This is a genomic window from Fibrobacter sp. UBA7003 (assembly GCA_002449765.1).
Lineage (GTDB): Bacteria > Fibrobacterota > Fibrobacteria > Fibrobacterales > Fibrobacteraceae > Fibrobacter.
The window spans coordinates 57672-115342 of sequence record DJXN01000013.1 but is presented as its reverse complement, the minus strand read 5'-3'; the positions used below and the strand labels follow the sequence as shown (position 1 = coordinate 115342).

Annotated in this window: 43 protein-coding genes and 1 tRNA gene (2 of these 44 cut by a window edge); 13 read left to right on the top strand and 31 right to left on the bottom strand. The window is 56.1% G+C overall.

All coding sequences use genetic code 11. The features are described 5' to 3' along the window. The 10 genes from B2952_RS10205 to B2952_RS10160 all read right to left on the bottom strand — a co-directional run. Positions 1 to 1291: the beginning of a CotH kinase family protein gene (locus B2952_RS10205; RefSeq protein ID WP_290736579.1), read on the bottom strand. 1538 nt of this gene lie to the left of the window's left edge; the window shows 1291 of its 2829 coding nt (coding positions 1-1291); its start codon is at positions 1289 to 1291; its stop codon lies off the left edge, out of view. Between the two features lie 87 nt (positions 1292 to 1378). After that, positions 1379 to 2215, bottom strand: coding sequence for an EamA family transporter (locus tag B2952_RS10200; protein WP_173381657.1), 837 nt, complete (start codon positions 2213 to 2215; stop codon positions 1379 to 1381). Positions 2216 to 2218: 3 nt separating this feature from the next. After that, positions 2219 to 4573 (bottom strand): lytic transglycosylase domain-containing protein, encoded by a 2355-nt coding sequence (locus B2952_RS10195; protein WP_173381656.1) that lies wholly within the window; start codon positions 4571 to 4573, stop codon positions 2219 to 2221. A gap of 14 nt (positions 4574 to 4587) precedes the next feature. After that, positions 4588 to 6435 (bottom strand): phosphoenolpyruvate--protein phosphotransferase, encoded by a 1848-nt coding sequence (gene ptsP / locus B2952_RS10190; protein WP_173381655.1) that lies wholly within the window; start codon positions 6433 to 6435, stop codon positions 4588 to 4590. Beyond that, on the bottom strand, positions 6407 to 6679 hold the full coding sequence (locus B2952_RS10185; RefSeq protein WP_173381654.1) for an HPr family phosphocarrier protein: 273 nt from the start codon (positions 6677 to 6679) through the stop codon (positions 6407 to 6409). Before B2952_RS10185 ends, ptsP begins: the two co-directional genes overlap by 29 nt. A gap of 7 nt (positions 6680 to 6686) precedes the next feature. Beyond that, on the bottom strand, positions 6687 to 7595 hold the full coding sequence (locus B2952_RS10180) for an MlaD family protein (protein WP_173365856.1): 909 nt from the start codon (positions 7593 to 7595) through the stop codon (positions 6687 to 6689). An 84-nt stretch (positions 7596 to 7679) separates the two neighbouring features. Then, a complete protein-coding gene (locus B2952_RS10175) occupies positions 7680 to 8342 on the bottom strand; it encodes a TrmH family RNA methyltransferase (protein WP_290724918.1) in 663 nt (220 codons plus the stop codon). Continuing rightward, positions 8339 to 9382, bottom strand: a complete 1044-nt coding sequence (locus B2952_RS10170; RefSeq protein ID WP_290736583.1) for a hypothetical protein — start codon at positions 9380 to 9382, stop codon at positions 8339 to 8341. The genes B2952_RS10175 and B2952_RS10170 overlap by 4 nt, the downstream gene beginning before the upstream one ends. A gap of 3 nt (positions 9383 to 9385) precedes the next feature. Then, positions 9386 to 10918: a M16 family metallopeptidase gene (locus B2952_RS10165; RefSeq protein ID WP_173365858.1), complete on the bottom strand. Its 1533-nt coding sequence runs from the start codon at positions 10916 to 10918 to the stop codon at positions 9386 to 9388. A gap of 305 nt (positions 10919 to 11223) precedes the next feature. Continuing rightward, on the bottom strand, positions 11224 to 12252 hold the full coding sequence (locus B2952_RS10160) for a vWA domain-containing protein (protein ID WP_290736586.1): 1029 nt from the start codon (positions 12250 to 12252) through the stop codon (positions 11224 to 11226). Positions 12253 to 12386: 134 nt separating this feature from the next. Here B2952_RS10160 and B2952_RS10155 point away from each other — a divergent pair, with 134 nt between their 5' ends. Continuing rightward, positions 12387 to 13505 carry a GGDEF domain-containing protein gene (locus B2952_RS10155; protein WP_173381650.1) on the top strand — a complete coding sequence of 373 codons (1119 nt, stop codon included), beginning with the start codon at positions 12387 to 12389 and terminating at the stop codon, positions 13503 to 13505. A 2-nt stretch (positions 13506 to 13507) separates the two neighbouring features. Here B2952_RS10155 and B2952_RS10150 read toward each other — a convergent pair whose 3' ends face one another. From B2952_RS10150 to B2952_RS10130, 5 genes are all read right to left on the bottom strand, one after another. Further along, entirely contained in the window at positions 13508 to 14611 is a 1104-nt protein-coding gene (locus tag B2952_RS10150) for a vWA domain-containing protein (protein ID WP_173381649.1), read from the bottom strand. Between the two features lie 152 nt (positions 14612 to 14763). Beyond that, positions 14764 to 17031 (bottom strand): glycosyl hydrolase family 8, encoded by a 2268-nt coding sequence (locus tag B2952_RS10145; protein ID WP_290736589.1) that lies wholly within the window; start codon positions 17029 to 17031, stop codon positions 14764 to 14766. A 172-nt stretch (positions 17032 to 17203) separates the two neighbouring features. After that, the gene (locus B2952_RS10140) at positions 17204 to 19075 is read right to left on the bottom strand and encodes a cellulase family glycosylhydrolase (RefSeq protein WP_290736592.1); all 1872 of its coding nucleotides are present in this window, start codon (positions 19073 to 19075) and stop codon (positions 17204 to 17206) included. Between the two features lie 184 nt (positions 19076 to 19259). Continuing rightward, positions 19260 to 21041 (bottom strand): endo-1,4-beta-xylanase, encoded by a 1782-nt coding sequence (locus B2952_RS10135; RefSeq protein WP_173382981.1) that lies wholly within the window; start codon positions 21039 to 21041, stop codon positions 19260 to 19262. Between the two features lie 174 nt (positions 21042 to 21215). Then, complete coding sequence (locus B2952_RS10130; protein WP_290736595.1) at positions 21216 to 23093, bottom strand: endo-1,4-beta-xylanase; 1878 nt, start codon at positions 23091 to 23093, stop codon at positions 21216 to 21218. Positions 23094 to 23465: 372 nt separating this feature from the next. Between B2952_RS10130 and B2952_RS10125 the strand changes: the two genes are divergently transcribed. Both B2952_RS10125 and B2952_RS10120 read left to right on the top strand, forming a co-directional pair. Next, complete coding sequence (locus B2952_RS10125) at positions 23466 to 24977, top strand: PHB depolymerase family esterase (RefSeq protein ID WP_290736598.1); 1512 nt, start codon at positions 23466 to 23468, stop codon at positions 24975 to 24977. A gap of 84 nt (positions 24978 to 25061) precedes the next feature. Further along, entirely contained in the window at positions 25062 to 25298 is a 237-nt protein-coding gene (locus B2952_RS10120; RefSeq protein ID WP_290736600.1) for a hypothetical protein, read from the top strand. Positions 25299 to 25324: 26 nt separating this feature from the next. Here the strand turns inward: B2952_RS10120 and B2952_RS10115 are convergent, their stop codons facing one another. Beyond that, on the bottom strand, positions 25325 to 25543 hold the full coding sequence (locus B2952_RS10115; RefSeq protein ID WP_173365236.1) for a hypothetical protein: 219 nt from the start codon (positions 25541 to 25543) through the stop codon (positions 25325 to 25327). Between the two features lie 259 nt (positions 25544 to 25802). Here B2952_RS10115 and B2952_RS10110 point away from each other — a divergent pair, with 259 nt between their 5' ends. Continuing rightward, a complete protein-coding gene (locus tag B2952_RS10110; protein WP_290736603.1) occupies positions 25803 to 26258 on the top strand; it encodes a hypothetical protein in 456 nt (151 codons plus the stop codon). A gap of 6 nt (positions 26259 to 26264) precedes the next feature. On the opposite strand, the gene dacB is transcribed toward B2952_RS10110, so the two are convergent. The 3 genes from dacB to aroA are packed head-to-tail and all read right to left on the bottom strand — an operon-like array spanning position 26265 to position 31365. Further along, the gene (gene dacB, locus B2952_RS10105) at positions 26265 to 28406 is read right to left on the bottom strand and encodes a D-alanyl-D-alanine carboxypeptidase/D-alanyl-D-alanine endopeptidase (protein WP_290736607.1); all 2142 of its coding nucleotides are present in this window, start codon (positions 28404 to 28406) and stop codon (positions 26265 to 26267) included. 23 nt (positions 28407 to 28429) lie between these two features. Further along, positions 28430 to 30025: an extracellular solute-binding protein gene (locus B2952_RS10100; RefSeq protein WP_290736610.1), complete on the bottom strand. Its 1596-nt coding sequence runs from the start codon at positions 30023 to 30025 to the stop codon at positions 28430 to 28432. Beyond that, positions 30022 to 31365, bottom strand: coding sequence for a 3-phosphoshikimate 1-carboxyvinyltransferase (gene aroA / locus B2952_RS10095; RefSeq protein WP_290736613.1), 1344 nt, complete (start codon positions 31363 to 31365; stop codon positions 30022 to 30024). Before aroA ends, B2952_RS10100 begins: the two co-directional genes overlap by 4 nt. Positions 31366 to 31413: 48 nt before the next feature. On the opposite strand from aroA, the gene B2952_RS10090 reads away from it, so the two are divergent. After that, complete coding sequence (locus B2952_RS10090; protein ID WP_290724890.1) at positions 31414 to 32160, top strand: acyl-[acyl-carrier-protein] thioesterase; 747 nt, start codon at positions 31414 to 31416, stop codon at positions 32158 to 32160. Here B2952_RS10090 and B2952_RS10085 read toward each other — a convergent pair. Next, positions 32157 to 33080, bottom strand: a complete 924-nt coding sequence (locus B2952_RS10085; protein ID WP_290736616.1) for a ComEC/Rec2 family competence protein — start codon at positions 33078 to 33080, stop codon at positions 32157 to 32159. The genes B2952_RS10090 and B2952_RS10085 overlap by 4 nt on opposite strands. Before the next feature lie 66 nt (positions 33081 to 33146). On the opposite strand from B2952_RS10085, the gene B2952_RS10080 reads away from it, so the two are divergent. Together B2952_RS10080 and B2952_RS10075 are read left to right on the top strand one after the other, a co-directional pair. Continuing rightward, positions 33147 to 33509, top strand: a complete 363-nt coding sequence (locus tag B2952_RS10080) for a hypothetical protein (RefSeq protein WP_173365230.1) — start codon at positions 33147 to 33149, stop codon at positions 33507 to 33509. A gap of 87 nt (positions 33510 to 33596) precedes the next feature. Further along, positions 33597 to 33670 (top strand) — tRNA-His (locus tag B2952_RS10075). Between the two features lie 35 nt (positions 33671 to 33705). On the opposite strand, the gene B2952_RS10070 is transcribed toward B2952_RS10075, so the two are convergent. The 5 genes from B2952_RS10070 to rpsB form a co-directional block, all read right to left on the bottom strand. Continuing rightward, complete coding sequence (locus B2952_RS10070; protein WP_290736619.1) at positions 33706 to 34593, bottom strand: hypothetical protein; 888 nt, start codon at positions 34591 to 34593, stop codon at positions 33706 to 33708. A gap of 30 nt (positions 34594 to 34623) precedes the next feature. Then, a complete protein-coding gene (locus B2952_RS10065; RefSeq protein ID WP_290728647.1) occupies positions 34624 to 35067 on the bottom strand; it encodes a hypothetical protein in 444 nt (147 codons plus the stop codon). 34 nt (positions 35068 to 35101) lie between these two features. Further along, complete coding sequence (locus tag B2952_RS10060; RefSeq protein WP_290736621.1) at positions 35102 to 38674, bottom strand: EAL domain-containing protein; 3573 nt, start codon at positions 38672 to 38674, stop codon at positions 35102 to 35104. A 325-nt stretch (positions 38675 to 38999) separates the two neighbouring features. Next, entirely contained in the window at positions 39000 to 39881 is an 882-nt protein-coding gene (gene tsf, locus B2952_RS10055; protein WP_072807889.1) for a translation elongation factor Ts, read from the bottom strand. A gap of 1 nt (position 39882) precedes the next feature. Continuing rightward, a complete protein-coding gene (rpsB, locus tag B2952_RS10050; protein WP_072807887.1) occupies positions 39883 to 40623 on the bottom strand; it encodes a 30S ribosomal protein S2 in 741 nt (246 codons plus the stop codon). Between the two features lie 227 nt (positions 40624 to 40850). On the opposite strand from rpsB, the gene B2952_RS10045 reads away from it, so the two are divergent. Continuing rightward, positions 40851 to 42587, top strand: coding sequence for a nuclease-related domain-containing DEAD/DEAH box helicase (locus B2952_RS10045; protein WP_290736660.1), 1737 nt, complete (start codon positions 40851 to 40853; stop codon positions 42585 to 42587). Positions 42588 to 42605: 18 nt separating this feature from the next. Here the strand turns inward: B2952_RS10045 and B2952_RS10040 are convergent, their stop codons facing one another. After that, positions 42606 to 45722: an SbcC/MukB-like Walker B domain-containing protein gene (locus B2952_RS10040; RefSeq protein WP_290736663.1), complete on the bottom strand. Its 3117-nt coding sequence runs from the start codon at positions 45720 to 45722 to the stop codon at positions 42606 to 42608. A gap of 3 nt (positions 45723 to 45725) precedes the next feature. Continuing rightward, positions 45726 to 47000 (bottom strand): exonuclease subunit SbcD, encoded by a 1275-nt coding sequence (sbcD, locus tag B2952_RS10035; RefSeq protein WP_290736666.1) that lies wholly within the window; start codon positions 46998 to 47000, stop codon positions 45726 to 45728. Between the two features lie 168 nt (positions 47001 to 47168). Between sbcD and B2952_RS10030 the strand changes: the two genes are divergently transcribed. Continuing rightward, positions 47169 to 47924, top strand: a complete 756-nt coding sequence (locus tag B2952_RS10030; RefSeq protein WP_173365218.1) for a flavodoxin family protein — start codon at positions 47169 to 47171, stop codon at positions 47922 to 47924. Between the two features lie 18 nt (positions 47925 to 47942). After that, the gene (locus B2952_RS10025) at positions 47943 to 49691 is read left to right on the top strand and encodes an LTA synthase family protein (protein ID WP_290728659.1); all 1749 of its coding nucleotides are present in this window, start codon (positions 47943 to 47945) and stop codon (positions 49689 to 49691) included. Positions 49692 to 49800: 109 nt separating this feature from the next. Here B2952_RS10025 and rpsI read toward each other — a convergent pair whose 3' ends face one another. The 4 genes from rpsI to sppA all read right to left on the bottom strand — a co-directional run bounded on the left by rpsI (position 49801) and on the right by sppA (position 54234). Next, positions 49801 to 50205, bottom strand: coding sequence for a 30S ribosomal protein S9 (gene rpsI, locus B2952_RS10020; RefSeq protein WP_088636612.1), 405 nt, complete (start codon positions 50203 to 50205; stop codon positions 49801 to 49803). Between the two features lie 23 nt (positions 50206 to 50228). Next, positions 50229 to 50657 carry a 50S ribosomal protein L13 gene (rplM, locus tag B2952_RS10015; RefSeq protein ID WP_173380878.1) on the bottom strand — a complete coding sequence of 143 codons (429 nt, stop codon included), beginning with the start codon at positions 50655 to 50657 and terminating at the stop codon, positions 50229 to 50231. Between the two features lie 190 nt (positions 50658 to 50847). Beyond that, the gene (locus B2952_RS10010) at positions 50848 to 51906 is read right to left on the bottom strand and encodes a hemolysin family protein (protein WP_290736670.1); all 1059 of its coding nucleotides are present in this window, start codon (positions 51904 to 51906) and stop codon (positions 50848 to 50850) included. A 15-nt stretch (positions 51907 to 51921) separates the two neighbouring features. Next, positions 51922 to 54234: a signal peptide peptidase SppA gene (sppA, locus tag B2952_RS10005; RefSeq protein WP_290728663.1), complete on the bottom strand. Its 2313-nt coding sequence runs from the start codon at positions 54232 to 54234 to the stop codon at positions 51922 to 51924. A 65-nt stretch (positions 54235 to 54299) separates the two neighbouring features. Here sppA and B2952_RS10000 point away from each other — a divergent pair, with 65 nt between their 5' ends. The 3 genes in view from B2952_RS10000 to B2952_RS09990 are tightly spaced (at most 2 nt apart) and all read left to right on the top strand, a layout consistent with a single transcriptional unit that may run on beyond the window. Next, a complete protein-coding gene (locus tag B2952_RS10000; RefSeq protein ID WP_290728665.1) occupies positions 54300 to 56396 on the top strand; it encodes a polysaccharide biosynthesis tyrosine autokinase in 2097 nt (698 codons plus the stop codon). Between the two features lie 2 nt (positions 56397 to 56398). Then, positions 56399 to 57124, top strand: a complete 726-nt coding sequence (locus B2952_RS09995) for an IspD/TarI family cytidylyltransferase (RefSeq protein ID WP_173366360.1) — start codon at positions 56399 to 56401, stop codon at positions 57122 to 57124. Then, positions 57125 to 57671, top strand: partial view of a CDP-glycerol glycerophosphotransferase family protein gene (locus B2952_RS09990; RefSeq protein WP_290728668.1) — the 5' end (the start) only. Its footprint extends 764 nt past the window's final position; the window shows 547 of its 1311 coding nt (coding positions 1-547); the start codon lies at positions 57125 to 57127; its stop codon lies off the right edge, out of view.

The following is a 57671-nucleotide window of genomic DNA, read 5'->3' as shown; positions in this document are numbered from 1 at the left end:
CCGTGGGGACCGGGCCTCCCGTTTCGCACCGGACCGAGGCATCTTCGGGGAAAACAATTTTGAAAGGAGACGCATAGAATCCCGATGGCGGAATTTCGGCGAGCGATTCTACGGACGGAGATCTAGAAACCAGCACTCCTCCGGAAACATCTCCATACGGAGACGGATCCGCGTAGCCCCACTGGTACCCGAAATCGGAAAACACCTTGTCGCCGTTTTCCGTTATATGGGTTTCCGCTCCGCGAGGGCCGTAGTTCCAGGTTTTCCCCACGGGCATTTCCGGGTAGGCGACAGAATCCACAATCGCCGTATCCGCATTCACCAGGTAAAGGCTCCCGCCCTTTTTCGATAGCTTGAATCCGGCATGAGGTTCGTGGCCACGGTTCCGCACAAAGTAATCAAACACCTTGATGGTCATCTCCTGCGACTCGTTGTATTCAGGGCTAATCCGCGTGCCATAGATATTTTCGAGATCCGGGAGCGTCAAGCCCGCCGGAAGCCTTGCGCGGTAAACTGTCGAAGAATCTCCGGTGCCGGTAAAGATGAACTCGTAACCCTTCCAGTCGTCGACATCGGGCTGTGCCAGGCGGAAGGAGACCTTCCTGTCCTTGGTGATGTAGGCTCGCAAGAACAGTTCATTCGCCACCGAGATATCGAGCACGTCATCGGTACTCGAACTGCGCGTCCCGACAAACATCGCGATCGAGGACCAGCCCAGTTCCTCGTTTTCGCCAAGTTGCATCCGCGCCCCGACGCGCCGCTTCCCGTCTTCGGAAAAGCAATTCTTCTTCTGGCCTTCCAACGGGTCGGCAAAGCTGTAGCCCGGCGGGTCGCTCTGCGCATCGGTCCATGTCCAGCATCCGGGGCCAATCATGTTGAGCGTATCGTGCGGCAAGACGTAATCGGGATAATCCTTTCCCGACATGAACACGAGCAGCAGCGAATTCGGTTCCATTTTCACGTTTCCGAATTTCCATTTAAACGGGTCTTCCTGCGAATCCGTCAGGTACATTCCGGACAAATTCACCGTATCCGTCGAGCTGTTGAAAAGTTCCACCCAGCCCGCATCGTCGCCCTCGTGATCTTCGTAAACGACATTGACAGGATCTATCTCGGTAAACTTCAGCAGGCCGTCCACAAACGGCAACGTCGCCCCGGTATTCGCCGAAGAACTGGATTCCTCGTCAACAGCCGGAGTCCCATGCGAGCCGCCGTCGTCGGAACACGACGCGAACATCCACGCCACGAGCGTTCCAAGTAAAAACGTTATGGAAAATCGCCTATACACCATGAATTGAATCTATATTCTTAATCCATAAAAGCAAACGCCCTGTGCGGCAAAACAAGCGATTCTGCACAAAAAAGCGTGACCGCGAGGCTAGGGATGCGATTTGCGCGGTCTGCGGACAACGAAGAGCGCAGCCCCCGTGAGCACGAGCACCGTGGAAACGATTTTCCCAATCGGGAAGGCCTCCGAGAAAACGAGCGCACCGGCCAGGGTCGGCACCGCGGCACCGACCGCCGCACTGAACGGGATGATGAACAGCGCGCGGCCACGGGAGAACGAAATCTGCGAATAGAGGAACGCGATGCCGTAGGTCGCCACGTAGCCGAGCGTGCGGAAATCGACCAGCAAGTTCGCGACGGAAGAAACTTCGATATGGTCAAGATCGAAATCCATCGCGAGGCTCTTGTAGAACGCCGCCGAAAGCCCGAAGCCAACACCCATGATGAGAGAATCCACCATTTCGCGGTTCTTCACGAACAGGTGCAGCACAAGCGTCACGCCACAGAGCACTCCAGAGTAGATCCAGAGCATGGAGACATTCTGCACCGCCGTGGATTCGCCGAGGCTCTCGACCGAATAGAGTAGACCCGCCACCACAAAACAGATGGCGACGACGATACGCTTCGTGAGCGCCTCCTTCAGAATGCAGAAACCCATCAGGGCGGTAAGCACCGGGTTCAGGACCATCATCGGCTGCACCTGCGAAAGGTCGTAGCGAGCCATTGCGATGTAGTAGCCGACAGTCGCAAGCACGGAACAGCCAAACCCGAGCCACCAGAACTTATTCGTAATGACACCCTTGAAAAACTCCCAGGGTTTCGACGTCCCGCCCGTCCGCTTGCCGACCGTGGACACCCCGGACTTTTCCAGGATGTTCCCGCACGCAAAAAGGAACGCAGGGCCTATCGTGAGAAGGAGGAACAGCATCGGCTAGATCTCGTCGTAGATTTCCTGGTAAATCCAATAGTTGCCCATGACGCGCTTCACGTAGTCGCGGGTTTCCCAGTAGCTGATATCCTCGGCACGGATATCCCACGGAAGCCCGGCGCCTGCCGCCTGCCAGCGCCTTGTCGGCTTGGGGCCCGCATTGTAGTTGCCGAGCACGTACATGTAGTCATCCTTGTATTCGGCCTTCAGGTCCACGAGGTAGCGAATGCCGAGGCGAATGTTCAGGTAGGCGTTGTAGAGCTGGGACGGATCGAAATTCGCGAGGCCTTCCTGCTTCGCGAGCATCCTGCCGGTCGCGGGCATGATCTGCAACAGGCCGCACGCACCCGCCGGGGAGACAATCTGGAAGTTGAAAATCGATTCCTGGCGCATCACGCTGTAGACAAAGAACGGGTCGATGCGCGTGCCGGAATGGAACTTGACCTGGTCCTTGTAGGGCACCGGGAACAGGTAATGCAGCACGTCGAGAGGAGGCTCCATCAGCTTGCGGCGGTCGATTTGCGCCTGGAACTGGCGGGCAAGCCTGTAGCCCGCAGCCGTCTCGCCCATCTCGTAGAACAGCTTGCCGAATTCGTAAAGGAAGTCGAGGCGTTTCGCGTTCTTCTTGCGCAGTTCCTCGTAGAGGGTGAATGCCTCTTCGGAAAATCCGTACTGGAACAGGTTCTTGATCCGTCCGTAGTTTTCGGGCGAGTAGCTCGCGTCCTTCTTGTCGTTTTTCTGGACGCTGCGCACCCAGGCGAGCGTCGAATCCGGCGACATGGGGATGCCGTGCGCATAAGGGACTTCGGATGCTTCCATGAGCTTGTATTCCACCAGCTTGATGCGGCTCCTGTGCGCGTAGTATCCGAGCGGGAAATCGCGGATACAGTCGAGGTAGGCCTCGCGGGCGAGCGAATCCTTGCCCATCTTCATGTAGGTATCGGCAAGGAACATGCGGCTTCCGCTTCCGCTCCAGAGGAACGGATCCTTCGCGGCATCGACAAACGCCTTCTCCGCCTCATTCCATTTTTCTTGCTTGAAATAGATGAGACCGATGCGGAACTTGGCCCATTGACGCTTCTGGTTATTGCCGAAGCGGCTGTTCGAAAGTTTCTTGAAGCAGACGATGGCGCTATCGTAGCGCGCCTGCTGTTCATGCTCGAATCCGCGCACCCAAAGGTTGTTCGCGTTTTCCTTGCTGAACTGGCTCACGTCCTGGAGTATCGCGTCGAGCCTGCGGATTTCCTTCGTATTCTTCGTCGCCGCATTTCGCATCATGCGGAGGGCGGCCTGGATCCACACGGGGCGCGCTTCCACGGAATCGATCAAGTAGACATACTGCGCAATCGCTTCCTGTTCGCGCTTGAGCGCCTTGAGCGCCACGACACGCTTCTCCCAGAGGGCGATGCGGGCATTCAAATCGAGCGTGCTCTTCGGAAGCAGCATCTGGAGCGAATCACCGGAAGGTTCCAGGGCGGATTCGGGATGTTTCGCGACCGCGCGTTCATCCATCACCCGGATGGAATCGAGCAAGTCGAGGCATGCGGATGCCTCTTCCTTCCCGCAGGCCATCCTCGCATAGGCGACCTTCTCGGCGAGCGATTCCGGAGTCGTACGGACCTTGCGCAGGCGCTGGATAGCCGTGAATGCGGAATCCTTGTACGGGCTCGACATCGCAAGCACCTGCATGTAGTAACGCTTCGCCTGCTTCTGCTGCTTGATCTTTTCCAGGTACACCGCATAGCGGAACCTGAGAGCAGCCACCTTCTCGCCCTTGGTGTTACGGTCCAGGTAATGCTTCAGGGAATCCGCACGGGCCGCTTCCGAAAGCGTCGAATCGTCAAGGGCAGCATCGATGCGGAGGTCGGCCGCCGTCTTTGCAAACAAATTATCTTTTTCAAATTTCGCCCCCTGCTTGAGGACTTCGCGCATGCCCGCAAAGTCGCCCTGCATAAAGCGGGATTTCGCCATGCGGAGCACTACCGCCGATTCGAGCTTGGGGTCGCGGGTGCGGAGCGCCTCGTAGGCCACGAAGGCGCTGTCCCACTTTTCGGTATAGTAGTAGTAGGCGGCCTTCGCAAAGTCGCGGACATCCGCCGAAAGCGTCGTGTCGGAGAAGGCGGCCTTCGCAAGGTCCGCATGCACGATGAAGTTCTGGAACTTGTCCGGTTCCACCTGTTCGAGCTCGGCGTAGGGATTCACCGGGACTGCCGGGGCAGCGGGAGCCACGGAGGCCGAATCCGCCACGGAATCCTGAGCGGCCTTGTCCCCATTCTCGCCCGAAGCGTTACATGCGACAATCAGCCCGAGCACTGGAATAAAACGGCGGAAGAAAGCCGACCTACACAAATCCACCATGCACCTCCAAAAAATCAATCCTTGTCACTTTTCAGTTTGTTCGCCACAGGCCCGACAAAACTCGAAATCTCGAGGTCGGTAATGGTCTGCGCGTACTTCTTGTACATATAATCGTTGACGCGGTCCGCATCGTCCATCTGGAGGACCGAAAGCGCAGTCTCGTGCACGTCCTCGAAGTTGATGGAACGTATAATCTTCTTTGTCGCCATCACGCACCAGGGCGTCATGGAAAGTTCGTCGACGCCGAGGCCCACAAGCAGGAGTACGCTCAGCGGGTCAGAACTCATTTCGCCACAGACTGCGACCGGGATTCCCTCGCGATGGGCCGCCATGATCGTATTGTAAATCATGTTGAGTACGGCCGGATGGTGCGGCTGGAACATGTCCGTAATGAGTTCGTTCGTGCGGTCCACAGCAAGCGTGAACTGGATGAGGTCGTTCGTCCCGATGCTGAAGAAGTCCACCTCCTTCGCAAGCAGGTTCACCATCATCACGGCGGCGGGCACTTCAATCATCACGCCCACCTTCACGGCGGCGCACTTGTGGCCCTTCGCCTCCAGTTCCGCGATGCAGCTGCGGATGCAGGCCTTCGCCTTGCGCAATTCGTCGAGGCCCGAAATCATCGGGAGCAAAATCCTAAGGTTGCCCTTCTCGTTTGCAAGGAGCAGGGCCTTGAGCTGCGTGCGGAAAATATCTTCGCGCGAGAGGCACACGCGGATAGAGCGCCATCCCATGAACGGGTTCGCCTCGTTCGCCGCGGAAAGGCCTTCGACAAGCTTGTCGCCTCCGGCATCCAGGGTTCGGATCGTGACGGGGCAGGGCGCCATCGTATTGAGGATGCGCTTGTAGGCTTCCGTCTGTTCCTCCTCGCTCGGGGCGCTGTTCTGGAAGAACAGGAACTCCGAACGGTAAAGGCCGATGCCGGTCGCACCGTAGTCCATGACCTTCTCGGCTTCGCTCGGAAGTTCGATGTTCGCATGCAGCGTGATGTACTTACCGTCGCGGGTCATGGGTTCGAGCCTGCGCATGGTAAACAGTTCCCTGCGCTGGCGTTCGTAGACTTCCTGACGTTCATGGAACTTGCGGATATCGTCGTCGTTGGGATTGACGATGACCCTGCCGTCCGTACCGTCCACAATGACCGTATCGCCGGACTTCACGCGCGAGGCTACGTCGCGGAGGCCGGACACTACCGGAATCTGCAGCGAGCGCGCAAGGATTGCCACATGGCTTGTTCGGCCACCGGTATCCATCAGGAGCGCCTGCGCCTGGCCCGGCTTGAGCGACATCAGGAAGCTGGGCATGATCTCGTGCGCAACGAGGACCGCACCGTTCTCGCTGGATACTTCCGCCAAGGCCGGTTCGGAATTTTCCATAGCCGCCATGAGCCGGTTGTACAGGTCCCGCAGGTCCGCGGCCTTGTCGCGCATTGCAGGCGAATCAATCTTTCCGAACCGGTCGATGTAGTCGCCGAGAACCACATGCACCGCCCAGCGTGCATTCTTGTGCCCCTTGCGAATCATGTCCAGGACGCCGTTCACGAGTCCCGGATCCTGGAGGATCATCAGGTGAGTCGCAAAGATGAGGCTGTCGTAGACGCCCGTCCGCGTCTCGGATATTTCCTTGATCTGGTTGATTTCCTTGGAAGTGCGTTCGACGGCCTTCAAGAAAACCTGTTCCTCGGTCTGGACCCTCGATTCCGAAATTGTCTCTTCAACGACCGTCAGTTCGCGGCTGATAACCTGAAAAGCGCGCCCCATGGCAAAGCCGGGAGACGCAGGCACGCCAACCAGGACAAGCCTTACGGAAGAGCGTCCGCCAGACACCCCCGTCTCAGTTGGGTTCTTCGTTGAAGTTGTCATGGAATAACTGTTCCAGCTTTTGCACGACTTCCTGTTCGTCTTCGCCGTCGACTTCGAACCGGACTTCGGAGCCCAGCGGAATAGCAAGCATCATCACGTTGAGGATGCTCTTGGCGTTCGCCTTCGTCCCTTCGAAAACAATATATACATCACTCTTGGCCGGGCCGGTAATATCGACAATCATGCCCGCCGGACGCGCATGGATGCCCAACTTGTTAGTGACCGTTAGAGTCTTTTCGATCATTGTTTCCTCAGAAAATATCCACGTTGATATCCAGCCCGTCATGCAGGATGACACGGAACAGGCTGTCGGCGGAATGAATCGTCTTGACGAGGTCGTCGTGCAGGGCCCTGTCCGACAGCAGGATGCCCATCGTATTGTCCTTGGACTGAACCTTCGCAATCAGCTCGTCCAGGTGCTTGGTAACGCCTTCCAGTTCGGACACCAGGTGGTCGGCATTCCCGACGACCTTGTCCGCATTGGCAAAAAGATTGTCCATAGGGGGCTTCACGCCGTCGACAAGAGTCTCGACCTTCCCCATCACATCGTTAAGGCCGTTCAGGCTCTTCTTGATTTGCGGGTCGGTGGTGTTGACCATGGTCATCAGGCGGTCTTCCAGGGATTCGGCCTTCGCGAGGATGGTCCTGAAGCGTTCCTGGAAATCGGGGTTCGCAATAGTGCCGTTGAGGGCCTCCTTCACGGATTCAAGGAGGACCTTCGTGCTGTCGCAGACTTCGCCCGCAAGGCCAAGCGCCTCGGCGATACCGGCATCGAACTGCCCGTTGATGGTGTCACCCGGAGCCCAGTAGCTTTCGGCGTCACCCAAGATCATGCCAATTTGGCGTTCGCCCATGATACCGATGTTCTGCACGCGGATTTCGGAATCCTTCGGGATCTTCACGTCGGTGCGGAGACGGATGCGCACGACCACGCGGTGACCGGCGAGGCTGATGTCTTCCACCTTGCCCATCTTGACGCCATTGACCTTGACCGGGTCATCGAGCACCAGGGTGCTGACCTGGGAGAAGCGGAGGTAGAACGTATTGAAAGTTTCCCGGGGGTCCTTCTCGTTCAGGAAGAACATGCCGAAGACTAGAATCACAACGGCCAAGAGAACAACGAGGCCAACAGAAAAATATAGGGCAGAATTCTTTTTCATTCTTGCTTCAAATTAGTTTTTTCTACGAAGGTTTCCGGCCCGGGATTCAAAAATCGGGCTTTTTTTCGCACTTTTCGAGCAGAATCAGGCATCTACATGCACGATGGGGCTGTTGTTCTCGATCCCGTTCACGTGACGGTCGAGCCAGTCGCGCAGCAGGGCGTCGCGGTCGGCAGGCGAAAGCAGGAACTTCTCGCGCCCTTCCTTCTGCATGTACACGTCGAGGTAGGTCATGAGCACGCCACCGGCAACCGAGACGTTCATCGATTCGGTAATGCCGTATTGCGGCAGCTTGAACTCGTAATCGGCATGCGCGAGCGTATCGGGATGGTTCCCGTGGAATTCGCTCCCGAGGTAGAACGCCGTCGGCTGGCTCAAATCCAGGTCGAGCACGGAATTCGTGGTGTTCGTGCTCGCGACCGCAATCTTGTAGCCCTTCGCACGGAGCTTTTCCATGCAGAGCATGCGTTTCTTGTAGAGGTAGAGGCTCATCCACTTGTAGCTGCCCTTCAATATGGACTTGTTCACGCTGTAGGCGTTGTCTTCTTCGATGATGTGCACGTCCTGTAGGCCGAACACTTCCGCCGTGCGGATAACCGCCGAAATGTTATGCGGGTCGAACAGGTCTTCCAACACCATGCAGAAATGCCTCGTGCGGCGATTCACGACTTCCGTCAATAGTTCCCTGCGCCTGTCCGTCACGCGCGCCAGGAGGGATTCCAGGCTTTCCTTTTCGCTTTCACTCATTTTTGCTGTGTCCTCACGTCTTCTACTTTCAAGGGAATCGCATCGCGCTTCTGCTTTTCGCGTTCCCTGCGTTTCTTTTCAAAATCCCCAAGTTTCCACGGAGCGCCATTCACCACGTTTTCGAAATCGAGCACATATTGCACGTTGTCGAACGACTTGAGCGAGGCGCTCTTGAGCATCGGCTCCTTGTCGCCGCCAAAGTAGCGGCCAGACGCCTTCTTGATATCCTTCACGATGTCGTCTATCTTTTCGTTCACGACCGCCTTGAACACCTGCATCTGCATGATGGAATTGAGAACCGAATTCCCGGGGAAGACAATCGCAGTTAGTTTATACTTAATCTCCTTTTGGGGAGTTTCGTCCATGTCGAGGAACGCAATGGCGGTGCCGTGCAGCGACCACTTCAGGACCTTGGCATGCCCGTAGCCAAAGAACAGGTTCCGCATGCCGAGCCTCGCGCCCGCGCTATCCTGCAGCGCCCAGTAGAATTCTCCCGATAGGCTCCTGCCGTTGCTCCCGTTGAAGTAGCGGCGGTTCGCACTCGTGTATTCGAGCTGGTAGTTGGAACCGAGGTAGGCATTGATCAGTTCCGCCGTAAAGGGCATGTTGTCGAAAAGGTAGCTGATGACGCTTTCCCCGAGCGGAAGCGTCCCCTTGTTCTCGTAGATGGCCCTGTACCTACGGCCGAGGCGCGCAAAAATCTGCACCCCCATCGGCACTCCGGGCCTGGGTTCGAATCCGCGCTTCACGACTTCGCGGTAGACGCCACAGTATTCGTCGTCATACTTCAGTCTCGGCCACGGATGCTTGTCCCCGGCGGAGCACCCCGGGTAATCGATATCGAGGCATTTCTTGAGACCCGAACAGAGCGAACGGAGGTCGTCTTCGTTTTCGAGTTGCTTGAGGAGGCTGTTGCGGACAACCGAATCCGCGCCGAGCATGTTGTCGGAATCCGCAGCATGGGAGCATACGCCCACAAACATCACTAGCAGCGATGCGACAGACAGACGGGAAAGATATTCCGAAACAACCCTGAACATGGATTACCTGAATTCGAGACTGTCAATCGGGACAACCGTAAAGGGCTTCAGGGCCTCGAGCTTTGCGACCGGACCCACTACAGATATCGTCATCTTGTCCTTCGCGTAATACTTCTTGATCATCGCCTTCACCTGTTCGGCGGTCACGGCGTTGATTTCCTTCACGTAGTCAAGGTAATGGTCCGGGCTCTTGCCCAACAGTTCATCCCCCGCGAATATTTCCGCAATCGAGGACGGGGAATCGAACAGCCCGGGCAGGCTCTCGACGAGCGTCTTCTTCGCCATCGCGAGTTCCTCTTCCGTGGGGCCATCCTTCGCGAGTTTCTCTATTTCCTCGTACACGAGTTTCAACGCGAACGCGGCGGATTCCACCTTCGTCTGCAGGCTAATCGAAATCATCGCCGTATCGCGGTAGTCGTTGCCCGCGCGGCTGCTGATGTGGTAGGCAAGGCCCTCGTCGCTACGCACGCGCGTCATGAGGCGCGAAGAGAAGCTGCCGCCACCGAGAATAAAGTTCGCGACGGCCGTCGGGTAGTAATCCGGATGCGGACGTTTCACGAAGGGCTGGTTCATCGAGATGTTCGCCTGCGTGATATCCTTGTCCACCACGTAGGTGCCGGGCCTGTTCAGGAACACAAGCGGCTGCGGCGCACTGTAGAGCGCCTCGGAACCGGCCTCGTCACCGGACTGCTTCATGAACAAGGCCATGATAAAGCCCTTGAGCACGGTCAGGGCAGAATCGCGGTTCACGTCTCCCGACAGGGCAAACACGACGCGTCCTCGATCAGGAAGATGCATGCCATTTATGAAGGTCTTTGCAGAAAGACGTTTCAGGTCGTCGACACCCACCTTCTTGTATTCTTCGAGCGTAGCATCCCACAACCGCGGATTCGGGGCGTAGTTGACCTTGGTCCTCAATGCGGAAAGCACCTTCGCCGGAGTATCGTAGCGCTGCTCGTGAGCCGTCACAAAATTCGTCTTGACAATTTCGAGCTGTTCCTTGTCAAAACCCGGAGTCGCAATCAGCTCCCCTGCAAGAAACAGCGTGGTGAGGAAATCCTTCGAAAGGCAATCGATGGAAAATCCCGATTTCCACGTCCCTACGGAAGTAGAAATCCCGGCGCTAATGAACTCGAGCGAATCGTCAAGGGCGTGCGCCGACGTGTTCGTGCTACCGCCACGGCGGAACATCGAGCCCAGCATCTCGGAGGCGGCCTCGTCCTTGATATTCGAAACCACCTGCGGGTTCTCGAAATACACGGAGAGGTTCACGAGCGGGAGGCTCGAATCGGGAACGATATAGCCCGAAATGCCCGGAGCAAGCTCCACGCGGTAATCCTTCGGGTAAGGCGCCACGTACTTGTAGTCGGGATACCGGATATCCTTGTAGCTAGCGGGTATATCGGATACAGCCGCAGTTTCGGCAACGGCGGGAGCCGCGGCAGGGGTCTCGGCCTCGGGCTTCGGGCCCGAGGAACATGCGGCAACAACCGCAGAGAAGGCGGCAACGGTCAAAAGTCTCATCTCTTTTTTCATCTCGTTCTAAATATAGATTTAATATGGAATTAAAATAGATTTATAAATGCCGGAATCGGCAATCATCCAACTTGGAGTAGTCATTTTGAAGATTGGGCGTCCGCAATGGACTTTTTGAGTTATATTAGACAATGAGCCCTTCCGGTGGATCACTTCGGCATCGCCTCGGCGAGCCGCCCGTCTCCAAGAGAGACATACCCACCAGAAGGGCTTTTCCTCTATCCTCCAAAACCAAAGGGACAGTGCCGGTGCGCTGTCCCTTTAGTTATTGTCGACTAGGGAGGGCACAGCCCTCTCTAATTATATCAACTGAAGCGGCCGGCGAGTTGCTTGCGGCGGCGCCCACGTTCGGAAACCAGGGCCTCGGCCAGGAAGAGCAGGGCCGAAAGCGCGAGGAATATCTGGTAGCGGTCCTGGTAATTTTCCATGCGGTCGGAAGCCTGTTCCTTCTTCTCCATGCCCGCAATCTCGGTCAACACCTTCTGCAACTGGAATTCGCCCGGGCTCGCGTAGAAATACAGGCCTCCCGTCACGCTCGCAATCTCCTGCAGCGTTCCTTCCTCTAGACGCGTCGTCACGATGTTTCCCTGGATATCCTTCTTGTAGGCGACGTCGCCGTTTTTCGTCTTCACCGGGATAGGCACGCCCTCGCGGCTGCCGATACCGATGGTATAAATCTTGATGCCCATCTCTGCCGCTTCCTTCGCGGCATTCACCGCGGCGGCCTCGAGTTCTTCGCCATCGCTCATGAGAATCATCACCGAATACTGTCCTGCGCCACCGGAATTCTTGAACAAGGTCATCCCCTTGCGGATGGCGTTTTCGAGGTTCGTGCCAGGCATGAGCCAGCCCGGATTCAGCTCTCGCAGCATCATCTGTACCGTGCCGTAGTCAAGCGTCAGGGGCACCATCACCTGGGCCTCGCCGCTGAACGCGACAAGCCCCACGCGGTCGCCCGAAAGCCCTTCCAGGAAAGCGGAAATCTCGTGACGGCTGCGGACGAGGCGGTTCGGCTTCACATCCTCGGCAAGCATCGAAAGCGAAATATCCTGCAACAGCACGAGGTCGAGGCCACGGCGTTCGACATGTTCCATCTTGCGGCCCCACTGCGGACGCGCGAGCGCCACAAAGAGGAAGGCGATGGCCAGAAGCAGGATCGTCACCTTGGCAAGGCGCCTCCACGGGGATACGCTGGTCGAAAGTTTCGGGAGCATCGAAAGCGAGACAAAACGCGCGGCAAGCTTTTTTCGGCGGTGGTAGGCATAGTAAAACAGGAGCGCAAACAGCGGCAGCGAAAAAAGGCACCAAAGAAAGTTCGGTTCGGCAAAACGCATCAAATCCTCCAGGATCGGCTCGGGAATCCACCCGCAAGCACCTAGAATATACAAAAAAACGGCCCCGAAGCGTTTTTTTCAAAAAATTTTCCCCTTTCTTAAAATTTTATTATATTCAGAACAAGAAGGTTGATATGGATTCAGTCCTTTTCGCAATAGAGGTTGATGTCATCTGCATCTTGGTCCTCCTCCTGATCCGACAGGGCAACAGGGAGGCGGCATCGCTTTTGCTCTGTGCGAGGGCACTCGACAGGCTGCTCGACTTTTTCATCGTATTCGCCGCCCTCGAGATTGCCGGGAAAATCCTCTCGCCGGAATTCGTCATCGCCTGCAGAATTATCGAATGCCTCAAGATTATCGCATGCCTCGCCATCGCGGCAGCATGGTTCTACATGGTATCCTACGCGGTCACATCGAGCAGCTACAGGCTGCAGAAATGGGCCCTTCTCATCCTGGCTCCCATATTCATCACGGGCGGTTACGCCATCATCGTGGCATTCATGCACCTGCACGACACGGGAACAGCCCTGAATCCCGTCCTGTGGATCCTCCTGAACCTGGTCTCCGTCGGCTACCTCCTCGGCGCGAGCGCCGTAGCCCTCCGCAATTCGTTCAAGTGCAAGAACCGGTTCCTGCGCAGGCACTATAACCAGCTCGCCATCATCGTCTTCGTTCCGCTTGCCGGCATGGCGATCCAGACCCAGTCCATGGAAATGCCGATTACCTCGCCCGCGCTCATGCTCACGATCCTATTCATCTACCTGAGCGACCTCAAGGAAAACTCCTCCACCGACCTTACCACCGGGCTCAACAGCACAAGCAAGTTCGCGGCTTACCTTAGCCGCATCACGCAGACACTGGATGCAAGCAAGAGGCTCTTCCTCATCCAGATCCACATCGATGACCTGGTCACTATACGCAAGACGCACGGCAAGCACGCCCCCGACATGGCCCTCCGGCAGATGGCGCAATTCCTGCGCTCCCAGTGCAAGGACAAGAACCTTTTCCTCGCCCGGTACAGCTCGGACACCTTCGCCATCGTCTACGAATGCGGCAACTTCTCCGAAGTCGAGGAACTCTGCAACGGGATTGTCCGCAAGAGCACGCAGAATAGCCAGCTCGGCCAGATACCCTGGCCGCTGTCCTTCAGCATCTACTGGTCCGAATACGGGACCAAGTCCACGCAGAACATAGACTCCTTCCTCGACAACGCCAAGGAAAACTGCTTCAAGCCGCCAACGGCCAAAACCTAGCGCTAGGGGATGCGCACGAAGCGCGTGTTCGCAAGCAGAAGTTCCAGCAGGATCAACAGGGCGCCCGCCAAAAGCCACGGGTAGAACTTTTCGGCATAGCGCGCATAGACGACCGTCTCGATTTCGGTCTTTTCGAGCTGGTCGATTTCGGAATAGATTTCTTCGAGCTGTTCCTTGTTCTCGGCGCGGTAGAACTTGCCGCCCGTCTTCTGTGCCACCGCCACGAGGGTCGACTCGTCGATTCCCTCCTCGGGAGTGATGTCACTTTCGGCCCACGAGATTTCGCCCGTCCACGGGTTCACCTGGAACCCGAGAATCTTGCCCTTCTTCTTGCCGACGCCGACCGTATAGACCTTGATGCCGAGTGACTGGGCAACCTCGGCCGCGCGCACCGGGGATATGACGCTCGCATTGTCCTTGCCGTCGGTGAGGAGGATGACGACCTTCGATTTCGCCTCGGACTTCTGCAGTCGGGCAAGCGCGTTCATGAGGCCATCGCCAATCGCGGTCCTCGACGCCACCACGGAATCGCGAGCCAGTTCGTCCGTCGCGCCCAGGATTTCAAGAAGGCTTCCGTAATCGAGCGTGAGGGGGCATTGCGTCATGGCCCGACTTCCGAACGCCGAAAGCCCGATGCGGTCACTGCGGCGCTTCTGGATAAACTCGGCAATCACATCCTGCGCATAGCCCATGCGGCTATATTTCCAGAAATCCCCCGACTTGTAGATGCGCTCGGCATTCATCACGCCGAGTTTCGCCTGTTCCACGCGGGTAAGCATGTCGAGCGTTCCCATCGATCCCGAAACATCAAGTACGAGCATGATGTCGACGCCATCGGTATTCGTGTATTCAATTTCCATCGCGTTTTGCGGGCGGGCTAGCGCCACAATAAAGCAGCAGAGGGCGGCAAGGCGGAGCGCAGGCACGATATGGCGGAGGCGAACGCGACGGCTCGGGACAGCCTTTTTCGCAATCGCAAGGGCGGGAAACTTGATCGTGCTCTTGCGGCGTTGTTGCCTGTAAACGTATAAGGCAATCAGAACCGGAACAAGAATAAACAGCCAGAAGGCTTCGGGATTCTGAAAATGATACGCACCAATATCCATTCTAAGCTCCAAAAATTTCCGGGAACTCGTTCCCGCACTGAGAATATACAAAAGCCGAGAGTCATGGGCAAGTTTTATGCGGCATATGCAAAGCCCATATACAAAAAACCGAGGCAGCAGAGCCCCGGTTCTGGATAATTCTTTAACCCTCGCTACTTGACCGTCACGGTATGGATCTTGCCATCGACACGGACAAGGTAGATTCCCTTGTGGGGAACTGCAATGCCCTGGTCGGCAGCGCCGATACGGCCAGAAACGACAGCCTTGCCCTGGACGTCAAACACGGCATAGGAGGAGCCGAGCCTTGCGCCGAGCACGCGGACCTGCATACCGGAAGTCACGACCTTGAGCGATCCGACGGAGGCAACCGCATGGATGGCGTCTGGGCCCGAGCTGGAAGATTCCGGATTCACGGTAGCAGAGCTGGAAGAACCCGGATTCACGGCAGCAGAACTGGAGGACGCCGGGACATCCGAAATGACGATGCCGGTAAGCTTGACAGGGTCAATCGCCTGCTTGTTCGCATCGAGGAATTCAATCTTCTTGATGGAGATTTCGCCGATGCCACCCTGAGCATCCTTGACTTCCCACTTGAAACCCTTGATTGTCTTGATGATGTCTGCTCCCGGAGGTGCATTCTTGTTCACCCAGTCAAGGATGGTTATCTTCGTGCCGTTCGCACCCTTGAAGCCCCATTCATCCGGGGTCATATCATAGGTGACGGCAACGTAGTCATCGGAGTTGTCGACATAGATACCCGGTTCAGAGCCGGCACCCAAATTTTGCAGTCCCTTTTCGGCATTTTCATCCGTAATGGTATTCAAGACGGCCATACGGATCGGGCCAGAAGTCTTTGCTGTCACGCGGACATACTTGATACCGAGAGCCGTGAAATCGACCCCGCAGGTCTTTGTCTGCTTGCATTCTTCCTTCTTGAACGACACCGCAATACCGGCAGACGGATACTTAAGCGCTACGCCCGGGACATAATCCGGTTCAGGACCGATATTCATGGAGGCTTCGGCATAGATAGAGCCGTCGTCCTTCCTGAACAGCGGAGAGGAACCCGAGTCAGGAACCATCTTGGTGCCGATACCGAGCTTGTCATGGTAGGCGCCCCAGTTCCAAAGGCCCGAGACACCGACAGTCGTATCGCCGCGTTCCATCTGGGTTCCGCCAATCTGATTCACGGACGGAGCCTTGGTAGTATCCGGCGTGAATCTCGTAAAGCCGGAAAGATCATAGAGGTTAGGCATATTGCCCGTCAAGATGAGGAGGTAAAGCATGTTCAAGGTAGCCGGGTAATATTTTTCACCCGCGATACTTTCGCCGCAACCATCCACAGATGCACAGCTCTTCTTTTCCTTGAGGACCTTGAAAACCGTGTTAAGATAGGATTTCGCCTCGTCAGTGTTTATAGACGAAGTCGCAAGGCCAAGACCGCCGGAGAAGGTAGAAGAGACAAAGTTGCGCGAATCGCTTTCGTCCGCTATGTACGAGTTCATGTAATCTTGCCACTTGTAGCCAGAATTCACGCCACTAGCAGTGCGGGTATTCGGGATGAGCCATTTTGTTACAGTTTGGTTGAACTTTTGCGCGTCGCTATCACCATACCAGTAATAGGCCCAAGCGGTACGCCACGGGGTACGTGCGGCGTCATCATAGAAACCAATATCATTGGATACGGCTGCACCCGGAGAAGAAATCGTCTTATGGTCACTCCAACTGCACCAGTCTCCCACTAGACCGGTCTTGGAATCCTGACAAGCAAGCAAATCCTGCATTGCCTTAGAACGGATGGTAGACCACTTACTGTTATTCGTCACTTTTTCGAACAGGCGGTAGTGCCCCGGCACCACATAACTCGGGTTGAGAGCCGGATTCCAGTTGCTGCCCGGCTTGAGGGAGTTATTGCCATCAACATCGTTCTGGGCAATCCAATTAATAAGCGCCGTCGCATCGCTCAAATAACCAGCATTGTTCCACTGCTTGGATGCCATCACGAGGGCGAGAGCGGCATCTTCGTCGGCATCCGTAGCCGAACCGTTGTCAGCCTGGCAACCAATACGCCAATTCATGCCAGCGTTTTTAGCGCCACCAACCGTATTGGACGTCCAAACCTTATAAAGGTTCTTGAACACTTCTTCTTCGTCCATGTATACAGTAATCAACATACCGTATGCAATAGCTTCAGAAACGGTAGAGCATTTTCCTTCCGGTGCATACACCCAGCCGTTGCTGGCATTGTACCAAGCCTGCTTCCACAGTTTGTAATGTTCCTTGATCATGTCCGTATTGGCATATTCAATAATCGTGCCATGCGGGTATTTCATGTTCTGCGGGAAAGGGTACTGCCCTGCATTACCCATGGCTGCGGTCAAGAGAACCGCGCAAGCTGTCGCTTTTAGAAAAGTTTTCATAAACATCCTTGTTTTTGTGTTTTCCCACCCGGTTTAAATATAACTTGGCGCACCCAAAAACAACACCCCCGGACGTGTAATAAATAGATTGCAAATTGCCGAAAAAACGTCAAAAAAGCCCCCGGAAATTTTCCGGAGGCTTCGGGTGTATGGATTAGGATTCTTTTTTGCCTTAGCGGGTCACGCGGACCTTCTGCATTTCGCCGGTAAAGCGGTTGCGCAGCATGTAGACTCCCGAGGACTTCACTGTACCGGAAGTCTGGAGCATCCGGGCGGCGGCATCAAAACCGTAAGCGGAGAGTATGCCCATGTTTACGCCGTGCATGTCGAACACGTAGTAATCCTGGAGTGCGCCCGCATCAAACTTGACATTCGCAATGGAGGTCGTACCCGGGTCAATCGGTTCGGGGTCGGTCGCGTCCTTGCCCTTCACGAAGGTGAAGTAGTCCACGTCGAACCAGGCGCCAGTCACGTCCATGCGGAGTATATGCTTACCCTCCGGGAGGGTCACGTTGGCGCTGACCTTGTTGTAGTCATCGTAGTTCTCCTCGCCGGACTTGGCGGCAGGAACCGAAATCACGTCGGTCAGGGCCTTGCCATCGAGGGAGAGCTGGAAGCTGGAGGTGGAGCCCGCGGCCGCCACGGCGGCAAACATCGTGTAGTCGCCCGCTTCCTTCACGTTCACGGTCCATTCGAGCCAGTCGCCTTCGCTGTTGTAGCCCACAATCACGCCAGTCGCCTTCTTGTAGAGGTCAACGCCCGTATCCTTGCGGTAGTCGCTATCGCCGTGGTTTTCGGAATCGTCGCTGTAGGACTGGTTGCTCGTGCCGTCTTCGTTGACGCCCTTGCCCGGGATATCGAAATCTTCGGCTTCGACCTTGCCCGGAAGCGCAATCGGCTGACCCTTGAACGGAAGCTGCGGTTCGGGCTCGACCGGAGTGAAGGTCACTTCATTCTGGCCCTTGTTGAGGTTCTTCGCGAAGTAGTCTTCGAGCCAGTTCATGGAAGCGCGCTTGCGGCCATCCTTTTCGATAAGGCCGGTGTTTGCCACCCAGGTAGAGCCGTTGATATAACCCCAGATAGTGATACCCGCGACCCAAGGAGTTTCCCACATGAAGGGAACCTGGTTTGCGTAATCGTTCTTCTGCTTGGTATCGTCGGCTTCGCCGATATCGTATTCCGAAACGAGGAGCGGTAGGCCCGTCTCGTTATGGATTCGAGTCATCTTGCTTTCGAAATCGTTCTTGCTCATGCCCTTGCAGTCGTGAGCCTGCTGGCCGTATGCATCGACCGGAGCGCCATTCTTGAGGATGGTCTGGATGAGTTCGATACCTTCGTTAATCTGCCAAGAGAGCGTGTTGTAGTCGTTGTAGATAAGCACAGCCTTCGGCCAGCGTTCGCGGGCCATCTTGAAGGCATTCGTGATAAAGTCGTACTGGTGCTTGCCATTCACCACGCGGTCGCCACCGAGGGCCTCGATAATGTAGGAGCCGCCGCATTCGGTATCGTCGGTGCTGTGGCCTTCGGCACCTGCAGCGGGCTTGCCGTAACCGGAGTGGTAGTTGTCGCCCGCCCAAATGGCTTCGTTCACCACGTCGATGTATTCGAGGTCCGGGAACTTGGCCGCAACGGCGTCGAACCATTCGGTGATGTACTGCTTGGTTTTTTCTACCGTGATGCTCGGATTCTTCTTCTTGCAGAGGAAGTTCGGGTACTGGGAACCCCAAACGAGGGCGTGGAACTTGAAGTGACGCTCACCGGGCTTTTCCTTGGCCCACTTGTAGGCGCTTTCGCACTTGTCGAAGTTGTCCCAGGCGAACTTGCTTGTACCGCTGTTGCCGTTAGAAAGGGAATGGATGGAACCCCACTTACAGCCATTTTCGGGAGTAATCTGGTTCCAGTACTGGGCGAAGTCGCTACGGATCTGGCCACCCGTAGTAATATTGCCCACGAACTTGGCGCCACCATCGGCCAATGCGGCATTTGCCACGGTTGCAAGGCCAGCGATGGCAACGACAGCGAGAGAGAGAGAAAGATTTTTCATACACCACATCCTTTTTTATTGTCTATATTCCAAAATTACCTTGAAAAACGTCAAAAATCGCATGTCGGAAGGGGGTTTTCATGGACAATCTATCCATGGGAACAAGGCAAACGCATAAAGAAACGAATCCCGAAACTTTCGTTTCGGGACCCGTCTCTAAAATGCTAAACTCTTGGGTTTGCTATTAGCGGACCACGCGGACCTTCTGCATTGCGCCGGTAGCGCGGTTACGCAGCATGTACACGCCCGAGGACTTCACGTCGCTGGAGTTCTGGAGGATCTCCGCGGCCGCTTCAAATCCGTAAGCGCTCAGGACGCCCATGTTCACGCCGTGCATGTCGAACACGAAGTAATCCTGACGGCTGTTCGGGTCGTAGCTGACCTTCTGGGCGATAGCGTCCGGAGGAATTTCGCCGGCCTTCGTAATCTGGAACCAGTCGACATCGATATATCCCTTGGAAATTTCGAGAGTCAGGATCTGTTCGCCGGCATCGAGCTTGATGTTACCCTTGACCTGGTCGAAGGAAGTCCAGGAATCACCGGTAAATTCAAGCGTATCAGAAACAACCTTGTCGCCGACCTTGAACACGATGGAGCCAGTTCCGCTAGCAGCCACGTTTGCCGACACGACATAGTCGCCAGCCGAAGCCACGTTGATGGTGTATTCGAAGTAGTTTCCTGTCGGGTTGCAACCAAGAACAAGGCCGCCATTCTTTTCGCCAATCTTTACAGATGTACCCTTTCTATATTCCGTATTCCAGGAATCATCGCAATCGCCAGAAACGGAATAGGAGTTATTGCCCTTGCCCTTGCCCGGGATGTCGAAGTCTTCAGCTTCAATCTTGCCCGACAAGTCAAACGCCTTACCCTTGAACGGAGTCTGCGGTTCAGGTTCGACCGGCGTCAACTCGCCCGTCGGAAGGCCGGTATCGTTAGCGCCCTTGTTCGAAGCGAGGTATTCCTTCAACCAGGTCATAGCCGGACGGTCCTTGTTGTCCTTGATAATACCGGACGTACCATCATTCCATGTAGCGCCGTAGATATAGCCCCAGATGGTGATACCGGCAATATGTTCGTTCTCCATGAAGTAGGAAATCTGTTCGGAGTAGCACTTCTTCTGAACGTTATCATCGCTCGTGAAAATATCGTATTCACTGATGAACAGCGGAATCTCGGTCTTGTTCCAGATTTCTTCGATAGTGCTCTTGAGCGTATTGATGCTCAAGCAGGAGCCGCCACCGCCGGTACCGCCCTGGCCACCGCCCTGACTCATCATGTCATGGGCCTGCAGGCCGTAGGCATCCACCGGAGCACCGCCCTTCTTCAGCTTCTGAATGAGGTCGATACCTTCGTTCTTGTTCCACTGGACCGTGTTATAGTCGTTATAGATGAGGATCGCTTCCGGCCAACGTTCGCGGGCCATCTTGAACGCCGTCTGCACGAACTCGTAATTGCCGTTATCGCCGCCGAGAGCCGCGACAATGTTGTTGCCACCCTGCGAGCCGTAATTGGAATGGTACTTGCCACCCGCCTTGATGGCTTCGTTCACCACGTCAATCATTTCGAGTTCGGGGTAATGGTCCTTGACTGCATCCATCCAGGCGGTAATGGCCTTCTTGGTTTCATCGGCACTAAGACCGTTCAGCCAGTTCGGATACTGGGAGCCCCAAACCAGGGCGTGGAACTTGAAGTGGCCACCGTTGTTCTTCGCCCAGTTAAATGCAGCATCACAACCGCCCCAGTTGTAACGGCCACGGGAGCCTTCGATGGAAGCCCACTTGCACTCGTTTTCGGCGGTAATCTGGTTCCACAACTGCGTAAAGTCGCTGCGGACCTGGCCGCGAGTCGTAATGTTGCCTACGAATTTTGCAGCACCATCGGCCAAGCCGGGTCCTGCAAAAGAGAGAGTGGACGCTGCAATAGCAAATACAGCGGCCCTTTTAGCCCTAGAGAGAATGTTTTTCATGTTACACACATCCTTTTTTGAAGTTTCCCCATTTTAAAATATCCTCAAAAAAGGGCGGCTTCCCCTACAAGTGAATATTTCCCATTGACAAAATGTCCATAACCTCCAAAGGCAGGTTCCGGAGAATCCCGGAATCTGCTCTTTTTTGTAAAATTTCGTTAATTTATTTGATTCTTACTTAATTACACGGACCTTCTGCATTTCGCCGGTGAAGCGATTGCGCAGCAGGTACACGCCCGAGGACTTCACGTCAACGGAGGAACGGAGGATCTCCCGAGCGCCTTCGAAGCCATAGGCGCTGAGGACACCCATGTTCACACCATGCATGTCGAACACGAAGTAATCCTGAAGGGCATTCGGGTCGTACTGGACCTTATGAGCGATGAACGTCGTGGAATCGTCAACAAACGGCTCATCCTTCACGATCGGTTCCGGGTCGGTCGCATCCTTGCCCTTCACGAAGGTGAAGTAGTCCACGTCGAACCAGGAACCGGTCACCGTCATGCGGAGGATATGCGTGCCGGCCGTGAGGGACACGTTAGCCTTGACCTTGTTGTAGTCGTCGTAGTTTTCTTCGCCCTGCTTGGCGGCCGGGACGCTGATGACATCGGTAATGGCCTTGCCGTCGAGGGACATCTGGAAGCTGGAGGTAGAACCGGCGGCAGCCACGGCTGCGAACATGGTGTAGTCGCCCGCTTCTTTTACGTTCACGGTGTATTCGAGCCAATCGCCTTCGCTGTTGTAGCCCACGATGATGCCGGTCGCCTTCTTGTAGAGGTCGACACCCGTCGTGTCCTTGCGGTAATCCTTCACGTCGCCGTGATTTTCGATATCGCTTTCGCTGTAAGAAACGTTGCTCACGCCATTGGTTTCGCCGACACCGGAAATATCAAAGTCTTCGGCTTCGATTTTGCCCGGGATGTCGAATGCAGAACCCTTGAACAACTTGCGCGGCACAGGTTCGACCGGAGTGAGCACTCCCGTCTTGAGGCCAGTCGTGTTCACGCCCTTGTTGCTCTTGAGGTACTCCCTCATCCACTTCAAAGCGGCGCGGTCCTGGCCATTCTTGACAATGCCGGAGCAGCCACTCGCAGTGCCGTTACAGTCGAGCCAAGTGCGACCATAAATGTAGCCCCAGATGGTAATGCCGGCAATGTGTTCGTTTTCCATGAAGTGAGAAATCTGTTCGGAGTAGCACTGCTTCTGGATATTGTCGTCGGTAGTTGCAATGTCGTATTCGCTGATGAACATCGGGGTCTGGGTCTTGTCCCAGATTTCCTTGGTAATGCTCTTGAGCGTATTGATGTTCAAGCAGACGCCGCCGCCACCGGTACCGCCCTGGCCACCGCCCTGGCTCATCATGTCGTGGGCCTGCAAACCATATGCGTCGACCGGAGCACCGTTTTTCTTGATGGTCTGGATAAGCTGAATGCCCTGATCCTTGTTCCACTGGACGGTGTTGTAGTCATTATAAATGAGGATAGCCTTCGGCCAACGTTCGCGCGCCATTTTGAAGGCCGTCGTCACGAAGGTGTAGTCACCATTGTTGTCGCCGCCAAGTGCCGGAATGATATTGTTGTTCTTGCCGTAAGGAGAATGATAGCTGTTGTTGCCCGTACGGATAGCCTCGTTCACCACGTCAATCATCTCGATTTCAGGGTAGTGTTCCTTAACAGCATCGAACCAGGCGGTAATCGCCTTCTTGGTTTCATCGACGCTGAGGCCGTTCAACCAACCCGGATACTGGGAGCCCCACACCAAAGCGTGGAACTTGAAGTGACCCCCGTTCTGCTTTGCCCAGTTATAGGCAGCATCGCAGGCACCCCAGTTGTAACGGCCACGAGTACCTTCGACGGAACCCCACTTACAGCCGTTTTCGGCCGTAGCTTGGTTCCAGAGCGCAGTAAAGTCTGAGCCGACACTATTACTCTGGGTAATGTTACCAATGAACTTTGCCGCGCCATCGGCCAAGCCGGGCCCTGCGAAAGAATACGCTGTTGCCGCAAGAGCGACAGCAGCAACCTTTGTTGCTGTTGAGAGAATATTTTTCATATCCACATCCCTTTTATGTTGATGTGGCAAGCACATCCCATGCAAGCCATGAATAAAACTATCTTGCGCACGGGCATAAATCTCACGGTCCGCCTACTATTCTATGGACAGTTTATCCACGGACAAAAGTTTACAGGGCGGCATTATCCAAATGTCCACAGGCGGTGAAAAAAGCCATTTTTAACGAAAATCGGGAATTTTCCACCCATCAGAAAATGTCAACACGCGGAATGGCCCTTTTTTGCGAAATTTGCCATTACCAAAATGTCAACAAATAAAACTTTACACAGGGCACAAGCCCCGACCGACTATAAAAGGGTTTAAATTATGTTTCGGTAAGTATGTGGTGTTTGGGAAAAAAAGGAGTCAAAAATGCATTTTCCCAAACTTTTAGGCGTTGCTAGCGCAATAGCAATGTCGAGCAGCCTGGCTTTTGCCTGGAGTATCGACGGAGTGGTAAAATCCAAGGTCTCCGGCCGCTTGCTCGCCGGCGTAAAAATCAGCACCTTCAATTTCGGAGGTTTCGAAACCACCAGTGCCGAAGACGGCACGTTCAGCCTCAGCGGCGGAAGCGATGCGCTCGCCGGAGCCAAGGCCGCGGACATGTCAATTCACATGGAAGGCACGACCCTCACCCTCTACAACGTGTACGCGAATAAGCTCAAGGTATCCGTAATCAGCGCCCTGGGCAAGGTCCTCAAGGAAAGCAACCTTCAGACCGTCCAGGGAATCGTCACCCTAGACATGGGCAAACTTGCCCGCGGCACGAAGTTCATCCGCATCAGCGCGGACAGCCAGAACAGCACCTTCATGGTGACCGACAAGGGCGTAAAGGCGCTCAAGAAAGAAGGCGACTTGTTGCCGATGCTCCAATTTGCGCTTGACGGCTACGCCAATTTTGTCTACCAGATGCAGGCCGAAACCGAAACCGGCGTGACCATCGAAATGGTAAGGCCCTCGAGTTCAAGCTCTAGCGAAGTCGCTCCGCCTCAGAGTTCTTCCGTCGTGGCATCTTCTTCGAGCAAAGTCACGCCTTCCAGCAGCAACGCTGGCAGCGACGAACCTATCGTAGTCGATTGCTCCGGCAAGACTGCAAAAGTCGGAGATAAGCAAAATATGTCCGTGACCGTCGATGGCAAGCAGCGCACCTTCATCATGCATATTCCGAGCGCTTACAAGGGCGACAAGCCCGTACCGCTCGTTATTGACTACCACCCGATTGGCGGTTCCGGCAATGGCGAATTCGGAAGTTCTCCGTACAAGGCCAAGACTGACCCCGAAGGCGTAATCACGCTTTACCCGGACGGCACCAGCAAACCGGGTGGAATGGGTAACGGCTGGAACGTCGGCCCCTGCTGTTCCAACGATGACGACGTCAAGTTCTCTTACGCAATGATCGACAAACTCAAAGAAATCGCCTGTATCGACCCGCAGCGTATCTACGCAACCGGTTTCTCGATGGGTGGCGGCATGAGCAACCACGTGGCTTGCATGATGTCCGACGTCTTTGCAGCAGTCGCTCCGGCAGCTATGGACTTGAACAAGACCAATAGCGCCGCTTGCAAGATGTCACGTCCGATTTCTGTCATCAACTTCCGCGGCACAAACGACCCGGTCTGCAAATATCAGGGCGGCGATAGCGGATTCAACGACGGCCTGAACTTCCTCGGCGCCGAAGGCACCTTCAAGTTCTGGGGCGAAAAGAACGGCTGTACCGGGGCTCCGACCAAGAACTCCAACGGTTGCGATGAATACTCCAACTGCCAGGACGGCGTAAAGGTCGTGCTCTGCACCAAGCAGGGTGGCGGCCACGACTACGGTGACGCAAGCATCGGCTGGCCGTTCCTGAAGCAGTTCACGCTGCCCGCCAGCTTCGTGAAGTAAGAAAATAAAACCAACCCCCATAACCCAAAAGCACCCTGCATAATAGCGGGGCGCCGTTTTTTTGGAGGAGTGAATCTATAAACCTTGCTATTTCTGGACAGCGATCCTGTAGGTGCGGCCGCCACGGAGGGACTTCACGAAATAGGTGCCCGGAAGCCTGATCGATTCAGCGGTTCTTGCGCGCAGGTTCTCGGTGCCGAAAAGAACTCCAACTGCCAGGATGGCACGAAGGTCGTTCTCTGCACCAAGCAGGGCGGCGGCCACGAACAGGGCGACGGCAACGTCGGTTGGCCGTTCCTGAAGCAGTTCACCCTCCCGTAACATTTTCGGATTAGATGTACTCTCTGCTAAATCCCTCGGTGCATGCCGGGGGATTTTTCATGGTGCCTGTGCAGCCACCTTTCGAAGGCGATTTCCCATTCTTCCTTCTTGTGCTTGACGAAAGGCTTTTCCTTGTGAAGATGCGCGAGCAAACAAACAAACGCAAGCGTCGCCACTGCAAACCCCGCGATGCAGCACAGCTTGATAACCTGCAGCATCAGACTACTGTCGTTAATCAGTTCCATTCTAACCCCAAGCAACCGCTTCGAAAATTTCCAAACCAACAGATTTTTTCGTCGCAGTCAGCGCCTTGTTTTCACAAGGGAAAATTGCCAACCTTGTTGAACAAACATCCTAAACCGCGCGCAAATATAAAATCAGCCCATTGGACTGTCAACGGAAAATGGCTCCGTCACAAAATAAAAATCATTTATTTTTCTTACTTCGGCAGAATCGGAAGGCTTTTTTTTGTTATATATGAAACAATCTCGCACAGGAAAACACATGAATTCACGCCACGCAGAAGCAATCGCCCTGATCAAGCAACTTTCCCCGTTGCTGGACGAGGAGTCCGATGTATTCCGTGAACTCGCCGTGTTCTTTGGGCACGATGCGAAAATCGAAGTCCACCGAGGAGACCTTTCAAAATTCCTGGGGCGCAAACGTCTCTACCGCGTCATCCGTCTTAAGGCAGAAAACTTCAAGGCCTGCGCCTACAGGCTCGTCGACGAGCATCCCGAAGCGATGGACGCGCTCGGCATGCTGCGCTACTACAAGGCAGCCTCCCCCATCCGCTGGGAAGAAATCGAGAACGCCGAAATAGCCCTTGGCAAGGAACTCACGATGGGAGCCTACGGCTGGGCACCCGATGCGTGGACGGCATTCGAAAGCAGCGACTGCGCGGATTCGCCCGACAAGTACGAGATGGTCGCCATCCTCGCTTTCGATTTTGGCGACTAGGACAAGCTACTGCTTCACGAATTCGAAGAACGAGACACCGAGAGCTTTTTTCTTGGCGGTTTCGAGGTATTCGGCAAAAGGCAATTCCACTGTCTTTTTGAGAATCTGCGATGCATGCCGCAGCATGGGGACCTGCCCCGGCCTCAGCACGATGAATCCTGTATGGTAGGCGTCAATGATATCGAGCTTGCTGATGAAGGCGACTCCAAGCACAGTCAGGTCCCCTTCGTGCACGGCAGAGGCCCACGCCTTCGCCTTTTCGAGGGTCAGATAATTTATCTGCACCTGCGGCTCGGGGTCATCGAACTTGATCTTTTTAGACGCGAAGAACTTTTTCTTGGGCATAGTGCGCACGATTGTCGTATCTCCATTGATGCGGATTCCGCGGGAGAACTTGCCTTCGCCCACCCAGTCCGTAAGCAGGTAGTGCTTACGGGTGCGGTAAGAAATTTTGCCATCGAAATAGCGGATGCGCTGCAGTACATTAAAGAGAGAATCCTCGTGGGATGCGTTCGCAAGGGCAAGCGCATGCTCCATGTATGTCACGCAATCGACAGAGTCCAGATAAACTAGCGGTTTTGGTTCGATAGGGTCGAACGTTCCTTCGCCCATGGGACCAATACGATAGGGAATCTTCAGGAGCATGCGGGAGAAGTATTCGAGCCGTTCATGAAAACCCGAAATTCCCTGCGCCGCAATCCACATGTCCTTCATCTTCATGTACGAAGCGTTGCCGGCGTTCGCCCAGCGGACAAGCGAAACCCAGATCGAATCCATCATGTCCTTGCAGTCGGCATCCTTGTTCTTGCCCGTCTCGTTCAAGTATAGCGCAACGGAAAGGGTATCGCCCATAGCGAATATGTAGCCCGCGAGCCCGTGGACCTCGCTGATGTAGCCCGTCTTGAACTTGGTAAGCCATGTTTCCTGCAGGTCCATCATGCGCTTGCTGCCCGAACCGATGCCCGGGCGCGCGAAACTGTTGATATAGAAGTTTCCCTTGGGGTGGCGCGCCATGGCGGCAAGCATCTGCGTTTCCGACGACGGCTTGATCTTGTTCTTGCTCGATAGTCCGCAGCCGTCGAACACGACAAAACCGCTGGTGTCGACGCCAATCTCGTTCAAGAACTTGGCCTCCATGGCCTTCGCCTTTTCGACATTTCCTTCGCCCGTCATGAAGGCGGCCATGTTGCGGAACAGGGATTCGGCATGCAGGTTCTGGCTTTTCTGGTTGATTTCATCCATGACGCTCAGCAACGGCGCCGCGGAAAAACTGAACTGCTGGAGCTTGGCGCCCATGGGGGCGTCGGGAGCTTCGGCATAGCGGATGCCGCGCTTTTCAAAAGCGGTCAGGAGCGCCGCCTTGAAATATCCGATGGCGCCACGCACGGGCACGGTAATCTGCGTCGAATCCGACTCGATGTCGAATTCCCCTTCGAGCTTGACGACAGGTTTATCGGGGTCCATCTCGCGTGTCCACTTGAGCTTCTGCTTGCGTTTGCGCTTGTTCCGGGGAGCCACTTTCGTGACGAGCTTGTTTTCGATCCGCACGTAGCCCACGTCCGGATGCACGCTCACCTGGACCAGGTCGCCTTCCTTCGCACCAGGCTTGATGCGTATCAGTGCGCAGTTGTCGTTGAACTGTAGCGGCGTGACCTCGGCCCCGTACCAGAAATCGTAAAAATCCTTGCGCCAGTGTTCCGGTTTCCACGGGCCGCTATAGTAGGAGGAATCCAGGTCGATGCGTCCCTGAATGAAGTCGATTCCGAGAGCCCTGATGGAATCGGCTACTGCATAGAACCAGTAAAGCGGATCCTTGTAGTAGCGCGCAGAGAGGTTCGGGTCGCCTTCGCCGCGTACGTTCAGCACGCCCCGGAAAGTGCCCCCCTGCATGTTCCCGTTGAGCGTCACCTTCGTTTCGGGAGCGTAGTCGAGCGGAAGCCAGTGGAGCGCCGTCGCCGTCGAGAGCGTCTTCATGGTGCTTGCCGGAGTAAAATACTCGTCTGCCTGGATATTCAGCAGTTCCTTGCCCGTACTCACGGAGCGCACGGAAAGTCCCAGCTTGGAGCCCGGAAGCAACGAATCGACATAGACCTGGAACGAATCCAACGGGATGTCTGCAAAGAGCGAGGATACAGACAACGTTATCAAAAATGCAATGTATCGAGCGAATCTCACCTGCCGGATCTCCCGCCCGACCGGCGATTGCGGATAAACTTTACTAGCAGCCACACAAGCAACGCAAAGATTACGACCACTAGGATACAACCGACGACAAGCACCACACGCCACACGGGGAACGGAGGTTCCTGCGGTTCAAAGCTGAGATTCTCGGGCGTCACTTCCTCGATTTTTCCTAAAAGGACGCCCTCGATCCAAGGACGGAGCGCGCCAGCATCGACTCGCGGCGCGTTCCCGAGGACACTGTCGATTTGGCGGTCGGTTTCGAGAAGGAGCCCGGCCATTTCTCGGGCACGAGCAACGGGATCAGCCTCCCCGGAGAACATATTGCCCATGTTGTTGGAAAGGCCGATGAGCAGGTTTTCAATGGCGCCCCACTCCGGAATATTCGGGAAACTACGGCCATGTTCAAGATCGTTGATCAGCTGCGAATACCGGCGGTCCTGCATCCAGATACGCATGAGGCCGCGGTCCGAAGGAGGGAATCCGACGGAACGGCAGAACGCATCCAGGTTGTCAACTCGCAACAGGTAGGCAAGCAGGGATTCCGCCTTCTCAAATTTCAGGGAATCCGCATTCGAGGGGAGCGTGAGGTGGCTACCGCCCACGAACGTGGAGCGGCCCTGCGGGCCGGCAGGGAAAGGCACAATCATGATTCCGTCATCGGCAATAGCGGTGGAACGAAGCCCGCCCGCAGAAGCCGGATACTCCAGCTGGCGGATCAGTTCCGAGGTGCTGTAGTGGAGCAGCTGTTCCGAATGGACGAAGCGCGCAGCACTGCGTTCGGAATTGTCCTGCAGAGCGAACGGAGCAAGTTCCGTATCACCCAGAATTTTCGCATAGGTCGCCACGCCCTTCAAGGTGGCCGTATCGAGCAAGCCGCTCCTGTAGCGCTGGCCATTCTTGACGATGAAATCCCCGCCCTGGTTCCAGACAAACGGAGCCATCATCTGGGGCCCGGTCCAGTCGTCCTTTCCGGGAAGCGAGAACGCGGCCACCGGTTTCATCTCCGTATTCTTGAGCCCGCCCCTGTTGATTTCGCGGAGCGCACCCATGAACTTCGGGAAATCCTCGATATCGGATTCCAGGATGCCGAGGCTGTGCCACAGCCACTCATTCACGAAAAGCGCGCGCACATCGAGGAACCACGGGAAGGCGTATATCCCGGGCCTGTCCGCAATATGGCCTGCGACGTAGGTCTGGGGGTAGAACCTTGACGAATCCATCTGCGCAAGCATGGAATCGAGGACGCGAATCTTGCCCGTCGCCGCGAAATGCGGGACCCATGTAGAACCAAGCTGCAACAGGTCTGGAGCGGAACCCGACGTATCCGAAAGCGCGCGGGAAATTTCGACAAAGGCCTCGCCCCAGTTGAGCACGCGAACCTTCACGGGAGTTCCCGTTTCGCGCTGGAACTTCTTCACTATCTTGTGGATGGACTTCTGCGAGCCGAGCCCGTTGTCCATCACCCAGAATTCAAGCGTATCGGCCCCAACCGGCCTGCCGATTACAGATTCGGCATGCACCGTGACGCAAAGCGACGTCGTGAGAAAAACAAAAGCAAGAAGATCCTTCAGCAGTTTACTCATTTGGCAAATTTCTCAAAGTCCTCGAAATACTGGGGGTAGGTCTTGTTCACGCAGGCGGGGTCCATGATCTTGACGGGGACTCCTCCAAGCGAGACGAGGCTGAAGCACATGGCCATGCGGTGGTCGTTGTAGGTCTCGATGGTCACCGGCTGCAATGTTTCGGGCGGCGTAATCGTTATGGAATCGTTCGATTCGCGGACCTCGGCCCCCACCTTGCGGAGCTCTGCCGCCATCGCAGCAATGCGGTCGGTCTCCTTCACGCGCCAGCTCGCGATTCCGCGGATTGTCGTAGGCGCATCGGCAAACAGCGCAAGGACAGCAAGCGTCATGGCGGCATCGGGAATCTCGATGGCGCTGTAATCGCCCAGGCTCTTGAGCTTGCCCTTCGGACCGACACACTCGATAAAGTCTTCTCCGTTCTCGGAGCCATAGCGGATATCGGCCCCCATATCCCGCAGGACCTCGGCGAATGCGACATCGCCCTGGATACTGTTCCTGCCCACGCCGAGCACCTTCACGTGGCCACCCGAAATAGCGGCGGCCGCAAGCGGATAGGAGGCAGAACTCGCATCGCCTTCGACAAAGAAATCGCCGGGGCTACTGAAGACTCCGTGGGGCACGTCAAATTCGTAGGGGTATCCGGCAGGCCATTCTACATTCAGCCCGAAACGCCTCATCACGGAAAGTGTCATCGCGACATAGGGTTCCGAAATCAGTTCGCCCTCGACGCGGATTTTCAGATGCGACTTGCAGTAGGGCGCGCAGATCAGGAGCGCCGTCAGGTACTGGCTCGAGATGTTGCCGCGGACGGAGACCTCCCCGCCTTCAAGGCCGTGCGCACTGATGGTCACCGGAGGGTACCCTTCCGTTTCCTCATACTTGATTTCGGCACCGAGCTTCTGCAGGGCATCGACCAGGTCGCGGATGGGACGCTCGCTCATGCGTTCCTCGCCGGAGAGGCAGAAAGTGCCACTGCCAAGAGTCAGTGCCGCGCAGAGCGAACGCATCGCCGTCCCGGCATTTCCCAGGTAAAGTTCGGCCTTCTTCTCGCCCGATGCATCCGCGGGGGCATCGATCGGGCCGCCGTTGCCGTAGACGGTCGCTTCCGAAAAATCTTCCGAAAATTCGATTTTCACGCCCAGCTTCTGGAGCGCTTCGCCCATGTAGCGCGTGTCATCGCTCCTGAGCAGGTTGTGCAACCTAGTCGTTCCGCAGGCCAGCGCCGCAATCAAGAAGGCGCGATTCGTGATGCTCTTGGAACCGGGGACGCGGACGACGCCGCTAAAAGACTTAGAAGGCGGCAACAGCTTGTAAGAGGGACGGAACTGAAAATCTTCCATGCTTCAAAATTATAAATTATTGAAAGGAACAAGAAAGGAAGGTGCCCCATGGAACAGGAAATCACGACCAAGGACTTCGAAGTTCGCTTTTCGGACTGCGACCACCACAGCCGCCTCAAACTGTCGAACCTTTTCCTGTTCATGGAAGAGACCGCCATCGCCGACGCCGAAAGGAACGGATTCGGGCTCTGGAAAATGATGCAGGCGGGCTACACCACCGTCATCACGCGCATGAAAATCCGCATCCTGCACACGCCCGTCTGGGGCGAGAAGATTTCCGTATCGACATGGGCGAAGGATTTCTACAAGGACAAGGTCTGCCTCAAGGACTATTCCATCCTCGATTCACAGGGGCACTCCATCGCTCAGGCCACGTCGAGCTGGCTTCTGGTGAACCTCAAGACGGGGAAATCCGAGAACCCGGCCAACAGCCCCTTCCCCATCCCGCTTTTTCGCGGCAAGGATGCGCTTCCCGAAATGATGGAAATCCTGGATCCCGAAATCGAGCCCAAGGTCATCCGCACCGAAATCGCAAAATACAGCGACCTCGACATGAACAAGCACGTGAACCACTGCCGCTATGTCGACTGGGTCATGGATTCCCTTGACAAGGAAGAAATCAGGAGCCGCCGCATCCGTTCCATACAAATGAATTATGTCACGCAGGTGCCGCTCGGAGGCGAAGTAAATATCGTCCGGTTCAAGAACACAAACCACCACGCCTATATCTTCGGCATGAACGCGGGCGACATGACACAGTGCCACTTCCAGGCTCGCATCGGATTCCAGGACTAGTCGCCACCGGCGACAACCCCAAGACCGGGCCACAGTTCAAACCGCACGCTTCCGTCCCTGTCCGTACGGAAAAAACGCGCCGAGTCCCCGAGGACATATTCGAACTTACGGACAACCAAAGCGGAAGGATGGCCGTAGCGGTTTTTTTCGCCAACGCTCGCTACCGCATATTGCGGAGACACCCGAGCAAGGAAGGGAAGCGAGCTGCTCCCCGCAGAACCATGGTGCGCCACCTGCAGCAGGTCGGCCGAGAGCGTCGGGAACAGTTCCAGCAGGCGGCGCTCCCCCGCGGAATCCAGGTCTCCCGTCAAGAGGACCGTTCCTGCGCCATACTCCACGCGCACGACCACGCTTGCCGGATTCCCGCCCTCGCGCACGTAGGCGGGTGGCCAGAGCACGTCGAATCGGGGAGCAGGTGCCGATTCCGGCATGTCGCCGCACAGGGCGAAGGACACCCCGCGCATCAGCGTATCGACGGGGATAGAGGCGCGACGCGCTATCGCTAGCACGCTGTCGCGTACGAACCCGCCCGACGTATCCGGCCCCACGAAGAGGTTCCGGACGTGGACTTTCGATCCGAACTCGAAGAACCCTCCGCCGTGGTCGCGGTGGTAATGGCTCACGAGCACCCATTCGAGCGAATCTATGCCGCGCGCACGCAGCGTGTCGGCGACTCCCGCGGAATCGGGCCCCGAGTCGTAGAGAGCATAGCGCCCCCCGCACTCCAGCAGCACCGCGAGGCCCTGCCCCACGTCCAGGACCGTCACGACAAGAGGCGAAGGAGGCGCCTCCCCCTCGCGGATAATTTCGGGCGAGCATCCCGCCACGAAAGTGAAAAGCAAAATGCCCATAGGTCCAAAGAACATTCTGGGCAGGAACGGCAGGAAAAACCGGAATTTCAGGAAAAGAAAGTATCTCATACCTATAAAAACGATTTCGCGGCGAAAATGTGCCAAATCAGTCGTTTTTTTTATTAAATTTGCAGTATGCAGTTACCCAAATACAAGAAAAAGAAGCGTATCAAGCTCAAAATCTGCCAGGAGCCCGGCTGCGGCCGCGAATTCTGGGGCCACCCGATCGCCAAGTACTGCGAACTGCACCGCGACATCAAGTTGCGCCAGAAGCAGAAGAAGAACGTGGAAAGCATCGAGTCCAAGAACATCATCTTCCGCCACAACTACACGGAGTCCATGGACCTCACCTTCAAGTGCTGCCTCGAAGGCTGCGACGGGACGTTTACCATCAAGGTCTTCCCCAAGCAGACCGTGTATCCCCGCTTCTGCCTGGAACACAGGAACGACTTCAAGCGCGAGAATTTCATCCGCATCATGCAGAAAAAGAACGGCTAGGCGCCCGACCCGGCCTTTTTTGCGACTTTTTTAATGCCATCCCTTGAAATTTGGGGTGGCTTTTTTATATTTGGGCTCACACTCATGGTGGGTGTAGCTCAATTGGTTAGAGTCCCAGATTGTGATTCTGGATGTTGTCGGTTCGAGTCCGGTCACCCACCCTCAAAAAATCCCGCGATTTCTCGCGGGATTTTTTTTAGAAATCGATTCCGAGCGAAAGCACCGGCATTCCGAAATAGGCTATGAAGCCGTCATCGACCCGGTCGTAATCCGGCGAATAGTAGCTATTCGCGGGATTCGAATAACGCCAGTCATTATCCGAGACCAGGAGTATGCCGGAGATGATACCCACATCCAAATGGAAACCCTGTCCAAAGCAGAACCGGTATCCACCCGAGAACGCGAACACGAACGTATACCATTGGTAATCCTCTTCGCTCAGTGCGCCCTTAGAGTAGACTGCTCCCGTATATCCTACTTCCAGCAGGCCACCGCCATACCAGCCTCCGTTGCTCCTCATGACAAGGGATTTCATTTCGAACCCGAGCGCGACACCGGACAACTCGTCCGGACTGTTCGAAACAAGCGAGTAGGTATAGCCGAACTGCGGCAACCTGATATAGACATCGGCAAGCAGGGACGACCCGCGACGGTACCCTACGCCCACCATGGGCCCCCAAAGGGCAAATCCCAGCGGCTGGGCCCAGACGCTGAAGGCGTTCTCCTTCGCCTTGTACCACACGGATTCGGGATCTTCCATCTGATTCTTGCGCGGGGCACTCGCAGCTCCCTGTTCAACATAGACCACTGTCGGGGCGGCAGCGGGTGCGGCGGCAGGAACGTCCGGTTCGTCGAACGTTTCGATTTCGCCGTTAGCGTAGGTGACGCTCGCCACCTTGCCAATCGGGACAACAAGGTCCATCCCGTCCTGGTAGCTGAATTTTTTGTAGCGGATTGATTCGCCATCCATCTCGATGATCTTGGCCTCGACATCCTTGCCGTTCTTCAGATGGATGATATCCTGGGAAAAGGCCTCCGGCACGCAGAACAGGGCGAGCGAAAGCGCCAAAAGAAGTTTTTTCATAAATCTCTCTTATTGTGGGCGGCGTTCATCCTACAGCATCGAATCGACATCTTTCTTCGCATCAAGCCACATTTGCAGCAACTTGACAAGTCCCTTGTTGTCGGACCAGCCGCCCGGAATGTCGTCCGTATCCTGCAGTTTGACCGTAAAATTATCAAATATAATGGCCGCATTGGCATTCGCATGCGAATAATTTTTCGTCGTCGACTTCAATCTGGCGATAGCCTTCTCGATATTGCTCTCGGTAATGACTCCATCGATCAGGGTATCCTTGTTTATCTCCTTCAGGCCCCATTCGTTTTTCACAATATCTTCATCGGCCCAGAGCAGCAGCTGTGCTTCCGACGATATGCGTGTCACATTGTCGAGATTGATATGGCCGCCTTCAATAGGATACCAGCATGCCGTGCTCTTCTTGCACCCAGCCAGGGCAAGTATACCAATGATCATTGTCAGAAGGATTGCTTTTTTCATTAGATGTTCCTTTGTTGATGTTTATTAAAATGTCTTATTCCTTGGTCGTCTTGATGCACTCGTTCACGAGCTTCAGGACAATGTCGCCCGAATCCGGGTCCATCATCATGTCGAAGGTCGAACGTATGGTAAAACAGAAGCCGTCGATGTCGTAGCTGATATCGAGCGGCGGCACGATGCACTTGTTCAGGTAATCGAGAATCAGACGCTCGCGGGTGTAGTCCATCGATTTCAGGATGTTTTCCTCGCTCTTGAGCATCAGGGAGCTCAGGTAGCTGTAATGGAGGTCGTAGGTGTATTCCGCGAGGAGCTCCTTGGGGATATACGATATGCCGTCCATCCTGAGCACCGGGGAATTCTTCGTCAGGTTCCAGAACAGGAACCCCTTGTAGCCCATGTCGTAAGATTTCGTATGCGTCGCCTCGCCCGATTCCATGAACTTCGCAAAGGCGTCCTTTCGAGTAAAGTAATTCTTCATCGCCATGTCGTCTTCCGAAATGAACGCCGAAAGGATATGGCCATACGGCGTATCCTTGTAGACGCGGCCCACATGGTATATGCGCTTGATGTTCCCCTTGCCCGTTCTGGTACGGTAGGAAATCTGCTTCGTCGAGCCGTCATCGGCCTCGAACTGTTCCTTGAGCTCGTTGCCTATCTTCTCGTAGTCTTCCGGAAGGATAGCGTTCCTGAAATTCGCGCCGACGAAGTCGCGGAACTCCTCGGGGCTCCCGCATTCGAAGATATCGAGCGCACGGGCATTCACGTAGAGGATTTTCCCAGTCATGACGTTGATAAGGACCACGCCGCCGGGAACATACTCCATATAGTTGAGCGCCATCTGGTGCTGCAGTTCCGCATGCCGGATTGCGCCCGCCACCTTCGCCTTGATCATTCCCTTGTCCGTGATGGGCTTGAGAATAAACTGGTAGGCGCCCAGGCGGATGCTCTCCTTCGCAAGTTCCAGGTTGTCCGTCATCATGACGAACGGAATCTGGAGATCGCGCCTGCTTCCCTGAAATTCCTGGATGAGCCTAAACCCGTCCATTTTCGGGAGGCCCGCATCGAGCAGCACGAGAGAAATGTTCCTGCGGTGTTCCAGCAGGAGTTCGTGCGCCTGCGCGCCGTCGCTTGCGATCAGCATGTTGTAATCCGCCCGCAAGACACTTTCAAGGAACGCCCTGTTCTGCGGGTTGCTGTCGGCGAGCAGTACCGTCTTCGTCCGCACGGGAGCAGTCACGCTCTCGTTGTTGGGCAATCCGTCAAACGCGCTCACGTGCGTATTGCGCAGCATCAGGTTGTATATGTGGCAGCCGTTGATATCGGCAACCAGGCTCCCCCTCACGAATACATAGACCCCGTGAGTCGCATACGTCATTTCGCATGGCGACATGTAGGCCATCCTCTCCCCTTCGCGCAGCGTGTAGTACACCGGGTTCTGGGGATTGTTGGAAGCGTCTTCCACGTCCTTCCTGCTCATAAACCCGAGGCTCCGGAGCTGTTCCTCGTACTGCCGGTTCGCAAACAGGAACTTGAACACCCCGTTTTCGTAGGTCATTATCGACATGGGCGTTTCCACCAGGTAGTCGAGGCTTCCCAGTTTCGAATAGACCGCCCTCATGTTGGCGTCCTCGACGACGATACCCCTGGTTTCCATGTGCTTCATGGTATCGGCCAGGGGCTGCGGCTTGCCGTAATAGTAGCCCTGCGCCTTCTCGCACCCGATGCCTTTCAGGAAATCCATCTGCTCCTGCGTCTCGACACCCTCGGCAAGCGTCTTCAGGCCAAGGCGTTTCGCCATGCGGACCATCGAACTGATGATGATGCGCGAAACATCGTTCAGGTTCGAGAGGAACGCCATATCGATCTTGAGTTCGTCGAACTTGTAATCCTTGAGCGTGTTGAGCGAGGAATACCCGCTCCCGAAATCGTCCATCCAGACCTCGAAACCCGCCAGGCGGAAGCGCTCGATTTCGCGCTGCACGTAAGGGTCCGACGCCATGATGCTCTCGGTGATTTCGACACGGATGAACTCGTGGCCTATCCCGAACCTCCTGAGCGTCCCTTCGACCACCTCGAAGATGTCGCAGCCAGTAAAATCCAGGCGCGAAAGGTTGAACGACACGGGGACCACCGGGCGGCCGTGTTCCAGTTCGTCGCGCAGTTCCCTGCAGACAAGCTCTATGACGTGGCTGTCGAGCTTGTGAATCTGGCGGGAATCCTCGAGCGCGCCGATGAACACTCCCGGATTCAGGAATCCGTACTGCGGGTCTATCCAGCGGGCAAGCGCCTCCATGCCGCAGAACGTTTCCGTAATCGTGCGGACGACCGGCTGGTAGTAAATCTTGATATAGCCGTTCGCGATCGCCTCGTCGATATGGTTCACCACGTAGTTCTGCAGCAGGAGATCCTTGTGCAGGCCATCGTCGTAATAGCGGATAAACTTGTCGCCCTGCTTCTTCTGGAGGCTGCAGGCGAGTTTCGCCTTTTCGATCGCTTCCAGGAATTCATCGAGTTCCTCTATCCTGCAGATTCCGACATAGAGGTCCATCGATATCTTCGACACAACCCCCTTGACGCACTTGCGGATTTCGGCCAGCTTTTCCTCGATGCCGTCGATGTCCGCGATTACCGCGAAGTGGTCGTTCGCGAGACGGCAGATCAGGTTATTCCCGAACTGTTCCCTGAGGCAATCCGCAAGGTTCACCAGGAGTTCGTCGCCCCTGCGGAACCCGTTCGCGCTATTGTAGAGCTTCATCCCCACGATATCGATAAACGCAAGGACCGGGGCGCCTCCCGCCTCCCTGATTTCGTCGATATAGTTCTCGCCGCACAGGCGGGCATATTTCAGATTCGCAAGTCCCGTCAGGGGGTCGAAATAGCGGTCGGCATGTTCGCTCACGGTCAGGAATATGGAGCTCTTCCCCTTCCACGAAATCTGGGATACGTTCAGTATCAGGTATTTCCCGGAACGCGGGCTCCGGATAATCGCCTCGCCCCTTTCTAGGATGCCGTTGATAGACGGCAGCAGGGTCAGTTCGTCTTCGTTGAAGAAGTAATCCGCCAGCTTGATTCCCGAATCAAAGGCCTTCACGGGTTTCCAGACGCGTTCAATCGACGCGCTGACCATATAGATCTCATACGTTTTCGCATCGAAGATGACAAACGGGTCCACCTTGTCCGTACTCAGGAACTCCACGACGCTGCCTTCGAAATTCTGGAGGGATTTCCCGTTCGCATCGAGCGCGTCGGTAACATCGTCGTAGACGACCACGGCGCACTTCGAGCCGTCCTCGAGATGGCGATGGTAGCCCACCGCATGGATGGTACGGTATGCATCCTCGCCGCGCAGCTTCTGGCGGTAGACGACCTCGTAGCGGCCACCTTCGAGTTTCGCGAATTCGGCAGCCCTGGTCGCGACGTAGACGGTATCTTCAGGGTGAACGCCCCTGTACATGTCCGTGTCGAGAAGGCGGATGACGTCTTCTCGCGAGGAACCGGGAACATGCAGGCGCACAAGCCCGTCCGAAACGAGGACTGTCCGGACGCAGCCGCCGGTAAACTGGTAGACGGCTAGCGGAATTTCGGAATTCTCCAGTTCCCGACGCAATATCTCCGGAAAACAACCAATCTCTTGCACCGCCATAACCAAGCCACCTGATAAAACTTCATCTTCTTTACCATTAAACTAATCTTTTATTTTCGATAATGCAAACACTTTCTTACATTTTTGTCACAAAAACCCCTGGATTTGCGTTTTTTCATAAAAAAAAAGGACCGTCCCGGGAAGGGACGGCCCATTTAATGTTTGAAGATCCTCGCCTACTCCCCAAAGAGGATAACTCTACTATGGCAACAAGTTGCCAAGTATCGTATAGCGAGGATGACATCCTTTGTGCGAGGATGACGCCCTCTACGCGAGGACGATGTCCAAACTAGTTACCGCGTTCGAAGCGGATGAAGTTCACGACCTTCAGGCTGGAAAGACCGAGCTGCTTGGCAACGACTTCCTGGAGGTAGTCCTTGACGCTGAGCTTCTTCGGGTTCTTTTCGGACATGAAGAATTCCTGATCTTCGAGAACGATTTCCTTGAGGACCTTAGCCACGCGGCCATCGATCTGGCGCTGCATGAACTCAGGCTTGGTCTGCTTGCCAGAAGCTTCGATCTGGGCCTTGGCAATTTCCTTTTCCTTCTCGATCGTTTCGGCCGGGACTGAAGCATCGTTCAGGGCAACCGGAGCAAATGCGGCAGCCTGCATAGCGATGTCCTTGGCGGCAGCCTTGAGGGCGGCTTCGTCGGCAGAGCCTTCGAATGCGAGTTCGGTAATCACACCGATCTTGCCCTTCATGTGGCTGTAAACACCGAACACGGAATTCGGGACCTTCTTGAGTTCGCCGAACTTGCGGAAGTCGATGTTTTCCTGGATCTTCACGAGAACGTCGGCGAGGCGGTCGGCAATCTTCACGCCGTCGACGACAGCGTTCTTGAGGTCTTCGACGGAGGAGATAGCCTGCGTTTCCACGGCCTTGACGGCGAGGTTTGCGAGAGCAACGAAGTCATCGTTGTTGGAAACCGGTTCGGTTTCGCAAGAGAGTTCGAACGCAGCAGCCTTGTCGGCAGTTTCCACGAGGTAGATGCGGCCTTCCTTGGCAGCCTTGTCGGCGCGCTTTGCAGCGACGGCGGCACCCTGCTTGCGGAGGAGCTCGACGGCCTTGTCCATGTCGCCGTCAGTCTCGGTGAGGGCCTTCTTGCACTGCATCATGCCCACGCCAGTCTTCTGGCGGAGTTCGTTAACGAGGGAAGCGGTAATCTGCATATTACTTGTCCTCGCCGTTGTCGAACTTCTTCGGTTCTTCCTTGTCGGCCTTCTTGTCGTTGGCGACGCGGGCCTTGACGTTGGCGGCGATGTAGTCCACAATGAGCTTGATGGACTTCACGGCGTCGTCGTTAGCCGGCACGGGGTAATCCACGAGGGTCGGATCGACGTTCGTGTCGCAGATGCCAATGATAGGAATGTGGAGGCGACGGGCTTCGGCCACGGCAATCTTTTCGTGGGCGAGGTCGGTCACGACCAGGAGACCCGGAAGGTTCACCATTTCACGGATGCCACCGAACACGGAAAGGAGCTTTTCGCGTTCGCGGTTCTTGTCGAGCACTTCCTTCTTGGAGAGGGCCTGGAACGTACCGTCGTTTTCCATGGCGTCGATCTTGTCGATCTTCTTGATGGACTTGCGGACCGTCTGGAAGTTGGTGAGCATACCGCCGAGCCAGCGGTTGGTAACGGAGAACTGGTTGCAGGCGGCAGCGGCGTCGAGCACGCACTGACGGGCAGTCGGCTTGGTGCCAACGAAGAGCACGGTCTTGCCAGATTCAGAAATCTTGGCGGCGGCCTTGGCGGCTTCTTCGAGGAGGTCGCGAGTCTTGGACAGGTTGAGAACGTAGATACCGTTCTTCTCGGCCAAGATGTAGGGTTTCATTTTCGGGTTCCAGCGCTGAGTCTGGTGACCAAAGTGGGAGCCTGCTGCAAGCAGATCTTCAACGGAAGGCAGATTTGCCATAATGTATTCCTTTTCGGTTGTTACTACCCGGCATGCAAATAAGCCGCGAAGCGATGCCCTGACTCGGGGAGAACCTCAGGCCCAGGACCGCGCCACCGAAGCGACTCTCGCAAACCGGTGATTGGTTTTACCCGGGCGAAATTGCCCGAGCGGGGTCAAATATAGAAAATCGAAGGAGTGGTGTCTAATGTATATTTGAACGAAAAAGCCGTAAAAAGGACCCCAAAATGTCCACTATCCGCAAAAGAATTTCCTCGAATTCCACGTCCCGTTCGGAACAAACCCTCTTCGACACCGCCGTCTGCCTGAATGACGCCTGGGATGTCTGGATGAACGTCCAACTGAACTTCGCCGTCAAGAAGAGCGGCACGAGCATAGACCACGAGGTGGACTGCATACTGTACCACCGGAAATACGGGATGCTCCTGATCGAATGCAAGGACGGGCACATATCCACGGAGGGAGCCCAAGGCACCGAAAAGGGGGTCATCTGGAAACAGGGGAACCGCATCATGGAGCGCTCCCCCATCGAACAAATCAAGGCAAGCACCCATCCGCTCCACGACTACTTCAGCGAGATGTTCCCCAAGGCCGGCCACCAGTACAACAGGATCCGCGTGCAGTGGGCGGTATGCTTCCCCGACATGGACAGCACGGGAAGGATCGGCAACAACGCGCTGCAGCCCCGGCACGCCATTTTAAAGTCCGACATCAAGAGCTACAACACCCTCGAACGCAAGATTAGGAAGATTCTCGAGACAGGGGAACTGTCATATGGCGGAAAGCCCTTCCCGAACGACGAGCTGAGCGACGAAGACTATGACAGGCTTATCAGTTTTTTGGGCTGCTTCGACGAACCCAGCTGGCCCGAACTCTGGGAAATGGAATCCAGGGCCCGCGTGGCACCCACCGCCTTCCAGGAAATGCTGATGGAATCCATCACCCGCAATCCGCGCATGCAGATCGAAGGGGTCGCCGGATCGGGCAAGTCCCTGCTGGTGCAATGGGAAACCCGCCGCCTCGCACGCGAAGGAAAGCGCGTCGCCGTGCTCTGCTACAACGACCTGCTGGCAGAACAGATGCGGCAGAACTTCAAGAACCTGGGACTCGACGAGAGCCAGGCCGTGGCGACAAGTTTCCACAAGCTGGCCGCCAAGTACGCACGCATCGCAAAGGTAGCGGGAGTCCCCCGCCGCGAACCGGAAGACGATGCCGCCAAATCGGAATATTACGACGCCGTCGTCGCAAGCCTGCCCGGTGCGCTAAAGACTCTCCGGGACAAAAAGAAGAACCTGTTCTTTGACGCGCTCGTCATCGACGAGGGGCAGGATTTCGAGAACAGGTGGCTCGATTCGGTCCTGCAACTCCTGAAGGATCCGCAAAAGGGAACCGTCCGCTTTTTCTACGACCCGAACCAGACCATCTACAAGGACCGGGACGTGCTGGGAAACAGGACCATCGGCGCAATGCCCGTGATGGTACTCAAGCGCGGTTTCCGCTGCACCAAGCGAATCCTGGAATGGGTCCACGACACAACCGACATCAGGATCCCGTGCTACGAGAACACCCCGGAAGGGCGGCCCGTGGATGTGCGGACATACACCGAGCCCAAGGAACAAGAGGAACTGCTGCTCAAGGAAATCGAGCGGCTCCACAAGAAGGGAGTAACCTTCGAGGACATCCTCGTCGTCTCGCTACGCAGCCGCAGGAATTCAGGACTTGCCTCCCTGAACAACGACACTTTCCGATGGAGCGACATCAGCGATTCCCTGAACGGGGCCGTCATCAACATCGTATCGGCCTACCGCTACAAGGGACTCGACAAGCGCGTGGTTATCCTGACGGACCTGAAACCCTCCAAGAACGGCCCGGGATACCCCCACAGCAACGCACACCTGATCCTGGTCGGAGCGACAAGGGCCAAGGAGCACCTGGTCGTGTTCCGGCAAAGGCACAGGATATAGGCGCCAGCGCAGGCTCCGTTACGCCACCCGCGTGACGCCGGGGCCGGTTATCGTGCTGTGGCCCTTCTGGCTGGTACTGCGTTCCAGCATGATTTTCTGGTTGATGCTGTTCACCACCGATTCCACGTGGGTGATGATTCCGAGCATCTTTCCTTCGCGTTGCTGGCAGCGGAGGCAGCTCATCACGTCTTCCAGGGTGACGTCGTCCAGCGTGCCGAAGCCTTCGTCCATGAAGAGCGATTCCACGCGCACGTTGCGGCTTGCGAAGTCGGCAATCCCGAGGGCAAGCGAGAGACTCACCAGGAACTTTTCGCCACCGGAGAGGTTCGAGATACGGCGGGCACTGTCGAATTCCGAATCGACCACCTTGAAGCCGAGGTTTCCTTCGGCGACAAGCCTGAAGCGGTCCTTGACAATCGCCAGGTGCTTGTTGGCGAGCTTCAGGAGCGACTTGAAGGTTAGCCCCTGCACGAAAGTGGCGAAGTCGCTGCCGTCCATTACGCCGAACCATTCACCCATCGCGTCCCAGCGGGAAAGTTCCGCCTTCTTTGCGTCGAGATCCTTCTGCAGAATCTGCAACTGGGCGACGTTTTCTGTATAGGCTTTCACGCGGGCGCGTGCGGCACCCGATGAGCCTTGCAGTTCGCCGAGTTCCTTTTCGACGGCAACTTTCCCCTCGGTAAGGGCCTGCAGGGGCATCTCGTCGGAGCGTTCCGCCTTCAGTTTTTCGAGGGTCCCGGTTGCCGCCTGCTTCTTGCCGGTTGCGGTAGCGATGGCAGCGTCGATGCGCTTCTTTTCGTTCTGCAACTTCGTGAATTCGGCTTCTTGCAGCAATGCGGCCTGGAAGGCAGCTTCGTCGGCGAAACCCTTCGCGGCGATTGCGTTCACGAACTTTTCGGTTGCGGTCTTGATGTCGCCCGCGGTCTTTTCAAGGGAACCCTTGAGCGCCAAAATCTGCGTATTGAGTTCATTGTGCCTGTTTTCGATATTGCGGAACGCCGTATCGGCAGCGTCGTACTTGTTGGCGGCTGCGGTCTTGCTGGCAGTTGCATCCTTCGCGACGGCTTCCACGTCCTTGTCGCCAAACTTCTCGTTGCGGGAACTGCGGAGTTCATCCAGCTTGCGGGAGACATCATCGAGGTTTGCGGTTTCCTTTTCGAGATGGTCCTGTTCATGCTGGACCTTCTTGCCGTACAGTTCCACGTTGTTGCGGGCGATGGCAAGATCATTCGAAAGTTTATCAAACTTGGTCTTGTTTGCGGTGAACTGCTGCAGGCGCAATTTCAGGTCGGCAAGGGTGCTGTCCGCGTTTGTAAGGTCAAATTCAGCCCAGGGCTTCCAAAGTTCCGCCACCTTTTCGCTCGCCTCGTTTTTCTGGCCGGTCAGCGATTCGATGTTTTCGTTTGTCGCATTCCCGGCGGTCAACGCGCGGCTCCGGGCATTTTCGTACTTCCCGAGTTTTGTATCCACGTCCAGCATCTTCGTGTTCAGTTCGCGAATCTTTTCGGCGGTGTTGCGCACGCGGGATTTGTCGGCTTCCGTTTCCTCCGAGTGTCCGCAGGCGGGATGTTCCGTAGAACCGCATACCGGGCATGCCTTGCCCTCTTCCAGGTGGTTCTGGATGACGTTGGCGAGCGCGAGGATATCGTTCCGGAACAGTTCGTTCTGCTGTTCGAGAAGTTCCTGTTTGAGCGCGTTTGCGTCATTGAGACCTTCTTCTGCCTTTTTCAAGTCTTCTGCGGCGACCTTTTTCGCCTTCTCCTCGTCGGCGATTTTCTTGTCGAACCCGCGGATGCTTGCGACAAGCGTTTCGCTCTGCGGGATAATTCCTGCGAGTTCCGCGTCCTTCGCGTTCGCTTCCTGGGTCTGTGCGAGGGATTCGACCTGCGGTTCGAGCGACTTGATGGCATCCTGCGCCTTTTTCAGTTCCGCTTCTGCTTCGGAGAGAGACTGTGCGGCGGTGGCCTTGCGGTTTTCGGCTTCGGCCTTCACGCTTGTCGCGTTTTTCACGTTCTGGTCGAGTTTGCGGATTTCGTTCCAGAGCGCTTCGTTTTCGGCGATAAACTGCTCGGTGGCCGTCTTCTCCTTTTCGGCGATGGCCTTGTTATCGCCCGCGGTTTTCAGGTCGCTTGCCACCTGCGGGAGCTGCTTCTGGAAATTTTCGAGTTTCGCCTTGTCGGAAGCCTCGTGCTTGCGAAGACCTTGCAGTTCCGTATGCAGCGTCGCGCATTCGCGGGCCTTCTCGGCATCTGCAAGCCGCTTCTCGTTGCCGGCGAATTCGCTCTTGTCCTTGTTCGCTTTTGCAAGTTCGGTTTCTGCGCTTTCCAGGCTGCGGGTGCTTTCGTTCATCGAGTTGCGCCAGGCGATACGGGCTTCGAGATCCTTCTTCTTGTCCGTGAGGGCCTTTTCCTTGTCCGCGACTTCTGCAAGCAGGGCTTTGTCCTTCTCGATGTCCTCGGCCTTGAGCATGGTGTTGTTCAACGCATCGAATGCCGCCTGCGAAGTGTCCTTTGCCGCTTTCGCCTCGCGCCTGTGGTCACCCACCTTCTTTCCGATGCGGCGGTACTTTTCGGTGCCGTTCAGTTTTTCGAGGATGTCGGCGCGTTCTCTTTCGTCGCTGGTGAGGAACTTGCTGAATTCGCCCTGCGCGAGCATGATGGAACGGCAGAACTGCGAGTAGTCCAGCTGGATAACTTCGGCATTCGCCTTGCCCAATTCGCCGTTCTTGCCGGTATTGCCGTCAAAAACCGGGTTTTCCGGACTGTCGATAGACCAGACTTTTCCATGGGCGGGCTGCAGGTTGCCATCAGCCTTGTCGCGGGCGCGGCGCTGGTTCCATTCCGACACGTAGGTGCCCTTGCGGCAGCGGTACGTGACGCGGGCGAAACAGGTGCCCTTGTCCGATGTCATGACGGCATTACCATCATTGCCGTTGTAGATTACACCCTGGCGCGGGGTGGCGCCGTAGAGGGCAATCGTGATGGCATCGAGAATGCTCGTCTTGCCCATGCCCGTCTTTCCGCTGATGACGAAAAGGCTGTGGTCCAGTTCGCTGTAGGAGGGGTCGGTAAAGTCGATGCACCACTTGCCGGCGAGACTGTTGATATTTTCGAATTCGACTTTCAGAATCTTCATGTACTAGACCTCCTCGCTGCCGGTTTCGTTGTTGACTTCTTCGACCACTTGCCTGAAGAGCGGGAGGTATTCATCGAGGGCCTTCTGGATACTTTCGTCCATTTCGGGCGCACCCATCCTGCTCATCACGAGACGCTTGAACACTTCCTCGTCGGTAAGGACGTCGACCGATTCGAGCGTATCGTCCGAGAAGGCGTCCGCCGCAAGGGTGTCGGCGCGTTTCACCTTCTTGCTCACGACCTCGAACGGGGCGCCTTCCAGCACGGATTCGAGCGCCTCGTTGATGCTCACGCCCGGAGCGTAGTCGTACACGACTTCGACCTTCAGGGGCTTTTCTGCGGGCGCATTTTTCAGCTGGTTCAGCTGCATGACGATATCCGCGACAGAGCCCGATACGCGCAGGAACTTGAAGTACTGTGGGGTCTCGATTTTCTGCACGGCGGGTTCTGCGCCCTTCTGCAGGTCGACACAGAGGATATGGTGCGGGATGTTTGCCTCGTCGAACCCGAGCACGAACGGCGAACCCGAGTATCGCACCTTCGGATTTTGTGCCACCATGGTGGTGTAGTGGATATGCCCGAGGGCCACGTAGTCGAGGCCTTCCGGGAAAACGGAGACGGGGATTGTCCCGAGGTTCCCGACAATATCGCGCATGCCGTGTTCCTTCGCGTCCCTGCCCTCGTCGTTTTCGGGGCGGCCTTCCAGCCTGGAGGCGTACAGGTGGCCCGTTGCCACGATGGGGATGTCGCGGCCGGCGCGCAGCTTTTCGGCGGCCTCGTAAACGACGCTGTAGAGCCCGCTGTATGTACTCTGGGCGAAATCCACTGCGTCTTCGGGCTTGAAACGGCGCAGTTCCGTTTCGCGTACATACGGGACTGCGGCGCTGATGCCCACGACGTTCCCGCTGGCATCCGTAAGTTCCTTCACAAGTTCTTCTACGGGGCGTTCCCCGAGGGAGCCTACCATCTGGATATTGATGGCGTCGAGCAGGTCGCGCGGGGCGTCGAGCAGTGCGCCCGAGTCGTGGTTCCCGCCGATGAGGACGATGTTCTTGCAGTCCGTTTCGAGCAGGGAGGCGAGAAACCGGAAATACTGCCTGCGCGCCTCGACGGGCGGGTTGGTGGTATCGAAGATGTCCCCCGCCACCACAAGGCACTGCGCCCCGAGTTCCACGACGCGTTCCTTGAGCCAGGCGAGGAACAGCTCGGTTTCTTTTTGGCGGTCGATGTCGTGCATCGAATTGCCCAGGTGCCAGTCGGCTGTGTGTATGAACTTCATGTTCTTCCTTTCCGGCCCGGAGCCGGAGTTCTTTATCACTTCAAATATAGTATCGTCAGGATGTCATAAAATGTCAAATGACTTTTGCTTTTTTTCAAACCTCTAAAAAACACTCGGGAACCTGAGCATACAATCTTCTCCTTGCTGTTTTTTTCTAAATTTGGGCGCATGGCAGAAAAGAAGAAGATACTCGTAATGGTCGCAAGCCCGAAGAACGAACGCAGCGGGACGCTTATCCCCACGAAAGCGTTCGTGCAGGGGCTCGAAGAGAACGGCGACTACGAAACCGAGTACCTCTTCATCGACCGCCTGAACATCAAGCCCTGCCGCGGGTGCCTCAGCTGCTGGGGCCGCCCCGACGGAAGCTGTTTCATCAAGGACGACGACATCCCGATGGTGCGCGAGAAGCTCATCAACTCGGATATCGTCATCTGGAGTTTCCCGCTGTTCCTGTTCAGCATCCCCGGGCAGATGAAGGTCCTGATGGACCGCATCGTGGGCATGGTCCACCCCTACATGGGCCAGAAGCTCAAGGATGGCGCGAACGCACTCAACTCGCACCTGCATGGGCTCCAGTTCCAGAAAGAAGGCCAGAAAATCATCCTGCTTTCGAGCTGCGCCTGGATGGACATCGACGTGGTTTACGAGCCCATCCGCAAACAGTTCGACATCATTCTCGGGCACGAGGGATACACGCTCATCGCCTGCCCGCAGATGCGCGCACTCGACCACCGCGGTGGCCCGCGCCGCCTCAACATGCTTCGTGAAAAGTACCGCAAGGGCGGCGCAGAACTTGCAACTACCGGCAAACTCTCGCAGGAAGCAATCGACCTGATGCAGAAGCCCATCTTCAGCGACGATGCCTACGTGACGCTCGTGACCGAGTTCGTCACGCACATGTTCGACCGCCCGGACAACTTCTAGAAACTCTGGTTTTTAGCGATGAAACTGATTGCCGCCTATATCTGCGTTTCGCTCTTTTTCGTGCTGCTCCGCGGCAAGCTGTTCTACAGGTTGGAAACCCGCAGGCAGACTGCATTCAACAGTATCCGCGTTTGCGCCGAGATGCTTGCGCTTACCTGGGTAATGTCGTACTTCACCGGGAACCCGCCCCCCTCGACAAAGCACGTGCTGTTCGCAGCAATCCTCTGGGGCGCCATATTCGCATGGAAGTTCGTCACCTTCAAAAAAACCGGTGCGCAGCCCTCATGCAAGTGGTCGTTCGCGTTCCCGGTTGCACTATTTACAATCCTGTTCATCCGCGTTTCGGCCATCTGGACATTGCGCACGTTCCCGGTAAACGACGTGGAGTCGGTCATTACCACACTCAACCTTCCCCTTGACGGCTTCACCGTCATTTTCATCAAGAGCTACCTACTGCGCGTCCTGCTGCCCATCGTCCTCATGACCGCGGCACTTTCCTACTTCTTCGGCGAAATCTGTTCCATTTTCAAGAAGCCCAGGATTACATGCGCAGTGCTGACCTCCGCCGGCGCCATTGTTTTCCTCGCATCCTTCATCAACAAGATTCCCGTCTCCAAGTATATCGAAGCCATCCAGAACGAGACCGCAGTCACGGAAAGCGACCTCCTGGAAAAATATTTCGTGGACGCCGATTCCCTGCACATAACCTCGCCCGAAAAACCGCGCAACCTCATCTGGATTTTGATGGAATCCATGGAAAATACGTTCGCGGACACGGCAAGCGGCGGCGAGGCGGCAACGAACTACATTCCCGAAATCACCCAGCTCTTCGAAAAGAACACGGGCTTCTCGCATTCCGACAGGTTCGGCGGCGGACACGACATGCTGGGTTCGTACATGACCATTACCGGAACATTCTCCAAGGCGACCGGCATCCCGCTGCTGTCGCGCCTGCGCCTCAACAACAAGTTCGTTCCCGGGGCGAGAAGCATCTGGGAAACCCTGCGCCGCTACGGCTACGAGAACTACTTCATCATGGGTACGGATTCCAGGTTCACCATGTTCAACTGGTTCCTGGAGCAGCACGGCATAGACCGCATCTACGACGTAAGGACTCTGCAAGGAACCAAGCAAGAAGTAGACGAAAAACTGAAGAACATCCATTCCTTCGATGCCGGGCTCACAGATAACAGCCTCTTCACCGCATCCAAAAACTATATCGATTCCATATCGAAAAACGGCAAGCCATTCTCGGTTTCCATCCCGACCATCAGCACGCACTTCCCCTACGGATTCTACGACCCAAATTGCCTCGAGAAGCCCGCCTCGAGTTCGGACGAGGACTACTACAAGGCGACCCTGCGCTGTTCCTCGCGCGAGGTGAACGAATTCGTGGAATGGTGCCAGAAGCAGGACTTCGCCGAAAACACGCTTATCGTCATCGTCGGCGACCACCTCTTCATGAATAATTTTCCCGGGAAGTTCCTCGCCCATGCGCGTGAAGAAAATCGCGGTTGGGTCACCATCCTGATAAACCCGACCAAGAATCCCGAAACCAGGCGCAGGCAGTTCACCTCCATCGACATCGCGCCGACAATACTCGAGGCCATGGGCTTTGACATCGCCGAGCACCGGTTCGGGCTGGGAGTATCGCTGTACTCGGAAGAGAAGACCCTGCTCGAAATCTTCGGCGCGGATTCGCTCGAAAAGGAACTCCAGGCTCTTGCCCACGATCCCAAGTTCTTCAAGCGGTTCGTCCTGGAATAACTATAATAAAGAACTTCGGCAAGCAAAGCCTGCCTCGCGCACACCTGCGGTGTGCAAAAAGAAAAACCCTGGCAGATGCCAGGGTTTTCCGTAAAAGCGATTTCGCAGATTAGCGCTTGCTGAACTGGAAGTGCTTACGGGCCTTCTTGCGGCCGAACTTCTTACGTTCAACGGCACGGGCGTCACGAGTCATGAGGCCTTCCTTCTTGAGGGCGGGCTTCACTTCGGCGTCGTTGGCGACGAGAGCGCGAGAAATGCCAAGACGGACAGCGCCCATCTGGCCGGCGATTCCACCGCCGCGAGCGGTGACTTCGACGTCCCATTCTTCCGCGTTGCCGAGGATGGCGAACGGAAGGTTGGCAATCATGTTCTGCACTTCGGAATGGAAGTAATCCTTGAAATCACGACCATTGATAGTGCGCTTGCCGGTACCCGGCTTCAGGATCACAGCGGCGATGGCGTTCTTGCGGCGGCCCGTGCCACGGTAGATCTTCTTGTTCTTTGCGGTAGCGATAGAGGTATCCTCCGTTCTAAAGATTAGAAGTCAACGACTTCGGGGTTCTGCGCAGCGTGCGGATGTTCGGCGCCGGCATAGATTTTGAGTTTCTTAACCATCTTGTGGCCAAGAGCGCTGTGAGGGAGCATACCCCAGATGGCAGCGGTCAGCGGGGCGGTCGGATCCTTAGCCATGAGGTCGGCAAAGTTGATCCAGCGTTCGCCGGCGATGTGACCGGTGTGGTGGAAGTATTCCTTCTGCAGGTTCTTGTTGCCGGAAACGGCAACCTTGCCGGCGTTGATGACAACAACGAAGTCACCAGTGTCGACGTTCGGGGAATAGATGGCCTTATGCTTGCCCATGAGGAGGCGAGCAACTTCGCTTGCAACGCGTCCCATCGGCTTGTCAGCGGCATCCACAAGCTTCCACTTGCGGGTGACGGACTTCGGGTTTACCGTAATGGTCTTCATGTAAATCCTCTAGGTGAATTAGATTCCCGGACATCGGCGCCCAGGAAAAGCAAGACAAATATAGATGGATTCGGCAAGGGAATCAAGGGTAAAAAATCGAATTTTTCAAGAAAAGTCCGTAAAATCGGCAATTTTTATTCTACTAATTGCATGAATTAGTAGAATTATATCAACATTTTACAAAAAAACGTCATTTCTTAGGGCGGTTCTTGCGGATGAACGCCAGGGCCTTGCTCCGGCGGCGGGCGGTCTCCTGCAGGTTCACGGATTCGTCGTACTCGTCCACGATTTCGCGGCCGAGGATTTCTTCGAGCACGTCCTCGAGACTCACGATACCCGCGATGGCGCCGAACTCGTCCACCACGCCCACCATGTGTCCGCGCTGCTTCAAGAACCGGAGCAAGAGCTTGTCGAGCATGACGCTGTCGGGAATGAGCTGCAAGGGACGCATGAGCTTGCGGAGCTTCACGTCGCGGTTTCCCTCGGCAAGCTGGTTGTAGGCATCGCGCCTGAGCACGATCCCGATCCACTCGTCCTTCTTTTCGCCATGGAGCGGGATGCGGGAGAAAGGCCAGTTGCCGCGCTCGTCGAGCGTCTCGCCGATGGTCTTGTCGGCAGGGAGGCTGAACACCACCTGGCGGGGCGTCATCACCTTGCGCGCGGGCACGGACTTGAGCGACAGGATATTCTTGATAACGGATGCCTGCTGGCGGTCGATGACATCTTCGCGGAGCCCGAGACTCACGAGGCTGTTGATGTCCTCGACGCTCACGTCCTTCTTCTCCTCGTCCTCGTGCGTCCAGTGCTTGGTGAGCGTAAGGCACAGCCAGATGAGCCCCGTCCACCCGAGAATCTTCGTAATGTAGTAGAACGGCACCGCGACAAGCGGGGCGAACGTCTTCGCCTGCTTTACGCCGAGCGTCTTGGGAGTGATTTCGCCAAAAAGCAGGATGAGAATCGTGAGGACAATCGGGAGTGCCATGGCACCCGTCGGGGAAAGCCGTTTTACCGCGAGCGCCGTCGCAAGCGAGGCTCCCACCGTATTCGCGACAGTGTTCACGATAAGCACCGAGGCGATGTAGCGGTCGATGTTTTCCTTAACATGCGTGAGGTACCTGGCCGTAAACTTCTTGTTCTTCTGCAGGAACTCGACCGTCGCGGGCGGCACACTATAGAAAGAAGCTTCCGTCACGGAACAGAACGCCGAGGCGGCAAGGCAACAGAGGACTGTAACGACAATGGCTAGCATATTCGCGTCCGGCGGCTAGAGGCCCCCTCCCAACAGCGATTGTTCCAAGAGCGCAGGATCAACCGCCCAGAACTGCACACGATCCAGGTCCGAAAGCGTTTCGAGGAGAGCCTTCGCGGAGACGTCCGGCACGATGTCCGATTTCCCGGTCGAAAGCGAAACAAGCTCTATTTCGGAGCGCTCGCTAATTCCTGCGAGCCTACGGGCTTCTTCGATGGCATTTTCGATGCCTCCGATTCCCTGCACGAGGCCGTATTTGTGAGCCTTCCAGCCGACAAACACGCGGCCACCACCATAGGCGCTATCGACAGTTGCGTCGGCAATCCCGGTCGCCTTCGAGACGACGCCCACGAACCTTGCGTAAAACTCGTCCATGTAATCCTGGAGGGCCTTCCTCTCGTCGTCCGTCCACGAGCGCGTGAAGGTTTCGGCATCGGCATGCTCGTGCGTCTTGACCGTTTCCGCCTTCAGGCCAAGCTTGCTCATGAGCCCGGAAGCGTCGATCTTCCCGCCGTAGATGCCGATGCTCCCGACAATGGAAAACGGCTCCGCGAAAATCGCGTCCGCACCGCAAGCGATATAGTAGGCGCCCGAAGCCCCGACACTGCCGATGCTTGCGACCACGGGAATCCCGCGGGCCTTCACGGCTTCGAGGGCGGCCCAGATTTTGTCGGACGCAAGTGCGCTCCCACCCGGGGAAGAGATGCGGAGCACAAGCGCGTCGGCCACGCCGGGCAGGCGGTTGAGCGCCGCCGAGACTTCTGCTTCCATGCGGGAATCGATGGTGCCGTCGATATTCAGGAGCGCGATTTTCGAGCGGCGCGACCAGCTTTCGGTAAAGATCTTCCTGGATGTCGGGTTCCAGTCCCTGTAGCGCGCCTGCGGGGCATCGACATCGAAGAAAGTCTTGAGCGCGTAGGCGGGGACCTGGTCGATGTAGAGGAGCGTATCCACGAGGCCGGCCTTTTTCGCCGCCGAAGCGGAGATTACCGGAATCGAGGCGAGAGAATCGAGCGGTTTCTTCGTCGCGTAGGCATCATGGGCATTGTTCGACTTGCGGCCCGCAACCAGCATGGAGGTGAAGTCCCAAAGGTCCTTGTAGAGTACGGTCCTGTTCTCGCGGGCTTCCGCAGACATGGAATCGGCCACGTAGGGTTCCACCGCCGACTTGTAGTCACCATGCTTGAGGAACTCCACCTTCACGCCCAGCTTGTCGAGGAGGCCCTTGTAAAAAAGCGTATTCCCGCCGAGACCGCGCCAGGTCAGGTGCGCCGAAGGTTCTGCAACAATGCGGTCGACCGACGCCGCAGCCACGAGCACAGACAAACGAATATCATCGACATAGGCGACCACCTTCGTGCCACGGGCCTTGAGTCTCATGACGTAACCATAGATTTCACTCGAGACCCCCAGGTTCCCGCGGTAGCCCGAAAAGTCGAGAATCACGAGACCAGCAGCCGGGTCGAGCATCAGGTGTTTGAACAAATTACGCACCTTGGAAAGTCCGATGTCGCGGCTCCCGATAAACGGTATGGCTTCGCTCTTTTCCACCACGTCGGTATTGAGGGGAACGCGCACGACCTGCGCAAAGCGCGACGCCTTCGGGTTCCTTGCGGAATGGTAGCCCCACGCCCCGCGTTTCGGGAGCATGTCGTCGAAGAAGGTGAGCGCAAAATCGTTGTAGCCGCCAAGCGACGTGGCAACCGTCAGTTTCCATTCGTCATCGCCATAGAGGGGCATCCGGAAACCGAAACGGAAACCGTATATTCCGAGTTCCAGGAGCAGGCGGTGGCTTTCCCAGTTTTCCCAGTCGTAGCTCACGGAGAAATGACTTCCAAGGCGGATAGTCGCGCCCAGGTTGTGGATGCGTTCCTGCGACTGCGGCCCCAGATAGAGCAGGTTCTCGCAGGAATATCCCAGCGAGAAGAACCGTAGCGGACGGAGCAGGAACCCCTGCGTAAAAGTCCACTCCGTGCCTTCGAAATCGGCGCTGCGGAGCGCGGTCACGCGCGATCCGGAAAAGAGCATGCGGCTAAACATCGGGAACGAAAACGCGGCGTTCCATCGCGATTCGTCAAAGCCTTCTCCATCGGTGCGGTAATCAAATCCGACAGCGAGCCGTTCGAGGTTTCCCCCGACGCGGAATGCCGAAATCCCGTTGTCGTATTGGTAGTCGAGCAGGGCTCCCCTCGAATCGAACGAGGAAACACCGGCGGGGTTCCCGAAGATGCCGTGTTCGTATTCAAGCGACACAAAGCCCGATTCGCCGGGGATGTAAGCAAAAGAAAGCGCCGCAAAGGCGAAAAACAGTGCAAGGAATTTCTTCATCGCTTTTATTTTAGCAATTTTTCTATATTCATAATTATAACTATCTAAAAATTAACGGTTGTATCATGGCGTCATCAAAGAAAAAAGAAGATTCGGACTACGTCGAATTTTTCAAGGACATGGTGAAAAACTGGAAAATACTCCTCCCCTGCCTATTCATCGCAGGAGTTGTCGGTGTATTCGTCGCATTGTGGATCCGCCCCGTCTATAAGGTCGACGCCCTTTTACAGATCGAGACGAAAAACAACAAGAACATGGGAATGATGGCCGGACTCGGGAGCCTTTTCGCGACAGCCAGCCCGGCAGAGACGGAAATCGAGCTCATCATGAGCCGCCAGATTATCGGCGAAGCCGTCGAGAAGATGCACCTGCAGTATGACGCGGAACCGCTGAACAAGCTCGACAGGCTGCTCCACCGTGAAGGCAGGATGGAAGTGCACCAGTTCGAAGTCCCCTGGAGCAAGCTCCCCGCCGAAGAAATGGGCAAGCCCTGGTTCGCCGTGGCAAAGGACAGCGTGACCTTCGACCTTCTCGACCACAATGGAAAGAAGGTCCTGACGGGAACTCCCGGGCAGACCTACAGGACTCCCTACGCGGGCGACACCGTCTCCTTCAGCGTCTATTCGATGGAAGTCCAGCCGGGCCAGAAGTTCGCCATCACCAAGAAAAGTCGCCTGAATGCCATCGGTTCATTCAAGGGAGCCTTCTCCGTCAAGGAAAAAGGCAAGAAGACCGGCATCCTGGAATTCAGCTACCAGGATATCTACCCTGACCGCGCGACCACCATCCTGAACGAAATCGCCACGACCTACCTGCGGCAGAACGTGGAACAGAGGAACGCCGAAGCACAGAAGACGCTCGAATTCCTGGAAAAGCAGTTGCCCGAAGTCAAGGCACAGATGGACAGTTCGCTCCTGAAGTTCAATACCTACAGGAACAAGGTCGGCTCCGTCGATATCAACGCGGAAACACGCCTCGTTCTCGAGAACAGGACCAAGTTGCAGCAGGACCTGCTCGCGCTCCAGCAGAAGAAGCAGAGCGCCATCAGGCTTTTCCAGCCGGAACATCCGACCATCAAGACGCTCGAAGAGCAGGAAGCGACGCTCAAGCGTGAACTTGCCGCTAACAGCAGCGCGACCAAGAAGCTCCCCGCCACCCAGCAGGAAGTTCTCAAGCTCACGAACGAAGTGGAAACGAGCAAGATCCTGTACACGACGATGCTCAACAACATCCAGCAGCTGAAACTCGTATCTGCCGGAGAAGTGGGTTCCGTCCGTATTATCGACTTCGCGGAACAGGTAAACAAGCCATCCAAGCCGAACAAGAAGATTATCGTGCTCATCGCCCTCGTCATCGGCTTTGCATTCGGCGCGGCCCTCGTCCTCCTGAAAAGCAAGCTCAGCAACGGCGTCCGCGATGCGCACTTCATCGAACGCGAGACCGGGTTCAGCGTCTACGCAAAGGTCCCGAAAGGAAACCCGAACGGGACCAAGGGCACGCGCCCGCTCGCCGTGGTGGAACCCGACGACGTGGCCGTGGAATCGCTACGCGCCCTCCGCAGTTCGCTTGAATTCTCGATGAGCGAAGGCAGCAAGCCCATCATCGGCGTGAGCGGACTTATCCCCGGCGTGGGCAAGAGCTTTATCTCCGTGAACCTTGCCGCCCTCTATGCGGGTCTCGGCAAGAAGGTCCTCCTCATCGACGCGGACCTCCGCAAGGGCCGCCTGCACAAGGAATTCGGCATCAAGCGCGGCAACGGGCTTTCGCAGATCCTCCTGGGCGAAGCCACGGCAAGCGATGTCGTGAAGCCGACCGAAGTGGACAACCTCTTCATCATGCAGTGCGGAAACGTTCCCCCGAACCCCTCCGAACTCCTCGGCTCGAACCACTTCACGAACCTGATTTCGTCGATGGAAAGCGACTACGACCTCATCATCATCGACACGCCGCCTATCATGCTCGTCACCGACGCCGCCCTCGCCTGCCGCGTCGCATCGCAAATCGTGATGGTCATCGAGTACAACAGGCACAGCATCGACGCCATCCAGGACGGCATGAACCAGCTGCTCAAGGGCAACAGCACCGCCCACGCAAGCTTCGTCATCAACAAGTACGAACACGGCCATAGCGACGGTTACGGCTACAAGTACGGAAAATACTAGCGATGAATATCGGGCTCATTTTCGCCGGCGGAGTCGGCTCCAGGATGCACAGCAAGGAATTGCCCAAGCAGTTCCTGCGCATCCATGACAGGCCCATCATGGTCCACACCATCGAGCATTTCGAGCGGAATCCCGAAATCGACGCCGTGGTCGTGGTCTGCGTCGCCGAATGGATGGACTACTTTGGCAAGCTGGTCGAACAGTACCACCTGACCAAGGTGAGGAAGGTCGTTCCGGGCGGAAAGACCGGCCAGCTTTCCATCTACAACGGGCTTGTCGCCGCAAAGGAAGTCGCCGGAAACGAGAAGAGCATCGTGCTCATCCACGACGGCGTGCGACCGCTCATCAACAGCGAACTCCTGACAAAGAACATCGAATGCGTGAAGAAATACGGGACCTCCATCACGAGCGGAATCGTGAAGGAAACCATCGTGGAAATCGACGACGAGGGAGCCATCAAGCTGGTGCCCGACCGTGCGCATTCCAGGGTAGCTAAGGCGCCGCAGTGTTTCTGGCTCGACGACATTCTCGGAGCGCATCAGAAGGCTCTCGCCGAAGGGCGAGAGGACTTTATCGATTCGTGTACCATGATGCAGCACTACGGATTCAAGCTCCACATGACCGACGGCCCGTACGAGAACATCAAGATTACGACCCCGGACGATTTCTACACGATGCGCGCAATCCTCCAGGTCAAGGAAGACGCCCAGATTTACGGAATCGAGTAAATGTCCCTCAAGGCTATCCGCAATAGCGTCAGGAGCTCCAACTTTCCCCTGATAAAAGGACTGCTAGGGCTCCGCAAGTCCATCCACCACGCAGCGGACAGAATCTCGCTTACGACATCCGGCATTGTCTATTACCTCTGCAGGCTGCTCCCGCTCCAGGACAAGATTGTCGGCTCCACTTTCTGGGGGCGAAAGTACGGCGACAACACGCAGTTCGTGCTCGAAGAACTGCACCGGATTAACCCCGGCGTAAAGATTGTCTGGATTCGCAATTTCAAGTACAAGTACGACATACCGCAATACATGCGCGCCGTTTCGCACTTCGCTCACTGGCGCACCGCCTATGAATACGCGACGGCCAAAGTCTGGCTCGACACGCACCGGTTCCCGGGCAACGCCCGCAAGCGCAAGGGGCAGCTGGTTATCGAGACATGGCACGGCGGGCTCGGCATCAAGAAACTCGACCTCGACGTGCCCAAGTTCCGCGAGATGAAGCGAGTCGTTCGCGAGGTCAACAGGACATCGGCACTGGCCGACCTGTTCATTT

What these genes read in the sequence shown, in the direction of transcription:
- B2952_RS10180 (WP_173365856.1), bottom strand. Translation starts at nt 7,595, where the DNA reads ATGAAAAAGAATTCTGCCCTATATTTTTCTGTTGGCCTCGTTGTTCTC.
- B2952_RS10090 (WP_290724890.1), top strand. Translation starts at nt 31,414, where the DNA reads ATGGAACAGGAAATCACGACCAAGGACTTCGAAGTTCGCTTTTCGGAC.
- B2952_RS10115 (WP_173365236.1), bottom strand. Translation starts at nt 25,543, where the DNA reads ATGGAACTGATTAACGACAGTAGTCTGATGCTGCAGGTTATCAAGCTG.
- B2952_RS10040 (WP_290736663.1), bottom strand. Translation starts at nt 45,722, where the DNA reads ATGAAGATTCTGAAAGTCGAATTCGAAAATATCAACAGTCTCGCCGGC.
- B2952_RS10185 (WP_173381654.1), bottom strand. Translation starts at nt 6,679, where the DNA reads ATGATCGAAAAGACTCTAACGGTCACTAACAAGTTGGGCATCCATGCG.
- B2952_RS10145 (WP_290736589.1), bottom strand. Translation starts at nt 17,031, where the DNA reads ATGAAAACTTTTCTAAAAGCGACAGCTTGCGCGGTTCTCTTGACCGCA.
- B2952_RS10065 (WP_290728647.1), bottom strand. Translation starts at nt 35,067, where the DNA reads ATGAAAAAAGCAATCCTTCTGACAATGATCATTGGTATACTTGCCCTG.
- ptsP (WP_173381655.1), bottom strand. Translation starts at nt 6,435, where the DNA reads ATGACAACTTCAACGAAGAACCCAACTGAGACGGGGGTGTCTGGCGGA.
- B2952_RS10080 (WP_173365230.1), top strand. Translation starts at nt 33,147, where the DNA reads ATGCAGTTACCCAAATACAAGAAAAAGAAGCGTATCAAGCTCAAAATC.
- rplM (WP_173380878.1), bottom strand. Translation starts at nt 50,657, where the DNA reads ATGAAGACCATTACGGTAAACCCGAAGTCCGTCACCCGCAAGTGGAAG.
- B2952_RS10045 (WP_290736660.1), top strand. Translation starts at nt 40,851, where the DNA reads ATGTCCACTATCCGCAAAAGAATTTCCTCGAATTCCACGTCCCGTTCG.
- B2952_RS10195 (WP_173381656.1), bottom strand. Translation starts at nt 4,573, where the DNA reads ATGGTGGATTTGTGTAGGTCGGCTTTCTTCCGCCGTTTTATTCCAGTG.
- sbcD (WP_290736666.1), bottom strand. Translation starts at nt 47,000, where the DNA reads ATGAAGTTCATACACACAGCCGACTGGCACCTGGGCAATTCGATGCAC.
- B2952_RS10140 (WP_290736592.1), bottom strand. Translation starts at nt 19,075, where the DNA reads ATGAAAAATCTTTCTCTCTCTCTCGCTGTCGTTGCCATCGCTGGCCTT.
- aroA (WP_290736613.1), bottom strand. Translation starts at nt 31,365, where the DNA reads ATGGAAGATTTTCAGTTCCGTCCCTCTTACAAGCTGTTGCCGCCTTCT.
- B2952_RS10155 (WP_173381650.1), top strand. Translation starts at nt 12,387, where the DNA reads ATGGATTCAGTCCTTTTCGCAATAGAGGTTGATGTCATCTGCATCTTG.
- tsf (WP_072807889.1), bottom strand. Translation starts at nt 39,881, where the DNA reads ATGCAGATTACCGCTTCCCTCGTTAACGAACTCCGCCAGAAGACTGGC.
- B2952_RS10030 (WP_173365218.1), top strand. Translation starts at nt 47,169, where the DNA reads ATGGCAGAAAAGAAGAAGATACTCGTAATGGTCGCAAGCCCGAAGAAC.
- sppA (WP_290728663.1), bottom strand. Translation starts at nt 54,234, where the DNA reads ATGAAGAAATTCCTTGCACTGTTTTTCGCCTTTGCGGCGCTTTCTTTT.
- B2952_RS10110 (WP_290736603.1), top strand. Translation starts at nt 25,803, where the DNA reads ATGAATTCACGCCACGCAGAAGCAATCGCCCTGATCAAGCAACTTTCC.
- B2952_RS10170 (WP_290736583.1), bottom strand. Translation starts at nt 9,382, where the DNA reads ATGTTCAGGGTTGTTTCGGAATATCTTTCCCGTCTGTCTGTCGCATCG.
- B2952_RS10070 (WP_290736619.1), bottom strand. Translation starts at nt 34,593, where the DNA reads ATGAAAAAACTTCTTTTGGCGCTTTCGCTCGCCCTGTTCTGCGTGCCG.
- B2952_RS10025 (WP_290728659.1), top strand. Translation starts at nt 47,943, where the DNA reads ATGAAACTGATTGCCGCCTATATCTGCGTTTCGCTCTTTTTCGTGCTG.
- B2952_RS10085 (WP_290736616.1), bottom strand. Translation starts at nt 33,080, where the DNA reads ATGAGATACTTTCTTTTCCTGAAATTCCGGTTTTTCCTGCCGTTCCTG.
- B2952_RS10135 (WP_173382981.1), bottom strand. Translation starts at nt 21,041, where the DNA reads ATGAAAAACATTCTCTCTAGGGCTAAAAGGGCCGCTGTATTTGCTATT.
- B2952_RS10130 (WP_290736595.1), bottom strand. Translation starts at nt 23,093, where the DNA reads ATGAAAAATATTCTCTCAACAGCAACAAAGGTTGCTGCTGTCGCTCTT.
- B2952_RS10150 (WP_173381649.1), bottom strand. Translation starts at nt 14,611, where the DNA reads ATGGATATTGGTGCGTATCATTTTCAGAATCCCGAAGCCTTCTGGCTG.
- B2952_RS10125 (WP_290736598.1), top strand. Translation starts at nt 23,466, where the DNA reads ATGCATTTTCCCAAACTTTTAGGCGTTGCTAGCGCAATAGCAATGTCG.
- rpsB (WP_072807887.1), bottom strand. Translation starts at nt 40,623, where the DNA reads ATGGCAAATCTGCCTTCCGTTGAAGATCTGCTTGCAGCAGGCTCCCAC.
- B2952_RS10160 (WP_290736586.1), bottom strand. Translation starts at nt 12,252, where the DNA reads ATGCGTTTTGCCGAACCGAACTTTCTTTGGTGCCTTTTTTCGCTGCCG.
- B2952_RS10100 (WP_290736610.1), bottom strand. Translation starts at nt 30,025, where the DNA reads ATGAGTAAACTGCTGAAGGATCTTCTTGCTTTTGTTTTTCTCACGACG.
- B2952_RS10175 (WP_290724918.1), bottom strand. Translation starts at nt 8,342, where the DNA reads ATGAGTGAAAGCGAAAAGGAAAGCCTGGAATCCCTCCTGGCGCGCGTG.
- B2952_RS10200 (WP_173381657.1), bottom strand. Translation starts at nt 2,215, where the DNA reads ATGCTGTTCCTCCTTCTCACGATAGGCCCTGCGTTCCTTTTTGCGTGC.
- B2952_RS10010 (WP_290736670.1), bottom strand. Translation starts at nt 51,906, where the DNA reads ATGCTAGCCATTGTCGTTACAGTCCTCTGTTGCCTTGCCGCCTCGGCG.
- B2952_RS10000 (WP_290728665.1), top strand. Translation starts at nt 54,300, where the DNA reads ATGGCGTCATCAAAGAAAAAAGAAGATTCGGACTACGTCGAATTTTTC.
- B2952_RS09995 (WP_173366360.1), top strand. Translation starts at nt 56,399, where the DNA reads ATGAATATCGGGCTCATTTTCGCCGGCGGAGTCGGCTCCAGGATGCAC.
- B2952_RS10165 (WP_173365858.1), bottom strand. Translation starts at nt 10,918, where the DNA reads ATGAAAAAAGAGATGAGACTTTTGACCGTTGCCGCCTTCTCTGCGGTT.